General features: G+C 72.9%; 58 protein-coding genes and 3 tRNA genes. 53 read left to right on the forward strand and 8 right to left on the reverse strand.

Annotated elements, in window-relative coordinates:
• Positions 1-42: 42 nt before the first annotated feature.
• The 10 genes from BM385_RS22680 to BM385_RS22725 all read left to right on the forward strand — a co-directional run bounded on the left by BM385_RS22680 (position 43) and on the right by BM385_RS22725 (position 6541).
• Positions 43-636, forward strand: a complete 594-nt coding sequence (locus BM385_RS22680; RefSeq protein ID WP_093844222.1) for a GTP-binding protein — start codon at positions 43-45, stop codon at positions 634-636.
• 119 nt (positions 637-755) lie between these two features.
• Positions 756-1535 carry a fumarylacetoacetate hydrolase family protein gene (locus tag BM385_RS22685; protein ID WP_093844277.1) on the forward strand — a complete coding sequence of 260 codons (780 nt, stop codon included), beginning with the start codon at positions 756-758 and terminating at the stop codon, positions 1533-1535.
• Positions 1532-3016 carry a glutamate--tRNA ligase gene (gltX, locus tag BM385_RS22690; protein ID WP_093844223.1) on the forward strand — a complete coding sequence of 495 codons (1485 nt, stop codon included), beginning with the start codon at positions 1532-1534 and terminating at the stop codon, positions 3014-3016. Before BM385_RS22685 ends, gltX begins: the two co-directional genes overlap by 4 nt.
• 169 nt (positions 3017-3185) lie before the next feature.
• Positions 3186-3371 (forward strand): hypothetical protein, encoded by a 186-nt coding sequence (locus BM385_RS22695; RefSeq protein ID WP_019435474.1) that lies wholly within the window; start codon positions 3186-3188, stop codon positions 3369-3371.
• Between the two features lie 37 nt (positions 3372-3408).
• On the forward strand, positions 3409-4149 hold the full coding sequence (locus tag BM385_RS22700) for a hypothetical protein (protein WP_019435475.1): 741 nt from the start codon (positions 3409-3411) through the stop codon (positions 4147-4149).
• Positions 4146-5051, forward strand: coding sequence for a DUF6895 family protein (locus BM385_RS22705; protein WP_093844224.1), 906 nt, complete (start codon positions 4146-4148; stop codon positions 5049-5051). Before BM385_RS22700 ends, BM385_RS22705 begins: the two co-directional genes overlap by 4 nt.
• 14 nt (positions 5052-5065) lie before the next feature.
• On the forward strand, positions 5066-6208 hold the full coding sequence (locus tag BM385_RS22710; RefSeq protein WP_093844225.1) for a serine hydrolase domain-containing protein: 1143 nt from the start codon (positions 5066-5068) through the stop codon (positions 6206-6208).
• 69 nt (positions 6209-6277) lie between these two features.
• A tRNA-Gln gene (locus BM385_RS22715) sits at positions 6278-6349 on the forward strand.
• A gap of 22 nt (positions 6350-6371) precedes the next feature.
• Positions 6372-6444: transfer RNA gene (locus BM385_RS22720), tRNA-Glu, on the forward strand.
• 24 nt (positions 6445-6468) lie between these two features.
• A tRNA-Glu gene (locus BM385_RS22725) sits at positions 6469-6541 on the forward strand.
• A gap of 52 nt (positions 6542-6593) precedes the next feature.
• On the opposite strand, the gene BM385_RS22730 is transcribed toward BM385_RS22725, so the two are convergent.
• Positions 6594-7229, reverse strand: a complete 636-nt coding sequence (locus BM385_RS22730; protein WP_093844226.1) for a MerR family transcriptional regulator — start codon at positions 7227-7229, stop codon at positions 6594-6596.
• Between the two features lie 144 nt (positions 7230-7373).
• Between BM385_RS22730 and BM385_RS22735 the strand changes: the two genes are divergently transcribed.
• The gene (locus BM385_RS22735) at positions 7374-7856 is read left to right on the forward strand and encodes a DUF4188 domain-containing protein (RefSeq protein ID WP_019435479.1); all 483 of its coding nucleotides are present in this window, start codon (positions 7374-7376) and stop codon (positions 7854-7856) included.
• A gap of 4 nt (positions 7857-7860) precedes the next feature.
• Here BM385_RS22735 and BM385_RS22740 read toward each other — a convergent pair whose 3' ends face one another.
• A complete protein-coding gene (locus tag BM385_RS22740) occupies positions 7861-8595 on the reverse strand; it encodes an IclR family transcriptional regulator (RefSeq protein ID WP_026047726.1) in 735 nt (244 codons plus the stop codon).
• 152 nt (positions 8596-8747) lie between these two features.
• On the opposite strand from BM385_RS22740, the gene leuC reads away from it, so the two are divergent.
• The 5 genes from leuC to BM385_RS22765 all read left to right on the forward strand — a co-directional run bounded on the left by leuC (position 8748) and on the right by BM385_RS22765 (position 12190).
• Positions 8748-10172, forward strand: a complete 1425-nt coding sequence (gene leuC, locus BM385_RS22745; protein ID WP_019435481.1) for a 3-isopropylmalate dehydratase large subunit — start codon at positions 8748-8750, stop codon at positions 10170-10172.
• A 3-nt stretch (positions 10173-10175) separates the two neighbouring features.
• On the forward strand, positions 10176-10769 hold the full coding sequence (gene leuD / locus BM385_RS22750; RefSeq protein ID WP_019435482.1) for a 3-isopropylmalate dehydratase small subunit: 594 nt from the start codon (positions 10176-10178) through the stop codon (positions 10767-10769).
• A 163-nt stretch (positions 10770-10932) separates the two neighbouring features.
• On the forward strand, positions 10933-11187 hold the full coding sequence (locus tag BM385_RS22755; RefSeq protein ID WP_093844227.1) for an SCO5555 family protein: 255 nt from the start codon (positions 10933-10935) through the stop codon (positions 11185-11187).
• Between the two features lie 125 nt (positions 11188-11312).
• Positions 11313-11885 carry an HU family DNA-binding protein gene (locus tag BM385_RS22760; RefSeq protein ID WP_019435484.1) on the forward strand — a complete coding sequence of 191 codons (573 nt, stop codon included), beginning with the start codon at positions 11313-11315 and terminating at the stop codon, positions 11883-11885.
• Positions 11886-11986: 101 nt separating this feature from the next.
• A complete protein-coding gene (locus tag BM385_RS22765) occupies positions 11987-12190 on the forward strand; it encodes a hypothetical protein (RefSeq protein ID WP_093844278.1) in 204 nt (67 codons plus the stop codon).
• On the opposite strand, the gene cofC is transcribed toward BM385_RS22765, so the two are convergent.
• Entirely contained in the window at positions 12162-12824 is a 663-nt protein-coding gene (gene cofC, locus BM385_RS22770; protein ID WP_019435486.1) for a 2-phospho-L-lactate guanylyltransferase, read from the reverse strand. The genes BM385_RS22765 and cofC overlap by 29 nt on opposite strands.
• A 186-nt stretch (positions 12825-13010) precedes the next feature.
• Here cofC and BM385_RS22775 point away from each other — a divergent pair, with 186 nt between their 5' ends.
• From BM385_RS22775 to BM385_RS22785, 3 genes are read left to right on the forward strand one after another with little or no spacing between them, the layout of a single operon-like run.
• Positions 13011-13811, forward strand: a complete 801-nt coding sequence (locus tag BM385_RS22775) for a lysophospholipid acyltransferase family protein (RefSeq protein WP_093844228.1) — start codon at positions 13011-13013, stop codon at positions 13809-13811.
• Positions 13808-14809: an NAD(P)H-dependent glycerol-3-phosphate dehydrogenase gene (locus BM385_RS22780; RefSeq protein ID WP_019435488.1), complete on the forward strand. Its 1002-nt coding sequence runs from the start codon at positions 13808-13810 to the stop codon at positions 14807-14809. The genes BM385_RS22775 and BM385_RS22780 overlap by 4 nt, the downstream gene beginning before the upstream one ends.
• Before the next feature lie 35 nt (positions 14810-14844).
• Positions 14845-15987, forward strand: coding sequence for a D-alanine--D-alanine ligase family protein (locus BM385_RS22785; protein ID WP_093844229.1), 1143 nt, complete (start codon positions 14845-14847; stop codon positions 15985-15987).
• Positions 15988-16053: 66 nt separating this feature from the next.
• On the opposite strand, the gene BM385_RS22790 is transcribed toward BM385_RS22785, so the two are convergent.
• Together BM385_RS22790 and BM385_RS22795 are read right to left on the reverse strand one after the other, a co-directional pair.
• Positions 16054-16602 carry a DUF3515 domain-containing protein gene (locus BM385_RS22790; protein WP_254791710.1) on the reverse strand — a complete coding sequence of 183 codons (549 nt, stop codon included), beginning with the start codon at positions 16600-16602 and terminating at the stop codon, positions 16054-16056.
• A gap of 19 nt (positions 16603-16621) precedes the next feature.
• Positions 16622-16855, reverse strand: a complete 234-nt coding sequence (locus BM385_RS22795; protein ID WP_019435491.1) for an Lrp/AsnC family transcriptional regulator — start codon at positions 16853-16855, stop codon at positions 16622-16624.
• Positions 16856-16987: 132 nt separating this feature from the next.
• On the opposite strand from BM385_RS22795, the gene BM385_RS22800 reads away from it, so the two are divergent.
• Together BM385_RS22800 and thiD are read left to right on the forward strand one after the other, a co-directional pair.
• Positions 16988-17956, forward strand: coding sequence for a thiamine-phosphate kinase (locus BM385_RS22800; RefSeq protein WP_019435492.1), 969 nt, complete (start codon positions 16988-16990; stop codon positions 17954-17956).
• Positions 17957-17970: 14 nt separating this feature from the next.
• Positions 17971-18798: a bifunctional hydroxymethylpyrimidine kinase/phosphomethylpyrimidine kinase gene (thiD, locus tag BM385_RS22805; RefSeq protein ID WP_093844231.1), complete on the forward strand. Its 828-nt coding sequence runs from the start codon at positions 17971-17973 to the stop codon at positions 18796-18798.
• A 149-nt stretch (positions 18799-18947) separates the two neighbouring features.
• Here the strand turns inward: thiD and rpmB are convergent, their stop codons facing one another.
• Entirely contained in the window at positions 18948-19133 is a 186-nt protein-coding gene (gene rpmB, locus BM385_RS22810) for a 50S ribosomal protein L28 (RefSeq protein ID WP_078576355.1), read from the reverse strand.
• 222 nt (positions 19134-19355) lie between these two features.
• Between rpmB and BM385_RS22815 the strand changes: the two genes are divergently transcribed.
• From BM385_RS22815 to mutM, 12 genes are all read left to right on the forward strand, one after another.
• Entirely contained in the window at positions 19356-20996 is a 1641-nt protein-coding gene (locus BM385_RS22815; protein WP_093844232.1) for a DAK2 domain-containing protein, read from the forward strand.
• A gap of 585 nt (positions 20997-21581) precedes the next feature.
• Positions 21582-23858 (forward strand): ATP-dependent DNA helicase RecG, encoded by a 2277-nt coding sequence (gene recG, locus BM385_RS22820; RefSeq protein ID WP_175543086.1) that lies wholly within the window; start codon positions 21582-21584, stop codon positions 23856-23858.
• 120 nt (positions 23859-23978) lie between these two features.
• Positions 23979-24506, forward strand: coding sequence for a wHTH domain-containing protein (locus BM385_RS22825; protein ID WP_093844233.1), 528 nt, complete (start codon positions 23979-23981; stop codon positions 24504-24506).
• A 112-nt stretch (positions 24507-24618) separates the two neighbouring features.
• Positions 24619-25494 (forward strand): phage baseplate protein, encoded by an 876-nt coding sequence (locus tag BM385_RS22830; RefSeq protein WP_093844234.1) that lies wholly within the window; start codon positions 24619-24621, stop codon positions 25492-25494.
• Between the two features lie 109 nt (positions 25495-25603).
• Positions 25604-26029: a DUF6227 family protein gene (locus BM385_RS22835; protein ID WP_093844235.1), complete on the forward strand. Its 426-nt coding sequence runs from the start codon at positions 25604-25606 to the stop codon at positions 26027-26029.
• A gap of 132 nt (positions 26030-26161) precedes the next feature.
• A complete protein-coding gene (gene rsmD / locus BM385_RS22840; protein WP_093844236.1) occupies positions 26162-26776 on the forward strand; it encodes a 16S rRNA (guanine(966)-N(2))-methyltransferase RsmD in 615 nt (204 codons plus the stop codon).
• 35 nt (positions 26777-26811) lie between these two features.
• The gene (gene coaD / locus BM385_RS22845) at positions 26812-27285 is read left to right on the forward strand and encodes a pantetheine-phosphate adenylyltransferase (protein ID WP_019435501.1); all 474 of its coding nucleotides are present in this window, start codon (positions 26812-26814) and stop codon (positions 27283-27285) included.
• A 37-nt stretch (positions 27286-27322) separates the two neighbouring features.
• Positions 27323-28384 carry a F0F1 ATP synthase subunit B gene (locus BM385_RS22850; protein ID WP_093844237.1) on the forward strand — a complete coding sequence of 354 codons (1062 nt, stop codon included), beginning with the start codon at positions 27323-27325 and terminating at the stop codon, positions 28382-28384.
• 168 nt (positions 28385-28552) lie between these two features.
• The gene (locus BM385_RS22855) at positions 28553-29155 is read left to right on the forward strand and encodes a YceD family protein (protein ID WP_019435503.1); all 603 of its coding nucleotides are present in this window, start codon (positions 28553-28555) and stop codon (positions 29153-29155) included.
• Between the two features lie 2 nt (positions 29156-29157).
• Positions 29158-29331, forward strand: coding sequence for a 50S ribosomal protein L32 (gene rpmF, locus BM385_RS22860; RefSeq protein ID WP_026047730.1), 174 nt, complete (start codon positions 29158-29160; stop codon positions 29329-29331).
• A 19-nt stretch (positions 29332-29350) separates the two neighbouring features.
• Entirely contained in the window at positions 29351-30124 is a 774-nt protein-coding gene (rnc, locus tag BM385_RS22865; RefSeq protein WP_037756503.1) for a ribonuclease III, read from the forward strand.
• The gene (gene mutM, locus BM385_RS22870; protein WP_093844238.1) at positions 30117-30977 is read left to right on the forward strand and encodes a bifunctional DNA-formamidopyrimidine glycosylase/DNA-(apurinic or apyrimidinic site) lyase; all 861 of its coding nucleotides are present in this window, start codon (positions 30117-30119) and stop codon (positions 30975-30977) included. The genes rnc and mutM overlap by 8 nt, the downstream gene beginning before the upstream one ends.
• A 28-nt stretch (positions 30978-31005) precedes the next feature.
• Here the strand turns inward: mutM and BM385_RS22875 are convergent, their stop codons facing one another.
• The gene (locus tag BM385_RS22875; RefSeq protein ID WP_093844239.1) at positions 31006-31941 is read right to left on the reverse strand and encodes a CAP domain-containing protein; all 936 of its coding nucleotides are present in this window, start codon (positions 31939-31941) and stop codon (positions 31006-31008) included.
• 134 nt (positions 31942-32075) lie between these two features.
• Between BM385_RS22875 and BM385_RS22880 the strand changes: the two genes are divergently transcribed.
• From BM385_RS22880 to ftsY, 5 genes are all read left to right on the forward strand, one after another.
• Positions 32076-32387: an acylphosphatase gene (locus BM385_RS22880; RefSeq protein ID WP_019435508.1), complete on the forward strand. Its 312-nt coding sequence runs from the start codon at positions 32076-32078 to the stop codon at positions 32385-32387.
• Between the two features lie 336 nt (positions 32388-32723).
• Entirely contained in the window at positions 32724-32930 is a 207-nt protein-coding gene (locus tag BM385_RS22885) for a hypothetical protein (protein WP_019435509.1), read from the forward strand.
• A gap of 218 nt (positions 32931-33148) precedes the next feature.
• Positions 33149-37702 (forward strand): AAA family ATPase, encoded by a 4554-nt coding sequence (locus BM385_RS22890; RefSeq protein WP_139275225.1) that lies wholly within the window; start codon positions 33149-33151, stop codon positions 37700-37702.
• Positions 37703-37825: 123 nt separating this feature from the next.
• Complete coding sequence (locus tag BM385_RS22895; RefSeq protein ID WP_026047733.1) at positions 37826-39250, forward strand: sugar porter family MFS transporter; 1425 nt, start codon at positions 37826-37828, stop codon at positions 39248-39250.
• Positions 39251-39295: 45 nt separating this feature from the next.
• Entirely contained in the window at positions 39296-40534 is a 1239-nt protein-coding gene (ftsY, locus tag BM385_RS22900) for a signal recognition particle-docking protein FtsY (protein ID WP_019435512.1), read from the forward strand.
• Between the two features lie 156 nt (positions 40535-40690).
• On the opposite strand, the gene BM385_RS22905 is transcribed toward ftsY, so the two are convergent.
• Positions 40691-41380: a bifunctional DNA primase/polymerase gene (locus tag BM385_RS22905; protein WP_019435513.1), complete on the reverse strand. Its 690-nt coding sequence runs from the start codon at positions 41378-41380 to the stop codon at positions 40691-40693.
• A 335-nt stretch (positions 41381-41715) separates the two neighbouring features.
• Between BM385_RS22905 and nsdA the strand changes: the two genes are divergently transcribed.
• From nsdA to lepB (BM385_RS22980), 15 genes are all read left to right on the forward strand, one after another.
• Entirely contained in the window at positions 41716-43254 is a 1539-nt protein-coding gene (gene nsdA / locus BM385_RS22910; protein ID WP_093844241.1) for a transcriptional repressor NsdA, read from the forward strand.
• Positions 43255-43577: 323 nt separating this feature from the next.
• Complete coding sequence (locus tag BM385_RS22915) at positions 43578-44867, forward strand: ammonium transporter (protein ID WP_037756506.1); 1290 nt, start codon at positions 43578-43580, stop codon at positions 44865-44867.
• Entirely contained in the window at positions 44864-45202 is a 339-nt protein-coding gene (locus BM385_RS22920; protein ID WP_019435516.1) for a P-II family nitrogen regulator, read from the forward strand. Before BM385_RS22915 ends, BM385_RS22920 begins: the two co-directional genes overlap by 4 nt.
• Before the next feature lie 82 nt (positions 45203-45284).
• The gene (locus tag BM385_RS22925) at positions 45285-47867 is read left to right on the forward strand and encodes a [protein-PII] uridylyltransferase (RefSeq protein ID WP_019435517.1); all 2583 of its coding nucleotides are present in this window, start codon (positions 45285-45287) and stop codon (positions 47865-47867) included.
• Positions 47868-47945: 78 nt separating this feature from the next.
• Positions 47946-49499: a signal recognition particle protein gene (gene ffh, locus BM385_RS22930; RefSeq protein WP_019435518.1), complete on the forward strand. Its 1554-nt coding sequence runs from the start codon at positions 47946-47948 to the stop codon at positions 49497-49499.
• A 64-nt stretch (positions 49500-49563) separates the two neighbouring features.
• Complete coding sequence (gene proS, locus BM385_RS22935) at positions 49564-50979, forward strand: proline--tRNA ligase (RefSeq protein ID WP_026047735.1); 1416 nt, start codon at positions 49564-49566, stop codon at positions 50977-50979.
• 110 nt (positions 50980-51089) lie between these two features.
• Positions 51090-51707, forward strand: a complete 618-nt coding sequence (locus BM385_RS22940) for a hypothetical protein (RefSeq protein WP_026047736.1) — start codon at positions 51090-51092, stop codon at positions 51705-51707.
• A gap of 238 nt (positions 51708-51945) precedes the next feature.
• On the forward strand, positions 51946-52395 hold the full coding sequence (gene rpsP, locus BM385_RS22945) for a 30S ribosomal protein S16 (RefSeq protein WP_019435521.1): 450 nt from the start codon (positions 51946-51948) through the stop codon (positions 52393-52395).
• 1 nt (position 52396) lies between these two features.
• Complete coding sequence (locus tag BM385_RS22950; RefSeq protein ID WP_019435522.1) at positions 52397-52636, forward strand: RNA-binding protein; 240 nt, start codon at positions 52397-52399, stop codon at positions 52634-52636.
• Positions 52637-52739: 103 nt separating this feature from the next.
• A complete protein-coding gene (rimM, locus tag BM385_RS22955) occupies positions 52740-53303 on the forward strand; it encodes a ribosome maturation factor RimM (RefSeq protein WP_019435523.1) in 564 nt (187 codons plus the stop codon).
• Complete coding sequence (trmD, locus tag BM385_RS22960) at positions 53300-54109, forward strand: tRNA (guanosine(37)-N1)-methyltransferase TrmD (protein WP_019435524.1); 810 nt, start codon at positions 53300-53302, stop codon at positions 54107-54109. Before rimM ends, trmD begins: the two co-directional genes overlap by 4 nt.
• Positions 54110-54247: 138 nt before the next feature.
• On the forward strand, positions 54248-54598 hold the full coding sequence (gene rplS / locus BM385_RS22965) for a 50S ribosomal protein L19 (protein WP_019435525.1): 351 nt from the start codon (positions 54248-54250) through the stop codon (positions 54596-54598).
• A gap of 144 nt (positions 54599-54742) precedes the next feature.
• Positions 54743-55333, forward strand: coding sequence for a signal peptidase I (gene lepB / locus BM385_RS22970; protein WP_019435526.1), 591 nt, complete (start codon positions 54743-54745; stop codon positions 55331-55333).
• 73 nt (positions 55334-55406) lie between these two features.
• Positions 55407-56525 (forward strand): signal peptidase I, encoded by a 1119-nt coding sequence (gene lepB / locus BM385_RS22975; RefSeq protein WP_019435527.1) that lies wholly within the window; start codon positions 55407-55409, stop codon positions 56523-56525.
• On the forward strand, positions 56434-57339 hold the full coding sequence (lepB, locus tag BM385_RS22980; RefSeq protein WP_019435528.1) for a signal peptidase I: 906 nt from the start codon (positions 56434-56436) through the stop codon (positions 57337-57339). The genes lepB (BM385_RS22975) and lepB (BM385_RS22980) overlap by 92 nt, the downstream gene beginning before the upstream one ends.
• Positions 57340-57357 lie beyond the last annotated feature (18 nt).

Raw genomic sequence — 57357 nt, forward strand, 5'->3', positions numbered from 1 at the left:
CCGGTGGTCAGCCTGATGTGACACTGCTCGAAAGGGTGCTCAGTGGACTTCGCAAGCTCTAGCGGTGCGGGCCGTTCGGCTCCTTCCCGTTCCACTACTTCTGCGAAGATTGTGGTCGCGGGTGGTTTTGGTGTGGGGAAGACCACGTTTGTCGGTGCGGTGTCGGAGATCAATCCGCTGCGTACCGAGGCGGTGATGACGTCTGCGTCGGCGGGGATCGATGATCTGACGCATACCGGTGGTAAGACGACCACGACGGTGGCGATGGACTTCGGTCGTATCACGCTGGATCAGGATTTGATTCTGTATCTGTTCGGTACGCCGGGGCAGGATCGTTTCTGGTTCATGTGGGACGATTTGGTGCGTGGTGCCATTGGTGCGGTGGTGCTGGTGGATACGCGGCGTCTTGCGGATTGTTTTCCGGCGGTGGATTACTTCGAGAACAGTGGTCTGCCGTTCGTGATCGCGTTGAATGGTTTTGACGGGCATCAGCCGTATTCTCCGGAGGAGGTGCGGGAGGCGTTGCAGATCGGTCCTGACGCGCCGATCATCACGACGGATGCGCGGCATCGTGCGGAGGCGAAGGCGGCGCTGATCACTCTCGTCGAGCACGCCCTCATGGCCCGCCTGCGGTAATTCCGAGCGTCCCCCGCTGCCACGCCGGTAGTCTCCCCGTGCTGGGGAGACACCGCCGCGTGGCGGTTGGCTAGGCTGAGGACAGAGATCCCAGCAAGCCAGTGAAGGGCAACGCAGCCGTGCGCATCGCCAGATTCTCCATCGACGGCACCGTCGGTTTCGGTGTGGTGGAGGGGGGGCCCACCGACGAGGACGGGCTCGTCCTCGACATCATCAAGGGCCATCCCTTCGCCGAGTTCGAGCGCTCGGGCCACCGGGTCCCGCTCAAGGCGGTCCGGCTGCTGCCCCCCGTCCTCCCCAGCAAGGTCGTCGCGATCGGCCGGAACTACGCCGCGCACGCGCGCGAGCTGGGCAACGAGGTCCCCGACACCCCCGTCACCTTCTTCAAGCCCTCCACCTCGGTGATCGGCGACGGTGACGCCATCCGGTATCCCTCGATCTCCCGCGAGGTCCACCACGAGGCGGAGCTGGCCGTGGTCATCGGCCGGATGTGCCGGGACGTGCCGCGCGAACGCGCCAGGGACGTCATCCTCGGCTACACCTGCGCCAACGACATCACCGCGCGCGACGTCCAGGAGCGCGAGAAGCAGTGGGCGCGTGCCAAGGGCTTCGACACCTCCTGCCCGCTCGGCCCGTGGATCGAGACCGACGCCGACCCGGCCGACCTCGCCATCATGTGCACGGTGAACGGCGAACAGCGGCAGCTGGGCCGCACCAGCGAGATGGTCCGTACGGTGGAGGACCTGATCGTGCACATCACCGAGTCGATGACGCTGCTCCCGCAGGACGTCATCCTCACCGGCACCCCGGCCGGCGTCGGCCCGCTGCACGCCGGCGACGAGGTCGCCGTCTCCATCGAAGGCATCGGCACTCTCACCAACAAGGTCGTCAAGGCGTGACTTCTCCCTCCCCCTCCGTACGTGTGCGCTTCTGCCCGTCCCCGACGGGCAACCCCCATGTGGGGCTGGTGCGCACCGCCCTGTTCAACTGGGCCTTCGCCCGCCACCACGGCGGCACCATGGTCTTCCGCATCGAGGACACCGACGCCGCCCGCGACTCCGAGGAGTCGTACACCGCGCTGCTCGACTCGATGCGCTGGCTCGGCCTCGACTGGGACGAGGGCCCCGAGACCGGCGGCCCGCACGCCCCGTACCGGCAGTCGCAGCGGATGGACATCTACGCCGACGTGGCGCGCCGGCTGCGCGAGGCGGGCCGCGCGTACCCCTGCTACTGCACCACCGCGGAGCTGGAGGAGCGCCGGGAGGCGGCGCGGGCGGCCGGCCGGCACTCCGGGTACGACGGGCACTGCCGGGAGCTGACGGCGGAGCAGATCGCGGCGTACGAGGCCGAGGGGCGCGCGCCGATCATCCGGTTCCGGATGCCGGACGAGCAGATCACCTTCACCGACCTGGTGCGCGGCACGCTCACCTTCGCGCCGGAGCACGTCTCGGACTACGGGATCGTGCGCGCCAACGGCGCGCCGCTGTACACCCTGGTCAACCCGGTGGACGACGCGCTGATGGAGATCACCCACGTGCTGCGCGGCGAGGACCTGCTGTCCTCCACGCCGCGGCAGATCGCGCTGTACGGTGCGCTGGCGGAGATCGGCGTCGGGACGGGGCGCGTCCCGGAGTTCGGGCATCTGCCGTATGTGATGGGGGAGGGCAACAAGAAGCTCTCCAAGCGTGACCCGGAGTCCTCGCTCAATCTGTACCGCGAGCGCGGCTTCCTGCCGTCCGGGCTGCTCAACTACCTGTCGCTGCTGGGCTGGTCGATCGCCGAGGACCGGGACATCTTCACGGTCGAGGAGATGGTGGCGGCCTTCGAGATCGGCGACGTCAACGCCAACCCGGCGCGCTTCGACCTGAAGAAGGCCGAGGCGATCAACGCGGTGCACGTACGGGAGTTGCCGCTGGACGCGTTCGTGGCGGCGTGCGAGCCGTGGCTGGCCGCGCCGTACGCGCCGTGGAAGCCGGAGGCGTTCGACCGGGCGGCCTTCGAGGAGCTGGCGCCGCTGGCGCAGACCCGGCTGACGGTGCTCTCCGACATCACGGCCAATGTCGACTTCCTGTTCCTGGACGCCCCGGTGGAGGACGAGAAGTCCTGGGCCAAGGCGATGAAGCCGGGCGCCGAGCAGGTGCTGGCGGCGGCCCGGGAGCGGCTGGCGGCGGCCGACTGGAGCTCCGCCGAGTCGCTCAAGGAGGCCGTGCAGGCGGCCGGTGAGGCGCACGGGCTGAAGCTGGGCAAGGCGCAGGCGCCGGTGCGGGTGGCGGTCACCGGGCGCACGGTCGGGCTGCCGCTGTTCGAGTCGCTGGTGGTGCTGGGCCGGGAGCGGACCCTGGCCCGGATCGAGGCGGCGCTGGCGCGGCTCGCGGGCTGAGCGGCACGCGTACCGGAGGGGGCCCCGCCGCGGCGGGGCCCCCTCCGTGTGCCGGGAGCGGCGTCGGAGGTGTCCCGTTCTCAAAATGCGACATATCGGGTGATGGCGTAGCGTTTTGCCTCGTCAGTATCGCTGACATGGCAAAGCACCCGATATGAGGAGGCAATGCATGCTCGCGCAGAAGACACTCCCGCTCGTCGCCGACCCCGCCGAGGCAGCCGCCGCCCAGGCCCTGATGACCGAACCGGAAGCGCCGCTGAGCGACGCCCCGCTCTACTCACCCGAAGCGGCCGGATTCCTCCTGCTGCTCCTGCTGCTCTCGCCGAAGGCCCCCGCGGAGCCGGGCGACCAGTGAGCCGCAGGCCGGCTCCCGGCGGACGGAGGGAGCACCCGTGACGACGGGATCCGCCGAACGCGCCGCCCGTGCCGTGTACACGGAAGCAACCGCCGAGCTGGCCCGCTGTGTCCTCGACGCCCTCCGGGGCGCCGGGGACACAGCCCCGCTCGCCCGGTTCACCGAAGCGGCCACCGACCCGAAAGCCGCCCTCGCCGCGGTACGGGTGCTGGGCGCCGACGTCCTCGCCCCCTACGCCCTCACCGGCGGCACCCCGCACCCGCGCGACCTCACCGTCATCGCCCAGGCCACCGCGGTCTTCCCGGCCCCGGTCCTCACCGCGCCGCCCCCCGAAGGCCCGCTGGAGAACTGGGCCATCGCCTGGCGCGACTGGGCCACCGGCCGGCTCATCGCCGGCCTCGGCGACGGCGCCGCCGACGACACCCCGCAGCCGCCCGCCGCCCCCGTCCTCACCGACACCGCCGACTGGCCCCGCTGGTCGGCCGTCTGCGCCCGGCTGGCCACCCTCGCCCTCCCCGGCGTCACCGGCCCGGTACCGGCCGTCGTCCGCCGCCACCCCGTCCCCCTGGCCCGCGGCACCACCCGCGCCCTGCTGCGCCGGGACTACCCCACCGCGGCCCGGCTGGCCCGCTGGCTGGCCGCCGCCCACCGGGACGGCGTACCACTGCCCCTGGACCCCGCCGCGCTCACCGAGCACATCGCCCTGCACGCCGCCGGCGAGCCCCGGCTCGCCCTCGATCTGGCGGTGGCCCGGCTGCTGCTGGGGAGGACCGCATGACCACCGCCGTCACCCCGATCGCCCACCAGGTGGCCACCCGCGCCTTCGGCTGGCTGCTCGCCCACCGCGACCACGGCGCGCTACCCGAGGGGACCACCGCCGACCTCGGCGACCCCAACAGCGTCTACAAGCCGCTGGGCGAGGCCGCCCTGGCCGGCTCCCTGGTGCTGCGCGAATCCGCGGCCGGCAGCGAGAGCATGCGCGCCGCCCGCGAACTGCTCGACTTCGGCTGGCGGCAACTGCGCGAGGGCGACCTGCTCTACGAACGCCAGCTGCGGCACTCGCTGCTCACCGACCCGCTGGAGATGTACGCCCACTTCGTCCGGGCCGGCTACCGCCACCCGGGCATGGACGCCCTGCTGCGGCACAACGCGGCGCTGCGCTCGGTGCGCGCCGCCGAAGTGGTGCCCAACCGGCGGCTGGCCATCGCCAACGCCGCCCGGCTGGCCGGGCTCGACTACGGCTTCGACTGGGCCGCGCTCACCCGCGCCACCTGGCTGGGCGCCACCCCCGAGCCGTGGGCGATCGACTGGATGACCGCCTACTCCATGACCCACACGGTCTTCCATCTCACCGACTGGGGCGCCCGCCCCGAAGGACTGCCGGCGGAGATCGCGAGCTACCTCACCACCTGGCTGCCGGTGTGGACGGACATCTGGCGCGAGGTCGCCCAGTGGGACCTGGTCGCCGAGCTGATGATCGTCGGCTCCTGCCTGCCCGACCCGGTGTGCGACCCGGCCGACTGGGCGGCGCTCGCGGCCGTCCAGCACCCGGACGGGCTGATGCCGCGCGACGGCGAACCGGTGAGCGAGGACCCGGCGCGGCGGTTCGCCGACCACCAGCACACCGCCGTGGTCGCCGCCGTCGCCGGGAGCATCGCGGTCTCCCGCACGCTCACGTGAGGGCGGCGGACGCGATGAGCCCGGACGCGACGGACGCGGCGGCCACCACGGTCAGGACCCTGCACCCGGGTGCGGCGGACCCGGTGGCCACCGGGCTGCTGGCCTCGCTCGCCGCCGCCGCACCGGGCGCCAGCACGGTGGCGGTGGCGGTGCACCGCGCGGGGGAGCGCCTGGTGGCGGTGGGCGGACGCACCGCGCACGACGCCACCGGCCGGCCGGCCGAGCCGGGCACCCGCTTCGCCCTCGGCTCGGTCACCAAGACCTACACCGCCCTGCTGCTGGCCGAACTCGCGGCCCGGGGCGAGGTCGGCTACGACGACCCGATCGACCGCTTCCTGCCGCCCGGCGCCGCCCCGTACCGGCGCGTCGGCGGCGCGCCGATCACCCTGCTGCACCTGGCGACGCACACCTCGGGACTGCCGCGGCTGCCGCCGGGGCTGCTGCGCAGCGCCGTGCCGCGCTGGTTCTCCAATCCGTACGCGGCGTACGGCCCCGGCGAGCTGCTGGCCGCCCTGGCCCGCACCAGGCCGTCGGCCGCCCCCGGTACCCGGGTGCGGTACTCCAACTTCGGGGTCGGACTGCTCGGCATGCTGCTGGCCCGCGCGGCGGGCGAGCCGTACGGCGGGTACGAACGGGCGCTGGCGGCCCGGGTGCTCACCCCGCTGGGGCTGCGGAGCACCGGCGCGCAGGCCGGGGCGGCCGGGGACGCCACCGGCTACTGGCACGGCCGGGCCCGGCCGCCCTGGCGGATCCCGGGGCTGGCCGGGGCCGGCGCGCTGCACGCCGGGCCGGAGGAGTTGCTGCGGTACCTGGAGGCGCTGCTCGACCCGGTGCGGGCGGCCGGGGGCGACGGTCCGCTGGCCACGGCGCTGACCGAGGTGGCCAGGCCGCGGCTGGTGGTGCGCCCGGGCGAGGACCGGATCGCCCTGGTGTGGAACGCGCGGCGGCGGCCCGGTCATCTGCTGCTCTTCCACTCCGGGGGGACCCGGGGGTGCACCGCGTTCGTGGGGTTCAGCCCCGAGCGGGGGGTGGCGCTGGCCGCGGTGGCCAACCGCGCGCCCGCGCTGGACGGGGCCTTCATCCAGCGGGCGTATCTGCTGCTGAGAGAACTGGCGGGCGGGACAACTCGTTTTGGAGCACCGTCGCCCATCGGGTAATGTTCTTCCTGTCGCCGGGACAGCCCGGCGGACACCAAGCAAAACTCCCCACAAGGAGTTGCGATTTGGTGGGCTATGGTGTAATTGGCAGCACGACTGATTCTGGTTCAGTTAGTCTAGGTTCGAGTCCTGGTAGCCCAGCGCGATCTGCTCGCAGATCACCGCCCCCGTTGTGTAGCGGCCTAGCACGCTGCCCTCTCACGGCAGTAGCGCCGGTTCGAATCCGGTCGGGGGTACGGATCCTTCGGGATCTTGTGTGGGCCCCCGTTGTGTAGCGGCCTAGCACGCCGCCCTCTCAAGGCGGTAGCGCCGGTTCGAATCCGGTCGGGGGTACGCAGGATAAGCCCTCCTTCTCGCCTCGGTGAGGAGGAGGGCTTTTCGCCGTTCAGGAGGGGCCGCGCAGCTGCCGGGTGGCGGCTTCGGCCTGGGCGAGGCGGCGCAGGCTCAGCAGGACGGGCTCGTAGAGCACGGTGAGGGCCACCGCGGCCTCCAGCTGGGTGGTCGGCGAGGCGAACTCCCCGATCAGCGCGATCTCGTGCGCGGCCAGCCCGTCGGCCGCCGCGCCGTACGGCAGCAGTTGCTCGACGGTGCACGGGTAGCCGAGCCGCAGCAGCGCGGCGAGCGCGGTGACCAGCGCCTGGTGGGCGGGGTTGTCCACCACGATCCGCCAGCCGAGCCGCCGCTGGAGTTCCCCGGCAAGGGCTTCTGCGGTGACGACCGTCTCATCGCGCCGGCGCGGTGGCGCGGGCTGGGGGAGGGCCGCGACGGCGGTGCCGATCCGGGTGAGCTGGTCGGTCCGGTCGTCGTCGATGGCGGTGAGCACCTCCCGCGCGGTGGCCACCGGGATCCGGCCCACCTGCACCAGCGCCCGGACCAGCCGCAGCCGGCGCAGGTGTTCCTCGCCGTACTCGGCCTGGGTCGCCGAGATCCGCTCGCCGGGGGGCAGCAGCCCCTCCCGCAGGTAGTACTTGATCGTCGCGGTGGTCACCCCGCTGCGTTCGCTCAGTTCTGCCAGCCGCATACGGCCCTCAGCCCACTTTCTCCACGGATTCTCGGATGCCCCTTGCGCGGATGCATTGGGGAGTGGCACTATCCAATCATGGATAGCGCAACTATCCAAGGTGCGGTCGGTTGTGCGAACGGAAGCGGAAGAGCGGGGTGCGGCATGAGCCGGAAGATCGTCGAGGGCCGGATGACGGCGGCGGCCACGGGGGAGATCACGCTGTTTCTCATCGGGATGCGGATCAACAGCTTCTGGCGGGTGCGCCACTGGTGGCCGGTGCTGATGGCCATGCCCAGGATGCTCAGGGAGCTGTCGGCCGACCCGGACAGCGGGATGCTGGGGTACCGGCTGCTGCTGGGCGGGCCGCGGTTCGTCCAGGTCGTGCAGTACTGGTCGTCCCACGAGCGGCTGCTGGCCTACGCCTCGGCGCCGGAGGGGGAGCACCGCCCGGCCTGGGCGGCGTTCAACCGGCGGATACGGCAGGGCCGGGGCCGGGTGGGCTTCTGGCACGAGACCTATGTGGTGCCGGCCGGCGCCCACGAGTCCATCTACCTGAACATGCCGGTGGGCGGCCTCGGCGCGGTCGGCGGGGTGGAGCCGGTGGCGCGGCGCGGTGAGCGGGCGGCGCAGCGGCTGGAGGTGTGAGCGGTCAGTGACCGCCGCCGCGCCGCAGCGCCTCGGTGAGCCGGCCGGCGGCGTCGATCAGGGCCTGGGCGTGCATCCGGCCCGGGTGCCGGGTCAGCCGCTCGATCGGCCCGGAGACGGACACGGCCGCCACCACGCGGTTGGAGGGGCCGCGTACCGGGGCGGACACCGAGGCCACCCCCGGCTCCCGTTCGCCGATCGACTGGGCCCAGCCCCGGCGGCGTACCCCGGAGAGCGCGGTCGCGGTGAACCGGGCGCCCTGCAAGCCGTGGTGGAGCCGCTCCGGCTCCTCCCAGGCGAGCAGGATCTGGGCGGCCGAGCCGGCCTTCATCGGCAGGGTGGAGCCGACCGGCACGGTGTCCCGCAGGCCGGACAGCCGCTCGGCGGCGGCCACGCAGATGCGCATGTCGCCCTGGCGCCGGTAGAGCTGGGCGCTCTCCCCGGTCAGATCGCGCAGATGGGTCAGCACCGGCCCGGCCGCCGCCAGCAGCCGGTCCTCGCCGGCCGCCGCCGCCAGCTCCGCCAGCCGCGGACCCAGCACGAAGCGGCCCTGCATGTCCCGGGCCAGCAGCCGGTGGTGCTCCAGGGCCACCGCCATGCGGTGCGCGGTGGGCCTGGCCAGTCCCGTGGCCGACACCAGTCCGGCCAGCGTGGCGGGGCCGGACTCCAGCGCACCCAGTACCAGGGCCGCCTTGTCCAGTACGCCCACTCCGCTGGAGTCGCCACGTGAATTGTCCATGCAACGATACTCGCGTCTCACACTGTGAAACGCAAGTTCCTTTTTCCGGGGAAGACGCCACTCTGGACTGCCGGGGTCCGCAATGAGGTGGGCCCGGCCACCGTCCGGTACGCGGGGAGCGGACGGCGGCCACATGGAGCGGAGGGAATGCGATGGGACGGACACTGGCGGAGAAAGTCTGGGACGACCATGTCGTCCGGCGTGCGGAGGGAGAGCCCGATCTGCTGTTCATCGATCTCCACCTCCTGCACGAGGTGACCAGTCCGCAGGCGTTCGACGGACTGCGCAAGAGCGGCCGGGCGGTGCGCCGCACCGACCTCACCATCGCCACCGAGGACCACAACACCCCCACCCTGGACATCGACAAGCCGATCGCCGACCCGGTCTCGCGCACCCAGCTGGAGACCCTGCGCAAGAACTGCGCCGACTTCGGTGTCCGGCTGCACTCCCTGGGCGACGACGAGCAGGGCGTGGTGCACGTGGTCGGCCCGCAGCTGGGGCTCACCCAGCCGGGCACCACGGTGGTCTGCGGCGACAGCCACACCTCCACCCACGGTGCCTTCGGCGCGCTGGCGTTCGGCATCGGCACCAGCCAGGTCGAGCATGTGCTGGCCACCCAGACGCTGCCGATGGCGCCGTTCAAAACCATGGCGATCACCGTCGAGGGCGAGCTGCCCGACGGCGTCACCGCCAAGGACCTGATCCTGGCGATCATCGCCAGGATCGGCACCGGCGGCGGCCAGGGCTACGTCATCGAATACCGCGGCGAGGCCATCGAGAAGCTCTCGATGGAGGCCCGCATGACCATCTGCAACATGTCGATCGAGGCCGGCGCCCGGGCCGGCATGATCGCCCCGGACGAGACCACGTTCGCCTATCTGCGCGGGCGCGACCACGCCCCGAGCGGCGCCGAGTGGGACGAGGCCGTCGCCTACTGGAAGACGCTGCGCACCGACGAGGACGCCGTCTTCGACCACGAGGTCGTCATCGACGCCGCCGCGCTGGCGCCGTTCGTCACCTGGGGCACCAACCCCGGGCAGGGCGCCCCGCTGTCGGCCGCCGTGCCCGACCCCGGGCAGTACACCGACCCCAGCGAGCGCCTCGCCGCCGAGAAGGCGCTGGAGTACATGGGCCTGACCGCCGGGACCCCGCTGCGCGACATCTCCGTGGACACCGTCTTCGTCGGCTCCTGCACCAACGGCCGCATCGAGGATCTGCGCTCCGCCGCCGCCGTGCTCCAGGGGCGCAAGGTCGCCGACGGGGTGCGGATGCTGGTGGTGCCCGGCTCGGTCCGGGTGGCGCTGCAGGCCGTGCAGGAGGGCCTGGACAAGGTGTTCACCGAGGCGGGCGCCGAGTGGCGGCACGCCGGCTGTTCCATGTGTCTGGGCATGAACCCCGACCAGCTGGCCCCCGGTGAGCGCTCCGCCTCCACCTCCAACCGCAACTTCGAGGGCCGGCAGGGCAAGGGCGGCCGTACCCACCTGGTCTCCCCGCAGGTGGCCGCCGCCACCGCGGTCACCGGCACCCTCGCGTCCCCGGCCGATCTGGCCGGCGTTCCCGTCCCCGTGGAGGTCTGAGCCATGGAAGCATTCACCACCCACACCGGGCGGGCCGTGCCGCTGCGCCGCTCCAATGTCGACACCGACCAGATCATCCCGGCCCACTGGCTGAAGAAGGTCACCCGGGACGGCTTCGAGGACGGTCTGTTCGAGGCCTGGCGCAAGGACCCGGAGTTCGTCCTCAACCGGCCGGAACACTCCGGCGCCACCGTGCTGGTGGCGGGCCCGGACTTCGGCACCGGCTCCTCCCGCGAGCACGCCGTGTGGGCCCTGCAGAACTACGGCTTCAAGACGGTGATCTCCTCCCGCTTCGCCGACATCTTCCGGGGCAACTCGCTCAAGAACGGCCTGCTGACGGTCGTGCTCCCGCAGGAGACCGTCGAGGCGCTGTGGCAGCTCACCGAGTCCGACCCGGCCGCCGCCGTCACCGTCGACCTCGTCACCCGCACCGTGACGGCCGAGGGGGTCGAGGCCGCGTTCGAGCTGGACGAGAACGCCCGCTGGCGGCTGCTCGAAGGTCTCGACGACATCAGCATCACGCTGCAGAACGAGGACGCCATCGCCGCCTTCGAAGCGCGCCGTCCCGCCCACAAGCCGCGCACGCTGACGCACTGAACCGCCCTCCCCTCGGGCGCCGTTGACCAGCGCCCGTACCCGCCCGCCCCCGACCGGCCCTCCGGACGGGGGCGGTGGCGTGTGACGGCCCGAACGACCCCGCAGGACACGGCTATTGGGACCTTACCGGGCGAGAGCGGATGCAAGGTGGCACAATCGGCGTATGGAACGCGACGGTCAACCTGAGCTGTACGACCTCGTCGCCGCTCGGCTGAAAGAGGCGCACCGTGCGGTGCGTACCGCACAAGTGCCCGAGCCCGTACGGCAGGCCCTCACCCGGAAGCTGCTGGTGATCACGGCGGCGGCCAAGCAGGACCTGCCCGCCGCCGCCCGCCGCCTGGAGCGGCTGATCGTGGACGTCGACGCCGGGCGCGTCCCGCCCGATCCACCGGCCCCGCGCCGCGATGGAACCGCGTGATGGTCGAGTTCGTTGCGACACAAGGGTGATTCGCCCGTTTCACGTTTGATTTGCGGAATATATCTGCCTAACGTGCGAAAAAGCTTGAACACATTCGTTCCAGCCATGCCTGCGAAGGGGAAGACGTGAACAAGGCGCAGCTCGTAGAAGCGATTGCAGACAAGCTCGGCGGCCGCCAGCAGGCCGCGGACGCGGTGGACATCGTTCTCGATGCCATCATCCGGGCTGTGGTGGCCGGGGAGCGGGTCTCGGTGACCGGTTTCGGGTCGTTCGAGAAGGTCAACCGCCCCGCCCGCTACGCGCGCAATCCGCAGACGGGCGAGCGGGTCCGGGTCAAGAAGACCTCCGTCCCCCGGTTCCGGGCGGGCCAGGGTTTCAAGGACCTGGTGGCCGGTACCAAGAAGCTCCCGAAGAACGACGTCGCCGTGAAGAAGGCCCCCAAGGGCAGCCTCTCCGGTGGCACCACCACCAAGAAGGCCGCCGCGAAGAAGGCCACCGCCAAGAAGACCACCGCGAAGAAGGCGACCACCGCCAAGAAGACCACCGCGAGGAAGGCCACCACCAAGAAGGCCGCCACCGCCAAGAAGGCCACGGCGAAGAAGGCCCCGGCCAAGAAGACCACCGCCAAGAAGGCTCCGGCCAAGCGGGCCTCGGCCCGCAAGACCACCGCCAAGAAGGCCACCGCGCGCCGCGGGTGAACTGCGGCAGCGAAGCCACCGTCCCGCGGGCCGGACTCCCCACACCGGGGAGCCCGGCCCGCGCGCGTGTGCCCGCCCCGGCGCCGCACTACGATGCCCGCATGCAGGCCACCGCGTACACCTTCGACGCCGACACCCGCAGCGGCAGCGTGCTGCTGGACGACGGCACCCCTGTCGACTTCGGCCCCGACGCCTTCGCCGCCGGCGGACTGCTGCTGCTCCGGCCCGGTCAGCGGGTCCGCATCGAGACCGCCAACGGCACCCCGGCCGGCCCTATCACCCTGGTGACACTCCAGACACTGTGACCCGGCGGACCACGGACGCCGTACGCGGGCCCACCCCCAGCGCCAGCGCCCGCCGCAGATCCGCCCCGGTGTCCACGTCCTGCCGCACGCTCTCCACCCCGGGCAGCGCCAGCTCCACCGCCCCCGAGTCCCGGTGCCGCGCACGCGACGCCCCCTCGAACGCCGGGGCCAGCGCCGCCTCCTCCCGCGCCGTCAGCACCGTGGTGCCCACCCCCGCCGCGTCCGCCACGAACGCCCGCGGATGCGCCGCCGCCGCCGCGAGCACCCGCGCCAGCTCCGCCGGCCGCAGCGCGGGCAGATCGGCGCCCAGCGCCGCCACCGCCGCCGGACCCCACCGCCGTCGCCGCACCACCTCCGCACCGTGCGCCAGCGCCGCGTTCAGCCCGCCGCGCGCCACATCCGGCACCACCTGCGCCCCCAGCCGCGCCAGCCGCCGCCCGGCCACCGGATCATCCGTGACAACCGCCACATCCCGTACCGCGGGGCACGCCAGCGCCGCCGCCACGGTGTCCTCGGCGAACGCCAGCACCAGCCCCGCCCGGCCCTCCCCGGCGGCCACCGCCACCAGCCGGCTCTTCGCCCGCGCCAGCGGCTTCAGCGGCACGATCAGCGACCATCCGGCCTGCTGCGGCATCACGTTCCCCTCCCGGTTGAGGATGTCCGCCCAGTCTGCCTCCCCGCGCCGGGCCCCGGGACGTAAGGTCACAGGATGCCCACGGGGCCGCGAGGCCCCGCTGGACAGCCAAACCGCCTGGAGCGACACTTGTCCGGCGCTCCCGCAAGGCCGTGCCGGAGCAGTGCAAGAGGAGATGGTGTCCGAGTGTCCCGCCGCAGAATCGGCCTCTATTACCGATGCGCCGCGTTTCTGGTAAAACCCCCGATGCTGATCCTGTTCAAGCGGGACTGGCGGGGCCAGGAAAACATTCCGGACCACGGCGGATTCATCACCGCCGTGAATCACAACTCCTACCTCGACCCGCTCTCCTACGCCCACTTCCAGTACAACACCGGACGCGTTCCGCGCTTCCTCGCCAAGGTCGGCCTCTTCAAGAGCGGCTTCGTCGGATTCATGATGCGCGGCACCGGCCAGATCCCCGTCTACCGGGAGACCTCCGACGCCGCCGGCGCCTTCCGCGCCGCGGTCGAGGCCGTCAACAAGGGCGAGTGCGTCGCCTTCTACCCCGAGGGCACCCTCACCCGCGACCCGGACCTGTGGCCCATGAGCGGCAAGACCGGCGCCGCCCGGGTGGCCCTGCTCACCCGCGCCCCGGTGATCCCGGTGGCCCAGTGGGGCGCCCACGAGGCGGTGCCGCCCTACGCGAAGGAACACAAGTTCCGGCTCTTCCCGCGCAAGACCCTCACCGTGGTGGCCGGCCCCCCGGTCGACCTGAGCGACCTGTACGAGAGCGAACCCTCCGCCGAGGTGCTGCGCGTCGCCACCGAGCGCATCATGGACGCCGTCACCGCACAGCTCGCCGACATCCGCCACGAGCAGCCGCCGGCCCAGCGCTACGTACTCGAACGGGAGCGTACGGCGCGCCCCGCCGCCCGGCCGGACGCCGCCGACCGGACCCCCGCCCCGCTCCCGCAGAGCCAGGACGTCAAGGAGATCAGCGAGTGACGCGCGTCGCCGTGTTCGGCAACGGTTCCTGGGGGACCGCCTTCGCCATGGTGCTGGCCGACGCCGGGGCACAGGTCTCGCTGTGGGGCCGCCGCGCCGCCCTCGCCGAGACCATCAACAGCACCCGCGTCAACCCCGACTACCTGCCCGGCATCCGGCTGCCGGACGGCGTGCACGCCACCGCCGACCCGGCGCGGGCCGCCGAGGGCGCCGAGTTCGCGGTGCTCGCCGTCCCCTCGCAGACGCTGCGCGAGAACCTCGCCGCCTGGACCCCGCTGCTGCCCGCCGACACCGTACTGGTCTCCCTGATGAAGGGTGTGGAACTGGGCACCAGCAAGCGGATGAGCGAGGTCATCGCCGAGGTGACCGGCGCGGGTCCCGAACGGATCGCCGTGCTGTCCGGCCCCAACCTCGCCCGCGAGATCGCCGAACGCCAGCCGGCCGCCTCCGTCGTCGCCTGCCGCGACGAGGCCGTCGCCCGCCGCCTCCAGGCCGCCTGCCACACCGGGTACTTCCGCCCGTACACCAACACCGACGTGGTCGGCTGCGAACTCGGCGGCGCGGTCAAGAACGTCATCGCGCTCGCCGTGGGCATCGCCGGCGGCATGGGCCTGGGCGACAACGCCAAGGGCTCCCTCATCACCCGCGGCCTGGCCGAGACCACCCGGCTGGGCCTGGCGATGGGCGCCGACGCGCACACCTTCGCCGGACTCGCCGGCATGGGCGACCTGGTGGCCACCTGCTCCTCGCCGCTGTCCCGCAACAACACCTTCGGGACCAACCTCGGCCGCGGCATGACCCTGGAGGAGACCATCGCCGTCACCAAACAGACCGCCGAGGGCGTGAAATCGTGCCGCTCGGTACGGGATCTGGCGCGCCGCTACGATGTCGACATGCCGCTCACCGAAACCGTGGTCGGCATCGTCCACGAGGGCGTCCAGCCGGCCGCCGCGCTGAAAGAGCTGATGGCACGCAGCGCCAAGGCCGAGCTTCGCTGACTCCCGGGCAGGTGTGCGAGTAGCCTCAAGGGGTTATGAGCAGCGACTCCACTCACCAGAGCCCCAAGCCCCGCGTCGCCGTCGTCTTCGGCGGACGCAGCTCCGAGCACACCATCTCGGTTCTCACCGCGGGCGCCGTGCTCCGCGCGATCGACCGGGAGCGGTACGACGTGCTGCCCATCGGCATCACCACCGACGGCCGCTGGGCGCTGACCGCCGACGATCCCGAGCGGATGGCCATCACCGGCCGCGAACTCCCGACCGTGGCCGGGATCGCCGAACCCGGCGGCGGCTCGGTGCTGCTGCCGGTGGACCCGGCCGCGCGCGAGGTCGTTCTCGCGGAGCCCGGCTCCGTGCCCAAGGACCTCGGCGACGTCGACGTCGTCTTCCCCGTACTGCACGGCCCCTACGGGGAGGACGGCACGCTCCAGGGCATGCTGGAGCTGTCCGGCGTGCCGTACGTCGGGGCCGGGGTGCTGGCCTCCGCCGTCGGCATGGACAAGGAGTACATGAAGCGGATCTTCCACTCCTTCGGCCTGCCCGTCGGCCCCTACACCGTCATCCGCCCGCGCGAATGGGACACCGACCCGGCCGCCGCCCGGAAGAAGATCGTGGACTTCGCCGGCGACCACGGCTGGCCCGTCTTCGTCAAGCCCGCCCGCGCCGGCTCCTCCATGGGCATCACCAAGGTCGACGACCTGGCGGGCCTGGACGACGCCATCGCCGAGGCCCGCGCGCACGACCCCAAGATCATCGTCGAGTCGCTGCTGCGCGGCCGGGAGATCGAGTGCGGCGTCCTGGAGTTCGAGGACGGGCCGCGCGCCTCCGTCCCCGCCGAGATCCCGCCCGTCTCCGACCACGACTTCTACGACTTCGAGGCCAAGTACCTCGACTCGGCCGAAGGCATCGTCCCCGCGCCGCTGACCCCCGAGCAGACCGACCGGGTGCGGGAACTGGCCGTGCTCGCCTACGAGGCCGTCTCCTGCGAGGGCCTGGTGCGGGCGGACTTCTTCCTCACCGAGGACGGCGAGTTCGTCATCAACGAGATCAACACCCTGCCCGGGTTCACACCCATCTCGATGTACCCGCGGATGTGGCAGGCCAGCGGCGTGGACTACCCGGAGCTGATCGACCGGCTCATCCAGGCCGCGCTGCGCCGCTCGACGGGGCTGCGCTAGGGCGGCGGGACGCACGGGCCGTACGGGGCGGCGCCGGTGCGGCGGTCCGCCCCGTACCGGCGTCGCTCACGAACCGGCGGGCGGCGCGCCGTACAGCTCCTCCTGGGCGTACAGCTCGTCCAGCGGCACCTGGCCGGCGATCGCTTCGGCGAGATCCACCAGCGGGTTCACCTCGGGCGCGTAGTCCGCCGGCACGGACACCTCCACGTGCACCGTGCGGTGCGTGGTGGTGAACAGCTTCCCGCCGCCGGGGGCGTCCTCCAGCAGCCAGGAGACGCCGTTGACGTCCACCGCGTCCGCGAGCGGGTCGTACCCCTCCTCGCCCGGCGTCAGGACCAGCGGCAGCGGGACCCCGCAGCGCAGCACGATGGCCGGGTCCCCCCACACCGCGACGTACGCGGGGAGGTCCGCGCCGTCCACCCGTTCCTGGCCCTCCACCCGCTCCGGCAGGGCGGCGTCCACCGCGTCGCACACCTCGGCCGCCGCGGCGGCCGGAGCCGGCGCCACCACCGCGGCGGCGCCGTCCGTGCCGTCCGCCGCCGCGCACCCCACGAGCGCCAACAGGACCGCCGAAGCGGCGAGGACGGTGCCGGAAAAGCGAACGGTGCGACTCACGCCGTCAGCATAAAACGCCCTACAGATTGACCACCGGGCAGGTCAAGGTGCGGGTGATCCCCGGCACCCGCTGCACCTGCGCCACCACCAGCCGGCCCAGAGCGTCGACCGAGGCGGCCTCCGCGCGGACGATGACGTCGTACGGGCCCGTCACATCCTCGGCCTTGATCACCCCCGGGACCTCGGAGATGACCTCGGCCACGGCGTGCGCCTTGCCCACCTCGGTCTGGATCAGGATGTACGCCTGTACCACAGGTCCTCCACAGCGGCTACGAGGAGCGGGGGCGCTACCGTAGCGCGTCATGACCTGTACCGGGAGACGTCGTCCGGTGCGGATCGCCGCGGAGCGTCCGCGGCGGCACCGAAGCGAGCTGAGGAGAGCCGAGTGAAGGGCAGTGTGGGGGAGCTGGGGGAGTTCGGGCTGATCCGGGAGCTGACCTCCCGGATCGGCGACACTCCGGCCGTACGTCTCGGCCCCGGCGACGACGCCGCGGTGATCGCCGCCCCGGACCGCCGGGTGGTCGCCAGCACCGACATCCTGCTGGAGGGACGGCACTTCCGTCGCGACTGGTCCACGGCCTACGACGTCGGCCGCAAGGCCGCCGCCCAGAACCTCGCCGACATCGCCGCGATGGGCGCCGTACCCACCGCCATCCTGCTCGGCCTCGTGGTCCCCGCCGAACTGCCCGTCACCTGGCCCACCGAACTGATGGACGGAATCCGCGACGAATGCCAGGTCGCCGGCGCCGGCGTGGCGGGCGGCGACGTGGTGCGCGGTGACACCATCACCGTCTCCATCACCGCCCTCGGCGACCTGCGCGACCGCGAGGCCGTCACCCGCGCCGGCGCCCGCCCCGGCGACCTGCTGGCCGTCACCGGCTGGCTCGGCTGGTCCGCCGCCGGATTCACCGTGCTCTCCCGGGGCTTCCGCTCCCCGCGCGCGTTCGTCGAGGCGCACCGCCGCCCCGAACCCCCGTACCACGCGGGCCCCGCCGCCGCCGCGCTCGGCGCCACCGCCATGACGGACGTCAGCGACGGACTCATCGCCGACCTCGGCCACATCGCCCACAGCAGCGGCGTACGGATCGACATCCGCTCCGCCACCCTCGACGTCCCCGCCCAGATGTCCGACATCGGGCACGCGGTGGGCGTCGACCCGCTGCACTGGGTGCTCACCGGCGGCGAGGACCACGCGATCGTGGCGACCTTCCCGGCCGACACCAAACTCCCCGCCCGCTGGCGGGTGATCGGCCAGGTGCTGCCGGCCCGGGGCAGCGTACGGCCCCAGGTGACCGTGGACGGCGCCCCGTGGGAGCGGGACGGGGGCTGGGACCACTTCGGTTCGGACGGCTGACTAGGGTCGGGGCCATGACCTCCGCCGCCGGCCCCGCCGCACCCCGTCCCGACTCCGCCGCACCGCCCCGGGTGCTGACCGTCGCCGGCTCCGACTCGGGCGGCGGCGCGGGCATCCAGGCCGACCTGAAGACCATGCTGGCGCTGGGCACCCACGGCATGAGCGTGCTCACGGCCGTCACCGCGCAGAACTCCCTGGGCGTCCAGGGCGCCTGGCCGCTGCCCGGCGAGGCGATACGCGCCCAGTTCCGCTCGGTCGTCGACGACATCGGCGTACAGGCGGTGAAAACCGGCATGCTCGGCACCGCCGCCACCGTGGAGACCGTCGCCGAACTGCTCGCGGGCGTCGCCGCCCCCGTGGTGGTGGACCCGGTCGGCGTCTCCAAGCACGGCGACCGGCTGCTGGCCGCCGACGCCGTGCACGCCGTGCGCAGCGTGCTGCTGCCCGCCGCGACCGTCGTCACGCCCAACCTGGACGAGGTCGCCCAGCTCACCGGGGTCCGGGTCACCGCCGAATCCGACCTGCGGGCCGCGGCGGAGGCGGTGCTCGCCTACGGGCCGCGCTGGGCGCTGATCAAGGGCGGCCACCTGCCCGGCGGCGACGCCGTCGATCTGCTCACCGACGGCAGCACCGAGCACTGGCTGCGCGCCCCCCGCAACCCCAACCGGCACACCCACGGCACCGGCTGCACCCTGGCCAGCGCCCTCGCCTGCGGACTCGCCCGGGGCGCGGAACTGCCCGCCGCCGCCCGCGCCGCCAAGGAGTACGTCACCGGCGCCCTGGCCGCCGGATTCCCGCTGGGCGCCGGGATCGGGCCGGTGCACCACGGATACCGCATCTGACCGCTGCTGCCTGCGCCTGCGCCGCGGGCCGGCGCGTACCGGATGCGCGCGCCACCGGCCCCGCTTCCGCGCGCGGGAACGCCAAAAAGCCGGCCCACCACGGAGGTGGACCGGCTCAGCGGCTTACGAGCGGACCGCGGCCGAATGCGTCAGCGCGCGACCTTGCCCGCCTTGATGCACGAGGTGCAGGCGTTCAGGCGCTTCGGCGTCCCATTGATCACGGCACGCACCCGCTGGATGTTGGGGTTCCAACGGCGGGGGGTGCGGCGGTGCGAGTGGGAGATGCTGTTACCGAAGCCCGGCCCCTTGCCGCAGACGTCGCAGTTGGCAGCCACGGGTCACTCCAAAGACGGGTCAGCCCCGCGTACGCGGGGTGACAGAAACTAACGTGGGATCCCGGGGCCAGGACCCTCGGGGATGTGCCCGATGAGCGGGAGAACACCCGTACCGAGCAACCGCAGCAGCATAACCCGCGGCTTCCCGAACGGAGAAATCCGCCCCGGTCCGCATAAGCTGCACCCCGCCGCCCGCCCCAGGAGAGAGCCGAGGTCACCACCGTGCCGCAACCGCTGGACGCCGCCGCGGTACGGCGCTGGTGCCGGATAGCACTGGACACCCTGGGCCGCGACCGCGCGGAGATCGACGCCATCAACGTCTTCCCCGTCCCGGACGCCGACACCGGCACCAACCTCTACCTCACCATGGAGTCCGCCGACCGCGCCCTGACCGCCGCCGCGCAGGAACCCGGCACCGGTACCCCGGGGCCCGGCGATGCCGCCCGCACCATGGCGCACGGCGCGCTGATCGGCGCCCGCGGCAACTCCGGAACCATCCTCGCCCAGCTGCTGCGCGGCATGGCCCAGGAACTGGCCGCCGCACCCGCCGACGACACCGGCCCCGAGCCGTTGCGCCGCGCGCTGCGCCGCGCCGCCACCTCCGCCTACGAGGCCGTCAGCCACCCCGTCGAGGGCACCATGCTCACCGTCGCCGCCGCCGCGGCCGACGCCGCCGACCGCGCCCCCGCGCGCCACCCCGCCGACATCGCCGCCGCCGCCTGCGCCGGGGCCCGCACCGCCCTGGCCGCCACCCCCGGACAACTGGACGCCCTGGCCCGCGCCCAGGTGGTCGACGCCGGGGGATCCGGCCTGGTCACCGTGTTGGACGCACTCGACGCCGCGCTCTCCGGCCGCGCCCCGGACACCCTGCCGCACCACGGCCTGGGCCGGCCCGCCGGCCACCGGCACGGCACGCCGGGCGATCCGGCCGCCGGCCACCCCGGGCACGAGGGCTGCGCCGGCGGCGGCTACGAGGTGATCTACCTCCTGGACGCCCGGGACGACGCCGTACCCGCCCTGCGCCGCACCCTGGACGCCCTCGGCGACTCCCTGGTGATCGTCGGCGGCGACGGCCTGTGGAACGTCCACGTCCACACCTCCCGGCCGGGCCCCGCCGTCGAGGCGGGCATCGAGGCCGGCCGCCCGCACCGGATCAGCATCACCCAGCTCACCGCCGCCGCCCCCGGCACCGCGGCACCCGCCGCCGACCGCGCCGTCGTCTGCGTGATGCCCGGCGACGGCCTGGCCGCCCTGTGCACCGAGGCCGGCGCCACCGCCCTCACGGCGGACCCCGCCCGCCCCCCGGCCACCGACGACCTCGCGGCGGCCATCGACCGCGCCGGGTCCCGGGAGATCGTGCTGCTGCCGAACGACGGCGCCCTGTGGCACGCCTCGGCCGCCGCCGCAGAACAGGCCCGCCAGCGCGGCGTCCGGGTCGCCGTCATCCCCACCCGCTCCCCGGTCCAGGGCCTGGCGGCGCTCGCCGTCCACGCCGCGGAACGCCGCTTCGACGAGGACGTCGTCGCCATGACCTCCGCCGCCGGGGCCACCCGGTTCGGCGAGGTCACCGTCGCCGAACGCGAGTCCTGGACGACCGTGGGCATCTGCCAGGCCGGCGACGTCCTCGGCCTGATCGACGGCGACGTCGCCGTGATCGGCTCCGCGACGGAGGACGTCGCCGCCGACCTCCTCACCCGGATGCTGTCGGCCGGCGGCGAACTGGTCACCCTCGTCCTCGGCGACGACACCCCCGCCGCACTCGCCGACCGGCTGGAACGCCAGGTACGCCGCGGCCACCTCGGCGTGGACACCGTCGTCTACCGGGGACGCCAGGCAGCCCCGCTGCTGATCGGCGTCGAATAGCGACCAGCGACGCAGGTGGGCCTGCTCCGCTGAGCAGGCCCACCACCGCGCTGCCCCGTCGCCCGCTGGCTGCCAAGGCCCCCGTTGTGACCCGAGACCCCCGCGCCCCGTCACCGGCCCCGGCGTCCCACCCCCACCTTCCGGCGCCGCCGAGCCCGCACCGGACCGCACCACGCCGCGCCGCTGCGCCGCCGCCCGGGCCCCTCCGCGCCGCACCGGATCCGCGCCGCCGCCCGGGCCCCTCCGCGCCGCCTTGCCCCGGGCCGCGCCGCTGCGCCGCGCCGTGCCGCTGCCCCGCGCCGTGACGTCCCTGTGCCTCGGGCCCCGCCGCACCGCCACGTTGTCGCCCCGCCCCGCGCCCGTGGCGTCCCTGCGCCGCCGCCCGCCGCTCGCCGCCCCACCCCCGGGCCTCTCCGCGTCGCGGCGGGCCGTACCGCCCCGTGCCGCACTGCTGCGCTGCCGAGCCCCGGGCCCGCCGCGCCCCACGCCGCGCCGCCACGCCCTGCGCCCGTGGCGTCCCCGCGCCGCCGGCCCCGCCGCCCCGCCGCGCGGCCACTCGCCGCGATGTCGGTGGCATGGTGTGCAATGGGCACCGTGACCGCGCTGTCTGAACCCCTCGCCAAGGTCGTCGGCGGCACCACCGCCAAGGTGATGGCCGACCACCTCGACCTGCGGACGGTCGGCGACCTGCTGCACCACTACCCGCGCCGCTACGCCGAGCGCGGCGAGCTGACCCGGCTCGCCGAACTGCCGCTGGACGAGCACGTGACCGTCGTCGCCGAGGTCGCCGACGCCCGCACCCACACGTTCAACCGCGGCAAGGGCCAGCGCCTGGAGGTCACCCTCACCGACGGCAGCGGACGGCTCCAGCTGGTCTTCTTCGGCCGCGGCGTCCACCACCACAAGCGTGAACTGGTGCCGGGCCGCCGCGGCATGTTCGCCGGCAAGGTCTCCGTCTTCAACCGCAAGCTCCAGCTGGCCCACCCCGCCTACGAACTGCTCGGCGCCGACACCGGTGACGCCCCCGGCGACGGCGCCGCCGCGGCGCGCGAGTTCGCCGGGCGGCTGCTGCCGCTCTACCCCGCCTGCAAACAGCTGGAGTCCTGGAAACTGGCCAAGGCCGTCGCCCTCGTCCTGGACTCGCTCGCCGCCTCCGGCTGGTCCGGGCTGATCGACCCGCTGCCGGACGAGCTGCGCCGCGAGCGCGGCCTCATCCCCCTGCCCGAGGCGTTCGAGAAGGTGCACCGCCCCCGCACCAAGGCCGACATCGCCGCCGCCGGCGACCGCCTGAAGTGGGACGAGGCGTTCGTCCTCCAGGTGGCGCTCGCCCGCCGCCGGCACACCGACCGCCAGCTGTCCGCCACCCCGCGCCGCCCCGCCGCCGACGGGCTGCTGACCACCTTCGACAGCCGGCTGCCGTTCACCCTCACCGAGGGCCAGCGCACCGTCAGCGAGGAGATCTTCGCCGACCTGGCGACCGAACACCCCATGCACCGGCTGCTCCAGGGCGAGGTCGGCAGCGGCAAGACCCTGGTGGCCCTGCGCGCCATGCTGGCCGTCGCCGACAGCGGCGGCCAGTCCGCGCTGCTGGCGCCCACCGAGGTGCTCGCCCAGCAGCACCACCGTTCCATCACCGAGATGATGGGCGACCTCGCCGAGGGCGGCCTGATCGGCGGCGCCGAGCACGGCACCCGCGTCACGCTGCTCACCGGCTCCATGGGCGCCGCCGCCCGGCGCCGCGCCCTGCTGGAGGCGGCCACCGGCGAGGCCGGCATCGTGATCGGCACCCACGCGCTCATCGAGGACGTCGTGCAGTTCCACGATCTGGGCCTGGTGGTCGTCGACGAACAGCACCGGTTCGGCGTGGAGCAGCGCGACGCGCTGCGCGGCAAGGGGAAGCGTCCGCCGCATCTGCTGGTGATGACCGCGACCCCGATCCCGCGCACCGTCGCCATGACCGTCTTCGGTGATCTGGAGACCTCGGTCCTCGACCAGCTGCCGGCCGGCCGCGCCCCCATCGTCAGCCATGTGGTGCCCGCCCGGGACAAGCCCCACTTCCTCGCCCGCGCCTGGGAGCGGGTACGGGAGGAGGTGGCCGCCGGCCATCAGGTGTACGTGGTGTGTCCGCGCATCGGCGACGAGGACACGAAGGAGCCGGTGAAGAAGCCGGGCCGCCGGGCCGGTGGCGACGACGCCGGGGAGGGCGCGGACGGCGGTAAGGACGGCTCGGGCACGGACGCGGACCGGCGTCCGCCGCTCGCGGTGCTGGAGGTCGCCGACCAGTTGCGGGCCGGGCCGCTGGCGGGGCTGAACGTGGCGGCCCTGCACGGCCGGATGGCCCCGGACGCCAAGGACGAGGTGATGCGGGGCTTCTCCGCCGGTGAGGTCCAGGTGCTGGTGGCCACCACCGTCATCGAGGTGGGCGTCAACGTGCCCAACGCCACCGTGATGGTGATCATGGACGCCGACCGGTTCGGCGTCTCCCAGCTGCACCAGCTGCGCGGCCGGGTCGGGCGCGGCAGCGCCGGCGGGCTCTGCCTGCTGGTCAGCGAGGCGCCCGAGGGCAGCCCGGCCCGCTCCCGGCTGGACGCCGTGGCCGGTACGCAGGACGGGTTCGAGCTGTCCCGCATCGATCTGGAACAGCGCCGGGAGGGCGACGTGCTGGGTCAGGCCCAGTCCGGCGGCCGGTCCAGCCTGCGGATGCTGGCGGTCATCGAGGACGAGGAGATCATCGCCGCCGCCCGCGCCGAGGCCACCGCGCTGGTCGCCGCCGATCCCACGCTGGAGGACGCGCCCGCCCTGCGCACCGCCCTCGACGCGCTGCTGGACGCCGACCGCGAGGAGTACCTCGACAAGGGTTGAACCCCGGGCGCCGGGCGCCCCCGCGCGCCCGGGAATTGTCAGTGGTGGCTGGGAGAATTGGACCCAGTCCGCGGCAATCCATCCGGGATTGCGGGCGGTCGGACCACTGGGGGTTGTCCGATGGCATTCCGCCACATCAACGAACTGCCGCTCGGCGACAAGATCTTCCGTGTCGAGCTGGCCAGCGACGACGACATCACCGTGACCCTGACCCTGACCGGCTGGCGCGAGACGGCACCCCGGGTGCCGCTCGCCACCGGTTCCCTGACCATGCCGCTCGCCGATGTGCCCACGCTGCGCATCGCCCTCAACCGCGGACTGCGCGCCCTGGCGCTGGCCGCCGACGTGGCCGAGCCGATCCCCGACCGGGACATTCTGCGGGAGCTGTTCCCCGGCCACGGCGCGCCCTGGATACCCCAGCACGAGGAGGACCTGACCCAGCGTTTCCACGCCGGTGAGACCATCGCCCGGATCGCCGCGCGCTTCGGCCGCACCCCCGACTCCGTACGCACCAAGCTGCGCGAGCTGGGGCACGACCCGCGCCGTCCCGGGCACTGCCCGCCCGACGGCTGTCTGTCCTGGTCCCGGTACGCCTCGCCGTCCCTCGTCGGCGCCACGCCGCAGCCGGCGACGGGAGGCGATGCGTAGCCGCACCTGATCCGGCCGGCTCCACGACGGTTGCCCGCACCGCCACCGCGTATACGGTGGCGGTGTCAGGTTCAAGCCAACACGGCTTTTCCTCCGAGGAGTTGGTCCCTTCATGGCACCAAGCGAACACGGCACGACACAGCTGAACCGGCGCGGTTTCGTCCTCGGCGCGGGGGCCGCGGCCGTCACCGGCGTCGCGGGCCTCGCCCTCACCCGCCCCGCCTTCGCCGCCGGCGAGGGCCCCTCCGCCGCCGTCTCCGGCGCCGACCGCGCCGCCCGCGGCGACATGTGCATCACCAAGCTGACCATGAGCGGCACCCGGCTCGGCCACATGTACGTGCGCGGCTTCGGGCACGGCGTGGCCATCGGCGTCGAGCACGCCGGCGCCACCCCCTGGCTGTGGACCGAGTCCGACGCGAACCCGTCCTCCGGATACGGCCGGGCCCTCAGCCGCTACCGGTTCACCAATGGCGCCGTGCTCGACAGCGGCTCCTCCTCGCTCGCCAAGATCTGCCCGGTCCCCGGTTCCACCAGCAACCAGGTGTCCATCGACAACCTCAACCAACTGCTGCTCCTGCGCTACCGGCTCAGCGGCGTCGCCCGCTACCGGCTGATGCACCTCGGCGACGTCAAGGCCGGCCGGTTCACCGCCCTGTACGACGTGCCGCAGGCCGGTGTCTCCGCCTCCGAGGTCTTCCAGGGCTTCGCCGTGCTCGGCGACCACGCCTGCCAGATGACCGGCACCGCCTATACCTCCGAGAGCGGCAGCAACCCGCCCTCCGGCCGGGGCAACACCTACCTCACCCGGCTCGACCTGCGCACCGGTACCGTCACCCAGCGCTCGCGCACCGAGGCCGCGTACTCGCTCGGCTTCCGCGAACCCGAGGGGGTCGCCGTCCGGCTGACCAGCCCCCGGCAGCTGTGCATGGGCTTCGCCTCCGGCAGCTCCGGCGCCCGGAAGTTCAGCATCTACTACAAGCCGCAGTAACGCGGGCGGCCGATCGGGTTTCCGCAAAACCCTCCCCGTCGCGCAGTCATGGCATTACCGTGTGTGCGCGCGGGACAGAAACCAGCCGTCGTACCAGGAGGATTCCGCCATGACCGACCAGCCCGAAGCCGGCGCCGCCGCCAGGGCGAGCAACCCCTTCGGGGTGCTGGACGTCCGGGTGCCTGCCCCGCGCGGCTACCCGGGCCAGGACTCCTCCCGGCACGCGCGCAGGCTGCTGGGGCGCGCGGAGAACCCCGACCGGCCCGGCGAGGACATCCTGCGCCTGCTGCTCGGCGCGCGGGGCTACGGCATCGAACGGCTGCCGGAGCCCCGCGCCGCCGCGGCGGGCGGCCGGCGCCGCTGGTGCTCCGTGTACGAGCACGCCTTCCTCCTCGCCGACGACAGCGAACTGTGCCTCTACGAACTGGAGCACGACCTCACCCCGGACCGCCGGCTGGTCTGCGAGGTCTACCGAGACGAGGTCGCCGCCGCGCGCGCCGCCCGCCGGCACGCCCGCGCCGTCGCGGCCGGCTGACCCGGCCACCGCCGCCACGCCCCCGGCCCGCCCCCGTCCGCCTCTCCACGCCCCACCTCGGCGCACGACCGCCGCACCGCCACGTATAGCGTGGTGGGCGACAGCAGATACCGAGCGCCGCGAAGGACCGTGATGACCCGCGTGATCGCCGGGAGCGCCGGCGGGCGGCGGCTGGCCGTGCCGCCCGGAGGCGGCACCCGGCCCACCTCCGACCGGGCCCGGGAAGGGCTGTTCTCCACGTGGACGGCCCTGTGGGGCCCGCTGGACGGCAGCCGGGTGCTCGATCTGTACGCCGGCTCCGGCGCCGTCGGCCTGGAGGCCCTGTCCCGGGGTGCCGCCCACGCGCTGCTCACCGAGGCCGACGCCCGCGCCGCCCGCACCGTCCGCGCCAACATCCGCGACCTGGCCCTGCCCGGCGCGGAACTGCGCACCGCACGGGCCGAGGCCGTCGTCCGGGAACCCGCCCCGGAGACCCCCTACGATCTCGTCTTCCTCGACCCGCCCTACGCGGTGACCGACGCCGAACTGCACGAGATCCTGCTCACACTCCGCGCAGGAGGCTGGCTCGCCGACGACGCGCTGGTCACCGTGGAGCGCGGCACCCGGGGAGGTCCCTTCCCCTGGCCCGCCGGCTTCACCGCCCTGCGCTCCCGCCGTTACGGCGAGGGCACCCTGTGGCACGGCCGCGTCACCGCCGGGGCACCCGGGCCCCTCTCCGGACCCGCCGCCGGCAGCGACCGGCCATGACCGTCACCCCATCACCGCCAGCCGAGGAGTCACCGTTGCGCCGCGCCGTCTGTCCGGGGTCCTTCGACCCCATCACCCACGGACACATCGACATCATCGGCCGCGCGTCGAAGCTGTACGACGTGGTCCATGTCGCCGTCATGATCAACAAGTCCAAGAAGGGCATGTTCACCATCGACGAGCGGCTGGAGCTGATCCGCGCGTGCACCGAGGAGTTCGGCAACGTCCGCATCGACGCCCACCACGGCCTGCTGGTCGACTACTGCAAGCAGCACGACATCCCGGCCATCGTCAAGGGTCTGCGCGCCGTCAGCGACTTCGACTACGAACTCCAGATGGCCCAGATGAACAACGGCCTCACCGGCGTGGAAACCCTCTTCATCCCCACCAACCCCGTGCACAGCTTCCTCTCCTCCAGCCTGGTCAAGGAGGTCGCCACCTGGGGCGGCGACGTCTCCCACCTCGTCCCGGACCCGGTGATGCGCGCGCTGGAGCGCAAACTGGCCTGAGCCCCACGCCGCGCTCCGTTGGCCGTACAGTCAACCCGTGGACGTTACGCAGAAACTGGATGAGATCGTCGACACGGTGCGCAGCGCCAAGAGCATGCCCATGTCGGCGTCCTGTGTGATCCATCGCGCCGACCTGCTGGCCCGGCTGGACGAGGTGCGCGAGGCCCTGCCCGGCTCCCTCGCCCAGGCGCAGGAGGTGCTGGGCGACCGGGAGGCCGTCGTCGCCGACGCCCAGCAGGAGGCGCAGCGCATCCTGCAGGCCGCGCACGCCGAGCGCGGCTCCCTCGTCGATAGCACCGAGATCGTCCAGCGTGCCCAGGCGGAGGCCGCCCAGTTGCTGGAGAGGGCCCGCCAGGAGGCCGACGCGATCAAGGCCGAGGCCGACGACTACGTGGACAGCAAGCTCGCCAACTTCGAGGTCGTCCTCGGCAAGACCATCGGCTCGGTGGAGCGCGGACGCGACAAGCTGCTCGGCCCCGACCGCGACCCGGGCGGCGATCTGCCGCAGCAGGCCGACGCCTACGTGGAGGCCCAGTTCGCCGCCATCGAGGCGGTGCTGCGCAAGACGCTGGCGGCGGTCGGCCGCGGGCGGCAGAAGCTCACCGGGCACCGTCCCATCGACGAACTGGCCGAGCACGTCGCCCAGCAGGACAACGCCGGGACGGTGCCGACGGCCGGCGCGTACTACAGCGCGGACGCCGACCAGGACACCTACGGCTATCTGGGCATGACCGGGCCGGGCGGCGACGCGGCGCCGGGAGCCGGCGCGGCCGACGCCGGGGCCCCCGGCGGCTACCCGGCGCAGCCCGACGGCCCGGCCCCGTACGCCGGCCAGGACACCGCCGCCTACGCGCAGGACGGCGGCTACGCGGCGGCGCAGGGCGGCGGCTACGGCCAGGACCCGTACGGCCCGGGCGGCGGCTATCCGCAGGACGGCGGGTACGGGGGCGGCGGCGGGGCCCAGGCGCCCGGGTACGGCGGCTACCCGCAGCCCGCCGCCGGCTACCAGGGGTCGGGCACGCTGGAGGAGACCAGCCTCTTCGACACCGGCATGATCGACCCCGAGCAGCTGCGCCGGTACGAGCAGGGCCGCTCTTGAGGGGCGGCCCCGGCGGCCGATTGGGAGGGGAGGCGGCTGTGACGTATGCTGTCTCTTCGGTCGTGCCGCATCAGTGATCACGGCTGCCCGCCGGCTTCCCGCATCGGGCCGCGCGCCTCATCCGTCCTTGTTCTGCCCCGTAGAAAGCGAAGAGCCCTGAACGCCCCCTTGGACCACCGTGCCCCGCTGGTGTTCGACACCCGCGAGCTGGGGCGGCGTCCTGGTGCGCTCAAGCGGATCACCCGCAGTGTCGCGGCCCCAGAGGGTCTCGGCATCGAGGTGATCGGCGTGCCCCAGGGCGCTCCGCTGGAGCTGGATCTGCGGCTGGAATCGGTGATGGAGGGCGTGCTGGTGACCGGTACCGCCCGCGCACCGCTGGCGGGGGAGTGCGTAAGGTGTCTGGAGCCGCTGGCCCAGGAGGCCGAGGCGGAGTTCCAGGAGTTGTTCTCCTACCCCGACGCCGGTGACTGGACCCGCACCGCGGAGCCGGGCGACGACGCCGAGGACGAGGAGCGGCTCTTCCTCGAGGACGACCTGTTCGACCTCGAACCCGTGCTGCGGGACGCGGTGGTGCTTTCACTGCCCCTGCAGCCGGTGTGCCGGGAGGACTGCCCCGGACTGTGCCCCGAGTGCGGGGTGCGGCTCGCGGACGACCCGGAGCACCATCACGACACCGCCGTCGACATCCGTTGGGCGGCACTGCGGGATTTCGATCCCGCGGACCACAAGAAGACACCCCGCACCCGCGGGGACGATCCACAGGAGAAGTAGCCGTGGCTGTTCCGAAGCGGAAGATGTCGCGCAGCAACACGCGCCACCGCCGGTCGCAGTGGAAGGCCGCTGCCCCGAACCTGGTGAGCTGCGAGCGCTGCCAGGAGCCGAGGTTGCAGCACATCGCGTGCCCCAACTGCGGCACGTACAACCGCCGTCAGGTCATCGACGTCTGATCGGCGGGTGACAGGCTCCATGTCTCACGCCCATCGGTCAAAGACCCAGGCGTCGGCGGAGGTGGCCTCGTCCCACGCGGTTCTGGAAGGGCGGCTCGGCTATCAGCTGGAGTCCGCCCTTCTGGTGCGTGCGCTGACCCATCGTTCGTACGCGTACGAGAACGGCGGTCTGCCCACCAACGAGCGGCTGGAGTTCCTCGGGGACTCGGTGCTCGGGCTGATCGTCACGGACACGCTCTACCGCACCTACCCGGAGCTGGCCGAGGGGCAGCTGGCCAAGCTGCGCGCCGCCGTCGTCAACGCCCGGGCGCTCGCCGATGTGGCGCGCGGCCTGGACCTGGGGGCGTTCGTCCGGCTGGGCCGGGGCGAGGAGGGGACCGGTGGCCGCAACAAGGCGTCGATCCTCGCCGACACCCTGGAGGCGGTCATCGGCGCGGTCTATCTCGACCGTGGCCTGGAGGCCGCCGACGAGATGGTGCACCGGCTGTTCGATCCGGTGATCGAGCGTTCGGCGAAGCTGGGCGCCGGCCTGGACTGGAAGACCAGCCTGCAGGAGCTGAGCGCCGCCCAGGGCCTCGGGGTTCCCGAGTACGTGATCAACGAGGCCGGACCCGATCACGAGAAGACCTTCACCGCTGCGGCCCGCGTGGGTGGCGAGACCTACGGCACCGGCACCGGCCGCAGCAAGAAGGAAGCCGAGCAGCAGGCGGCGGAGACGGCCTGGCGGGCCATCCACGCGGCGGCGGAGCGCCGCGGCGGGGACGGCTCGGCGCAGGGGCGGTCCGTTGCCTGAGCTGCCCGAGGTCGAGGTGGTCCGGCGCGGTCTCGACCGCTGGGTGAGTGGCCGGGTGATCGCGTCGGTGAGCACGCTGCACCCGCGGGCGATCCGCCGCCACGCGGCGGGCGCCGACGACTTCGCCGCCCGGCTCACCGGCGCCGAGATCGCCGCGGCACGGCGGCGCGGCAAGTATCTGTGGCTGCCGCTGGCGGACGGCGAGCTGGCCGTGCTGGCCCATCTGGGCATGAGCGGTCAGTTGCTGATCCAGCCGGCGGCGGCGCCGGACGAGCGGCATCTGCGGATCCGGATCACCTTCACCGATCCGGCGGAGGGCGAGCTGCGCTTCGTCGACCAGCGCACGTTCGGCGGCCTGTCGCTGCACCCGCTCACGGACGGTGGGCTGCCCGAGGTGATCGCGCACATCGCGCGGGACCCGATGGACGCGGAGTTCGACGAGGACGCCTTCCACGCGGCGCTGCGCCGGCGGCGTACCACCGTGAAGCGGGCGCTGCTGGACCAGTCGCTGATCAGCGGCGTCGGCAACATCTACGCGGACGAGGCGCTGTGGCGGACCCGGCTGCACTACGAACGGCCCACCGCGTCGCTCACCCGGCCGCGGACGGCGGAGCTGGTCACCCACATCCGTGAGGTGATGAACGAGGCGCTCGCCCAGGGCGGCACCAGTTTCGACAGTCTGTATGTGAATGTGAACGGCGAGTCGGGGTACTTCGACCGCTCGCTGGACGCGTACGGGCGCGAGGACGAGCCGTGCCGCCGCTGCGGTACGCCGATCCGCCGCCGTCCCTGGATGAACCGCTCCAGCTACTACTGCCCGCGCTGCCAGCGCCCGCCCGCGGCGGGGAGCTGAGCCGGGGCCGGCCCGGTGACGGGCCGGGTCAGTAGCCGAAGGCCTGGGTCCACCAGGGGCCGCCGTCGCCCAGGTGCACGCCGACGCCGAGCGTGGTGAAGTCGCAGTTGAGGATGTTGGCGCGGTGTCCCTCGCTGTTCATCCAGGCGTCCATGACGGCCTGGGCATCCTGCTGACCGCGGGCTATGTTCTCGCCGCCCATGTTCGTTATGCCGGCCGCCTGGGCGCGGTCCCAGGGGGAACGGCCGTCGGGGTCGGTGTGCGAGAAGAAGCCGCGCTGGGCCATGTCCCGGCTGAAGTCGGTGGCGAGGCCCGCGAGGGCGGCGTCGCGGACCAGGGGACGGCAGCCGGCCTGGGCGCGTTCCTGGTTCACCAGCCGCAGCACGGCGTCGGCCGCGGCGTCGGCGGCGTCCTGGCTGGGGGAGGGTTCGGGTTCGGGCGCCGGGGTGCTCGGGGCGGGCTTGGGTGCCTCGGCGGACGGTTCCGGTGCCGAGGGCTCGGCGGACGCCGAGGGGCTGGGCTCTTCGGCGGGTGCCTCGGCGGAGGGCTCCTCGGACGGCTCGGGGTCGGCCTCCGGTTCGCTCTCGGTGGCCTCGGGCGAGGGTGAGGGCTCGGGGCTGGCGGTGCGGTCCTGGCCGCGGCTGGCGGCTTCCTCGCGGTCCTCGGCGGCGGCGCCGCCGCGCTCCAGGGACGGGGAGGCGGAGGGGGAACCGACGACGAGCCGGTCCTCGCTCGGCCCGGGACGGGCCTGGAGGTCGTCGGTGTCGGTCAGGGTGAAGCGGTCCGCCATCCCCGGCATCAGGCCGGATCCCACGGCGATGGCGCCCACGGTGAGCGCGGCGGAGACGCCCAGCAGTCCGGCGCGGGCGGGGCTCTTTCTTCGGTGTGCGCCCCGGTGGCCGTCCCCGTCGCGCGGGGCGGGAAGAGGCGCCGGGGTGTGCATGGAGCGGCGATGGCGACCCATCGGTGGCACCGTCCTCGTCAACTCGACAACTTAAAGATCACTCGAATGAGTGGTCGTTACTGCCGCGTGACTTTACGGCATCGTGAGCGCGGCGTGGCTGCGCCGTGTGCGGATGGCCGGATAGCGTGCGTCACATGAAGGAACCCACGCCCCACGAAACCGACCCGTCCCAGCCGGTCCGGATGACGGCCTGGGTACGCGGCCACGTGCAGGGCGTGGGTTTTCGCTGGTACACCCGGGCGCAGGCCCTCGCCATCGGTGAGCTGCGCGGATTCGCCTCCAACCTCGCGGACGGCCGGGTGCAGATCGTCGCCGAGGGCCCCCGGGAGCGCTGCGAACGGCTGCTGGAGTGGACCAGGACCGGCGACACGCCCGGGCGGGTGGACGGCGTCACCGAGATTTGGGACACACCCCGGGACACCTACCCGGACTTCGCCATCCGCTGATCGGGTGATCGACACGTGGCGGGTTCGGAACCGGAAAGTGGTTGCCAACCCCGCTCCCACGTGCAAGGCTGCCAACCGATCACTGCCCGAAGCCGCCGCCCGCGCCCCCCACGGCGCCCCGGCCTCCCGGCGGTGTCCGGTCTTCGCGGGCCCGGCACCCCCGGCGATACGCGGTGTGATCGTGTTGACCGTCCCACTTTTTGGTGAGACTCTGAAATCCCCGCGCATCTCAGCTATGTGGCCTTGAGAAGAGGGTGCCGAGCACCCACCGCGGGCGTTATCCCTCACGACCTACCACGGCTTCGGTCGGTCACTCAGTGTGGAGGACCATCCATCATGGCAAAGGCGCTTCTCGGTCACATCGGCGGCTCCGACCCCCGAGTCCTTGCCGAGATGCGACGGCTTCAGCAGCGCGTACAGGACCTGGAGACGCAGCTTCTGCGCGTCCAGGCGGAAAACGACGCGCTGGCCGCCGCCACTCGGCACAGCGACCCGGTGCTCGACGGCATCGATGTGCACAAGGCGGAGCCCGCTCTGACCTGACCTCAAGGACGAGGACAGGACGGCACGGCACACACGCACCGCCTGCGGATCATGCGAGGGACGCTTCGGCGTCCCTTCGTCATGTCCGGGTCATCACCACCGTTCTGCTCGGGGCGCCTCCCGGTCTACGGACCGCGTTGGCTCAACTACTGATGTGCCCCCCATCCCCCGCGTCGAAACGGCCGATCCGGGACGGCCGGGGAGTAAAGTCCGACGGCGTGCACCTCAAGAGCCTGACCCTGCGCGGCTTCAAGTCCTTCGCCTCGGCCACCACGCTGCGCTTCGAACCCGGGATCACCTGCGTGGTGGGCCCCAACGGGTCGGGCAAGTCCAACGTGGTCGACGCGCTGACCTGGGTCATGGGCGAACAGGGCGCCAAATCCCTGCGCGGCGGCAAGATGGAGGACGTCATCTTCGCCGGGACCACCGGCCGTCCGCCGCTCGGCCGCGCCGAGGTCTCCCTCACGATCGACAACGCCGACGGCGCGCTGCCCATCGACTACGCCGAAGTCACCATCACCCGGATCATGTTCCGCAACGGCGGCAGCGAGTACCAGATCAACGGCGACACCTGCCGGCTGCTGGACGTCCAGGACCTGCTCTCCGACTCCGGCATCGGCCGGGAGATGCACGTCATCGTCGGCCAGGGCCAGCTCGACTCCGTCCTGCACGCCGACCCCGCCGGCCGCCGCGCCTTCATCGAAGAGGCCGCCGGCGTACTCAAGCACCGCAAGCGCAAGGAGAAGGCGCTGCGCAAGCTGGACGCCATGCGGGCCAACTTCGCCCGGGTCCAGGACCTCACCGACGAACTGCGCCGCCAGCTGAAGCCGCTGGGCCGGCAGGCCGCCGTCGCCCGCCGCGCCGCCGTCATCCAGGCCGACCTGCGCGACGCGCGGCTGCGGCTCCTCGCCGACGAGCTGACCGGCCAGCGCCGCGCCCTCGCCGCCGAGATCGCCGACGAGACGGCGCTCAGGGAACGCAGGGAAGCGGCGGAGCAGCGGCTGCGCGAGGCGGCGCGCACGGAGGCCGCACTGGAGGAGGAGGTACGGGCCCTGGCCCCCCGGCTCCAGGGGGCCCAGCAGACCTGGTACGAACTCTCCCAGCTGGCCGAACGCGTGCGCGGTACGCGTTCCCTGGCCGAGGCCCGTATCGCCAGCGCCGGCAGCGGCGCCCCCGAGGAACGCCGCGGCCGGGACCCGGAGGACATGGCCCGCGAGGCCGCGCGCATCAGGGAGCAGGAAGCCGAACTCGAAGCCGCCCTGGAGGCCGCCGGGCGCGCTCTGGAGGACACCGTCGAACACCGCGCGGCGCTGGAACGGGATCTGGCGGCGGAGGAGCGCCGGCTGCGGGACGCCGCCCGCGCGGTCGCCGACCGCCGCGAAGGGCTGGCCCGGCTGCACGGCCAGGCCGCCGCCGCCCGCAGCCGCGCCGCCGCGGCCCAGGCGGAGATCGACCGGCTCACAGAGGCCCACGAGGAAGCGGTGCGCCGCGCGGAGAGCGCCGGGGAAGAACACCGGACGCTGAGCGCCGAGGTGGCGGGCCTGGAGGCCGGCGACAGCGAACTGGCCGCCGAGCACGAAGAGGCGGTGGAACGTCTGGCGGCGGCCGAGGCCGCCCTCGCCGCCGCCCGCGACGCGCTGACCGCCGCCGAACGCGAACGGGCCGCGCTCGGCGCCCGCCACGAGGCCCTGGCGCTCGGGCTGCGACGCAAGGACGGCAGCGGCGCCGTGCTGGCGGCGGCCGACGCGCTCGGCGGCGTCCTGGGCCCCGCCGCCGAACTGATCACCGTCAGCCCCGGCTTCGAGGTCCCCGTCGCCGCCGCGCTCGGCGCCGCCGCCGACGCCGTCGCGGTGGACGGCCCCGCCACCGCCGCCGCGGCCCTGCGCCACCTCCGCAGCACCGACGCCGGCCGGGCCACTCTCCTGCTCGCCCCCACCGGGCCGTCCAGCGCATGCCCCGGCCGGACGGTGCCGGGAGCGGCTGCCACCACCTCCGCCGCGGACACCCGCGTCCCCCGCCCGGCACCGGCAGCCACCCAGGACGCCCCGTCCTCGCCGACCACGAGCCCCGTCGCCGGCTCCGCGAAGCAGCAAGCCGTGGACTCCGACCCAGCGGCGGCCGACGAAAGCCCCACACCCACACCCACCCCGTCCGGCTCCGCCGCCGATACAGGCACCAGCCACGCCGCCGCCCGGCGCACCCCGGGCCCGTCGGCATCAGCCGGAGCCGCCGCCGACGCCACGGAAGGCGGCCTCCTCGCCTCCTCCTCAACCCCCGGCCACGACACCACCGAAGGGCCGAGGGAGCAGAGCACGACAGCGGCCCAGCCCGCCGTCCCGCAGACGGCGGCGGGGGAGGAGAACTCTGCCGCCCCGGATTCCCCCGACCACGCCGCCGGCAGGGCGGCAGAGACGGACGCACCCGCGGCCGGGACACCGGCCCCCTCCGACGATCAGCCCGGAATGCGGGAGACGGACGCCCGTGACCCGATGAGCGCACGGCGGGAAGAAGATGCCACGTCCGCCGTAGCCGGTCACACCGCCGGAGAAGCGGCGGCGCGGCGGGCCCCGGCCCCGGGCGAGCCGACACGAGGCGAGGTCTCCGACTCCTTGGTATCCGGCCCCCGCGCCGCCGACACGGCGGCGTCGGGTGCGCCCGAGGCCCCCGCCGCTGTCCCGGCGGGGGAGGGGCCGGAGCGAGAAGCCGATCCGGGGTGCGCGCCCCCGGAGTTCGACCACGGCCCCGCCGCTCCTGCGGACGGCGCTTCCGCGCGGCGGACCGCAGTACCGGGACCGGCGCGAGCCGGGGCACGTGTCGACGCCGCGGCGGCCCGGCCCTCCAGGGCGGGGGCGACGGTTCCGAGCACCGCGCCTGCGCCGCCCGCCGCGGGGCTCGGCGGGGGGCAGCCGCGGGCAGGTTCCCTGCCCGCCGCGCGCTCGGGGGACGGCGCTCCGTCCGGCGGAACGGGCCGCGTGTTCGCCGCCGAGCTCGTCGACGGTCCGCCCCACGTGCTGGAGACGGTCCGGTGGTTCCTGCGCGACACCGTGGTGGTCCCCGGTCTCGACGATGCCGCGGCGGTACTCGCTGCGGACGGTGGCCTCACCGCCGTCACCGCCGAGGGCGATGTCCTCGGCCGGCGCCTGGCGCAGGGCGGCTCGGCCGGTGCGCCCAGCCTGCTCGAGGTCCAGGCGTCCGTCGACGAGGCCGCTGCCCGGCTGAGCGAGCTGGAGAAGCGGTGCGAGGAACTGTCCGGCGCCCGCGAGGCCGCCGAGGCCGATCGCCGCGACCGCGCCGCCGCGGCGGAGGATCTGGCGCGGCGGCTGTCCGCCGCCGGGCGCGAGCGGTCCCGGATCGGCCAGGACCTCGGCCGGCTGGCCGGTGCAGCCCGCGCCGCCGCCGGCGAGGCGGAGCGCTCCGCCGCCGCCGTGCAGCGGGCCAGGGAGGCGCTGCGGACGGCCACCACCCAGGCCGAGGAACTGGCCGAACGGCTGGCCGTCGCCGAGGACGCCGCCGGCGAGGACGAGGACCCCGACACCACCGCACGGGACCGGCTCGCCGCCGACGGGGCCAACGCGCGGCAGACGGAGATGGAGGCGCGGCTCCAGGTCCGTACCCACGAGGAGCGCGTCAGAGCCCTGGCCGGCCGCGCGGACGCCCTGGACCGCGCCGCCCGCGCCGAGCGCGAGGCGCGCGCCCGCGCCGAACAGCGGCGCGCCCGGCTCCGTCACGAAGCGGCCGTCGCCACCGCCGTGGCCGACGGCGCCGCCCAGCTGCTCGCCCACATCGAGGTGTCGCTCACCCGCGCCGAACAGGAACGCGCCGCTGCGGAGAGCGCTCGCGCCGCCAAGGAGAGCGCTCTGTCGACGGCGCGCGCCGCCGGCCGCGAGCTGAAGGCGGAGCTCGACAAGCTCACCGACTCCGTACACCGGGGCGAGGTGCTCGGCGCCGAGAAGCGGCTGCGGATCCGGCAGCTGGAGGAACGCGCCCTGGAGGAGCTGGGCGTGGAACCCGAGGCGTTGCTGGCGGAGTACGGCCCCGACCAGCCCGTACCGCCCTCCCCGCCCGCCGAGGGAGAGACCCTGCCCGATGACCCCGCCCACCCCCGCAATCAGCCACGGCCGTTCCGCCGCGCCGAACAGGAGAAGCGGCTGAAGGCGGCCGAGCGGGCCTACAAGCAACTGGGCAAGGTCAACCCACTGGCGCTGGAGGAGTTCGCGGCGCTGGAGGAGCGCCACCAGTTCCTGAGCGAACAGCTGGAGGATCTGAAGAAGACCAGGGCCGAACTGCTGGGGCTGATCAAGGAAGTCGACGAACGCGTCGAGCAGGTGTTCACGGAGGCGTTCCACGACACCGCGCGCGAGTTCGGGGGCGTGTTCTCGCGGCTGTTCCCCGGCGGTGACGGGCGGCTCGTCCTCACCGATCCCTCCGACATGCTGACCACCGGCGTCGAGGTGGAGGCCCGCCCGCCCGGGAAGAAGGTCAAGCGGCTCTCCCTCCTCTCCGGCGGCGAGCGCTCGCTGACAGCCGTGGCGCTGCTGGTGTCCATCTTCAAGGCACGCCCCAGCCCCTTCTACGTGATGGACGAGGTGGAGGCGGCGCTGGACGACACCAATCTCCAGCGGCTGATCCGCATCATGCGGGAGTTGCGGGACAGCTCGCAGCTGATCGTGATCACCCACCAGAAGCGCACGATGGAGGTCGCCGACGCGCTGTACGGCGTGTCGATGCAGGGCGACGGCGTCTCCAAGGTCATCAGCCAGCGGCTCGCCTGACCTCGCACCATCGCCTGTCGTGTGGTGCGCAGGCGCCGGGTATGCGGCACTGGAGGAGAACAGTGTCGTTCGTGGCCGGTGGTGCGCGACCGCCTCGCCGGCCGGTTCCAGGGAAGTGACGCCGTGACCAGTACCACCAGCGCCGACAACCGGACACCGGAGGGCCGCCCCCCGCATCTCACCTTCGTGGTGTTCATCGCCGCCACCGCCGCGATGGGCGGCTTTCTCTTCGGCTACGACTCCGCCGTCATCAACGGCGCGGTCGAAGGCATCAGGGGAAGGTTCGACGTCGCCTCCGGGACACTCGGCACGGTCGTGGCCATCGCCCTGCTGGGCGCGGCGCTCGGCGCGATGGTCGCGGGACGGCTGGCGGACCGGATCGGCCGGATCAGGGTCATGCAGCTGGCGGCGGCGCTGTTCTTCGTCAGCGGCCTGGGCTCGATGCTGCCGTTCGCTGTGTGGGACCTGGCGTTCTGGCGCGTGGTGGGCGGGGTCGCGATCGGGATGGCGTCGGTGATCGCCCCCGCGTACATCGCGGAGGTGTCCCCGGCGGAGTACCGCGGGCGGCTGGCCTCGTTCCAGCAGGCCGCGATCGTGCTGGGTATCGCGGTCTCCCAGCTGGTGAACTGGGCCGTGGTCAACCTCGCAGACGGAGACCAGCGCGGCCAGCTGCTCGGCCTGGAGGCGTGGCAGATCATGCTGGGGATCGAGATGGTCCCGGCGGTGCTGTACGGGCTGCTGTCGCTGCGCATCCCGGAGTCGCCGCGCTATCTGCTGCTGCGGGGGCGCACCGAGGCGGCCAAGCGGGTCCTGGCCGATGTGGAGGCACGGGGCACGGACCTGGACGCCCGGGCGGCGGAGATCACCGCCGCGATCCACGGCGAGCACCGTTCGCGCTGGCGGGACCTGCTGGGCGGGCGGTACGGACTGCTGCCGATCGTATGGATCGGCATCGGCCTGTCCGTTTTCCAGCAGCTCGTCGGCATCAACGTGATTTTCTACTATTCGAACTCGCTCTGGCAGTCCGTCGGGGTCAACCCCGAGACCTCGTTCTTCTACTCGTTCACCACCTCCATCATCAACATCGTCGGCACCGTCGTCGCGATGCTGTTCGTGGACCGGATCGGCCGCAAGCCGCTCGCCCTGATCGGCTCGGCGGGCATGGCGGTGTCGCTGGGTGTGGCGGCGTGGGCCTTCTCCTTCCGCGCCGGTGCCGGGGACGACATCTCCATGCCGCAGGCGCAGGCCACGGCGGCGCTGATCGCGGCGCACGGCTTTGTGCTGTTCTTCGCCCTGTCGTGGGGTGTGGTGGTGTGGGTGCTGCTGGGGGAGATGTTCCCCGGCCGGCTGCGGGCCGCCGCGCTCGGGGTGGCGGCGTCCGCGCAGTGGGTGGCGAACTTCGCCGTGAGCCAGAGCTTCCCGACCCTGTCGGACTGGAACCTGTCCGGCGCGTACGTCATGTACACGATCTTCGCCGTGCTGTCGATCCCGTTCGTCTGGGCCCTGGTGCCGGAGACCAAGGGGAAGACGCTGGAGGAGATGGGCTGAGTCCCGCGCCGCCGGCGGGGGCTGTCGGCGATACTGAGTCGCGTTATGGAAACCGTGATTCTCGCCGTAGTCATCGCTCTGGTCGCCATCGCCGCGATCTCGGGGCTGGTCGTCGGCAGCCGCCGCAGGAAGGCGCTGCCCCGAAAGAAGGAGGAGGGCAACGGCGGAGCCACCGGCACGGGCACCGCGAGCGGCGCCGGAACCGGAACGCAGGAGGCGCCGCCCGCCGAGCCCCGGCTGGGGGACGAGGCGTCCCCGCCGGCGACGGAGGAGGAGCGGCGCACGGTCGAGGACGTGACCCTGCCGCCCGTCGCCCCGCCGCCGCCCGCCCCCGCGCTGGAGACCCCCGAGCCCACCGCCGGGCGACTGGTCCGGCTGCGCGCCCGGCTCTCCCGTTCCCAGTCGGCCTTCGGCCAGGGGCTGCTGAGCCTGCTCTCCCGCGAGCGCCTCGACGAGGACACCTGGGAGGAGATCGAGGACATCCTGCTGACGGCGGACGTCGGTGTCGGACCCACCCAGGAACTGGTCGAGCGGCTGCGCGAACGCGTCCGCGTACTGGGCACCCGCAGCCCCGAGGAACTGCGCGCCCTGCTGCGCGAGGAACTGCTCGCCGTGGTCGGCCCCGACCTGGATCGCGCGGTCCACACCGAGGGCGGCGTCTCGGTGGAGGGCGAGGAGCGGCCGGCCGTCGTGCTGGTCGTCGGTGTCAACGGCACCGGAAAGACCACCACGACCGGCAAGCTCGCCCGGGTGCTGGTCGCGGACGGCAAGTCGGTGGTACTCGGTGCCGCGGACACCTTCCGCGCCGCCGCCGCGGAGCAGCTCAGCACCTGGGGCGAGCGGGTGGGCGCCCGCACGGTGCGGGGCCCGGAGGGCGGCGACCCCGCCTCGGTGGCCTTCGACGCGGTCCGTGAGGGCATCGCGGAGGGCGCCGATGTGGTGCTGGTGGACACCGCCGGCCGGCTGCACACCAAGACCGGCCTGATGGACGAGCTGGGCAAGGTCAAGCGGGTGGTGGAGAAGCAGGGCCCGGTCAACGAGGTGCTGCTCGTCCTGGACGCCACCACCGGTCAGAACGGTCTCGTCCAGGCGCGGGTCTTCGCCGAGGTCGTCAACATCACCGGGATCGCTCTGACCAAGCTGGACGGCACCGCCAAGGGCGGCATCGTGATCGCCGTGCAGCGGGAGCTGGGGGTGCCGGTGAAGCTGGTCGGTCTGGGCGAGGGCGCGGACGACCTGGCGCCGTTCGAGCCCGAGGCGTTCGTGGACGCGCTCATCGGCTGACGGCCGCGGACGGCGGGGTACGACGGCGGGCCTGCGCACGTACGACCCGGCCGGTTCGTCCGGCCGGGCCCGCGCCCGCCCCGGAAGGCGTGCCGTACGGCCCGGCGCGGCGGCCCGTACGGCGGGACGACGCGCGGCCGGGCGCCGTCGGCCCGGTCAGCCGGCGGCGCGGTGGCACACGTACGCCAGCGCCCCGACCAGCAGCCGGGCCGGCGGCGGCTCGGCGCACTCCAGATCCGGCGCGCGCAGCCAGCGCACCGGGCCGTAACCCCCGTACTCGCACGGTGGTGCGGTGATGTGGCCCCCCGGCCCGAGGCAGCGCAGCTGCGGCAGCGCGTCGTCCCAGCCCATCCGGTACAGCAGCTGGGGGAGCTGGGCCGCGGCGCCCGGTGCGACGAAGAACCAGACGCGGCCGTGCGGGGCCTCGGCGACCGGCCCCAGCGGCAGCCCGATGCGCTCCAGGCGCAGCAGCGCGCGGCGGCCGGGGGCGCACGGCACCTCGATCACGTCGAAGCCGCGCCCGGTGGGCAGCAGGACGGAGGCGCCGGGGGCCCGGTCCCAGTCGGCCAGCGCCTGCCGCAGCGGGGTGCCGGCGGTGATGGTGAGCGCGGGGTCGAGCGGATGGGCGCCCGGGGAGGCGCACTCGGCGCGCCCGCAGGAGCACTCGGGGCGCCCGGGTCCCGGCCCGCGCCGCAGGGCTCGCGCACCGGGGGTGACGTCCCAGCCCCACAGGCCGGTGTACTCGGCGACCGCCATCCGGACCGAGTTGCGGATCAGCCGCCGCGGCAACCTGCCCGGAAGCCGCAGCTCCCGGATCTCCCGCAGTCCGTCGATCGTGAAGCCCATGCACTCTCCAACGGTCCGGTATACCGATAGTTACGATCGTCGGGCAGTAACCGGGGGGAGCACGTTCGCCGCAGTGCGCCCCAGTTGTGCTTCCTTCCGCCCGAGGCCGAACATCCCCCGTACCAGTGAAGCGCGCACGCTGGGCAATAGGTTCAATCGGAGGGGTGGCGAATGGTGGCGATTGGCCATCGCTCCTCCAGCGCGTCGGTGATCATAGGATTACTTTCGGTAGATTCATAGACGGGATGTCAGCAGACGGCGCGTCAGTTCGTGAGGTACGACGAGGCGACGGCCATCGGCCCGCGCGGGATGCGGGCCGGGATGGGGGCGTAACTGTGGGCACTGACGGCGGCACCTCCGAGAAGGTCCCCAACGAGCGGCTCACTTCCTGGTTCCAGCGCAGCGGATGGTCCAAGGGCGAACTCGCCCGCCAGGTCAACCGACGGGCCAGGGAACTGGGGGCGCACCACATCAGCACCGACACCTCACGGGTACGCCGCTGGCTCGACGGCGAACAGCCGCGCGAGCCCATACCCCGCATCCTGTCCGAGCTGTTCTCCGAGCGGTTCGGCTGCGTCGTCGGCATCGAGGACCTCGGACTGCGCTCCGCGCGCCAGTCCGCCGCCGTCTCCGGCATCGACCTGCCCTGGGCGGGCCGGCAGACCGTGGCGCTGATCAACGAATTCTCCCGCAGCGACTTAATGCTGGGCCGGCGCGGGTTCCTGGGGACCTCGCTGTCCGTCTCGGCGGGCCCCGCGCTGATCGAGCCCATGCAGCGCTGGCTGGTCCCCACCTCCGCCGACGGCCCCGCCCCCGCTCCCCAGGAAACGGCGGGCGGCGCCCGGATCATCGCGCTGCCCACCGCGCAAGGACCCGGCGGCGGAGGCCAGCGCAGAAACGGTCTGTCAGTGCCCGAGCTGGAGCTCCTGGAGCACACCACCGCCGAGTTCCGCGCCTGGGACGCCCAGTGCGGCGGCGGCCTGCGCCGCAAGGCGGTCGTCGGCCAGCTGCACGAGGTCACCGACCTGCTCCAGGAGAACCACCCCGAGCCGGTGCGCCGGCGGCTGTTCCGGATCACCGCCGAACTGTCGGAACTGGCCGGCTGGATGAGCTACGACATCGGACTCCAGCCGACCGCGCAGAAGTACTTCGTCCTCGCCCTGCACGCCGCCAAGGAGTCCGGCGACCGGCCGCTGGGCGCGTTCATCCTGTCCCAGATGAGCCGGCAGATGATCCATCTGGGCCGCGCCGAGGACGCCCTGGAGCTGATCCACCTCGCGCAGTACGGCAGCCGGGAGGGTGCCACCGCCCGTACCCAGGCCATGCTCCACGCGATCGAGGCGCGCGCCTACGCCACCATGGGAGCCTCGCCCAAGTGCGTGCGCGCGGCGCGCGCCGCCGAGGAGACCTTCTCCGACGCCGGTCCCGCCGATCGCGACCCGCCCTGGATCCGCTTCTTCACCGAGGCCGAGCTGAGGTCGGAGAACGCCCACTCCTACCGGGATCTCGCCTACATCGCCGGCCGCAGCCCCGCGTACATCTCGCTCGCCCGCCCGGAGATGGAACGGGCCGTACAGCTCTTCGCGCAGGAATGCGAGAGCCAGGGCAACGGTGGGTACCAGCGGTCGTATGCACTCAACCTGATCGGCATGGCCTCCGTGCACCTGCTGGACCGCGATCCCGAGGCCGCCGTCGGCCGGGCCGGCCAGGCCATCGCGCTGGCGCGGCGGCTGCGCTCGGAGCGGGTCAACACCCGGCTGCGCAAGACCTCCGCCAACGCGCTGCGGGACTTCGGCGAGCTGTCCGCCGTCCGCGGTCTGAGCGAGCGGCTGACCGCGGAACTGCCGGAAAGCGAGGCGGTCCGGGCCTGCTGAGCCCGCCCTCCCCGGCTGCCCCGTCCCCGGCCGCGGTGGCCGCCAGCGGCGGCTCGGTCCGGCTCCTCCCCGCCGGGTCGGCCCGGGTGGCCCACGGCGGGCGGTCCGCTGTCCGCACTCCGGGAGGACAGTGCCGCACACCGTAGTACGGGCGTGGTGCGGGGCCTGCCCATTTCATCTCTGCTTAACATGCCGCTACTCATCGTCACCCCTGCGAAACATGGGCGGCCATCACCGGAAACGGCCCTCCGGGAGCCTGTGGCGCATCCTGACCCGCCCAAGATCCTGCCCGCACGGGTCGTCATTCTGAGGAGACGTTCACGTTGGAAGCAGCAGATATCGCTTTTGTGGTGATCTGTGCCGCCATGGTCATGTTGATGACCCCCGGCCTCGCCTTCTTCTACGGGGGCATGATCCGCGTCAAGAGCGCACTGAACATGCTCATGATGTGCTTCATCGCCACCGGCATCTCCAGCGTGCTGTGGGTGCTCTACGGCTTCTCCCTCGCCTTCGGTGACAGCGTCAACGGCGAGGGCGGCGGCATCATCGGCAACCTGGACTTCATCGGCTTCAAGGGCATGCTCGGCGTCGAGGGCTCCGAGACCCTGCTCACCTTCGCCGTGTTCCAGCTGATGTTCGCGGTGCTCACCCCCGCCCTGATCAGCGGCGCCCTGGCCGACCGCGTCAAGTTCAGCGCCTGGGCCGTCTTCATCGCGGTGTGGGTCTCCATCGTCTACTTCCCGGTCGCGCACTGGGTCTGGGGCGACAACGGCTGGATCGGCGGACTGGAGATCGACGGCCACGAGGTCATCGACTTCGCCGGCGGCACCGCCGTCCACATCAACGCCGGAGTCGCGGCCCTCGCCGCCGTCCTGGTGATCGGCAAGCGCATCGGCTTCAAGAAGGACCCGATGCGCCCGCACAACCTGCCCATGGTGCTGCTCGGCGCCGCCCTGCTGTGGTTCGGCTGGTTCGGCTTCAACGCCGGCTCGGAGCTCGCCGCCAACGGCACCGCCGCCCTGATGGCCCTCAACACCATGGTCGCCACCGGCACCGCCGTCCTCGGCTGGCTCGCCTACGAGCGCATCCGGCACGGTGCCTACACCACCCTCGGCGCCGCCTCCGGCGCGATCGCCGGCCTGGTCGCCATCACCCCGTCCGGCGCCAACGTCAACCCCATGGGCGCCCTGCTCATCGGCCTCGTCGCCGGCGCGGTCTGCGCCTGGGCCGTCAGCCTCAAGTACAAGCTGGGCTTCGACGACTCCCTCGACGTCGTCGGCGTCCACCTCGTCGGCGGCATCATCGGCACCCTGCTCGTCGGCTTCCTCGCCATCGACGGCGCCGGCGGCTTCGCCCAGTTCACCCTCCAGGCCGCCGCGGCTGCCGCCGTCATGGCGTACTCCTTCGTCGTCACCTGGATCATCGCCAAGATCATCGACGTCACCATCGGCTTCCGTTCCTCCGAGGAGGAGGAGACCGCCGGGCTCGACCAGGCCTACCACGCGGAGACCGGGTACGACTTCAGCCAGACCGGCACCGGCTCGGTGACCGTGGCCAGCAGCGTTCCGGCGACCACCCAGACGGCCGCCGGCGACAAGAAGGTGGACGCATGAAGCTCATCACCGCGGTGATCAAGCCGCACCGTCTCGACGAGGTCAAGTCGGCCCTCCAGGCCTTCGGCGTGCACGGGATGACCGTCACCGAGGCCAGCGGCTACGGCCGCCAGCGCGGACACACCGAGGTCTACCGCGGCGCCGAGTACACCGTCGACCTCGTCCCCAAGATCCGCCTGGAGATCCTCGTCGAGGACGACGACGCCGAGCAGCTCATCGACGTCGTGGTCAAGGCGGCACGCACCGGGAAGATCGGCGACGGGAAGGTCTGGAGCGTTCCCGTGGAGGAAGCCGTACGGGTCCGCACCGGGGACCGCGGCCCCGACGCCCTGTGACCCCGGGGCCCCACCGGGCGCCCGGACGCACCGGGCGCGGCACACGCACCACCTGACCACCTGAACAGGAGCTGGGGACCGCATGACGGCGGAGTCGACATCCACCACCGGCACGGACACGGGCCCCAGCGGCGGGTACGCGGCGGCCAGGCTGCGTCTGCTCGGCGAACCACTCGCCGACCACCAGACGCGGCCCGGGCCGCCGCGCCGCGCCCAGCTCGCCCAGCTCACCGACACCTGGCTCACCGGCCTCCTCGGCCACCGGCCGCACACCCCCCGCGTCGCGCTGGTCGCCGTCGGCGGCTACGGGCGCGGCGAACTGTCACCACGCAGCGACCTCGACCTGCTGCTCCTGCACGACGGCACCGGCACCGCCGCGGAGATCGCCGCCCTCGCCGACCGGGTCTGGTACCCGGTGTGGGACCTCGGCATCTCCCTCGATCACTCGGTCCGCACCCTCGCCGAGGCCCACGAGACCGCCGCCGACGACCTCAAGGTTCACCTCGGTCTCCTGGACGCCCGCCACATCGCCGGCGACGCCGCCCTCACCACCGAACTGCGCACCGCGCTCCTCGCCCAGTGGCGCGCCCAGGCGCCCGCCCGTCTCCCGGCCCTGCACGAACTCGGCCGCGAGCGCGCCCGGCGCCACGGCGAACTGCCCTTCCTCCTCGAACCCGACCTCAAGGAAGCCCGCGGCGGCCTCCGCGACGCCACCGCACTGCGCGCCGTCGCCGCCTCCTGGATCGCCGACGCACCCCGGGCCGGCCTCGAAGCCGCCCGCGCCACCCTGCTCGACATCCGCGACGCCCTCCACCTGACCACCGGCCGCGCCACCGACCGGCTCGCCCTGGAGGACCAGGACCAGGTCGCCAAGGCCCTCGGACTGCTCGACGCCGACGCCCTGCTGCGCCGCGTGTACGAGGCGGCGCGCACCATCTCCTACGCCTCGGACGTCACCTGGCGCGAGGTCGGCCGGGTGCTGCGCTCCCGCGCCGCCCGGCCCCGGCTGCGGCAACTGCTCGGTGGCCGCGGCGCCCGCCGCGTCCACCCCGCCGAGACCCGCACGCCGCTCGCCGAAGGCGTCGTCGAAGCGGACGGCGAAGTCGTGCTCGCCCGCTCGGCCCGCCCCGACCGCGACCCGGTGCTGCCGCTGCGCGCCGCCGCCGCTGCCGCCCAGGCCGGACTGCCGCTGGCGATGCCCGCCGTCCACGCACTCGCCGCCGCTGCCGCGCCGCTCCCCGTTCCCTGGCCGGCGGAGGCCCGCGAGGAGTTCATCACCCTGCTCGGCGCCGGCCCCGACACCGTTCCCGTGTGGGAGGCGCTGGAAGCGGGCGGCGTCATCGACACCCTGCTGCCCGACTGGGAACGCGTCCGCTGCCGCCCCCAGCGCAACCCCGTGCACCGCTGGACCGTCGACCGGCACCTGGTGGAGACCGCCGTCCGCGCCTCCGCCCTCACCCGCCGCGTGCAGCGCCCCGACCTGCTGCTGATCGCCGCCCTGCTGCACGACATCGGCAAGGGCTGGCCCGGCGACCACAGCGTGGCAGGCGAGACCATCGCCCGCGACATGGCCGCCCGCATCGGCTTCGGTCCCGCCGATGCCGAGGTGCTGGGCACCGTGGTACGCCACCACCTGCTGCTCGTGGAGACCGCGACCCGTCGTGACCTGGACGACCCGGCCACGATCGCTCACGTCGCCGGCCTCGTCGGTTCCACCGGCACGCTGGAACTCCTCCAGGCCCTCACCGAGGCCGACGCACTGGCCACCGGCCCCGCCGCCTGGTCCACCTGGCGCGCCTCGCTCGTCGACGACCTCGCCGCGCGCGTCGCCGCCGCACTAGGCGCCGACGCCGCCGGCGACAGCGACGGCGACGCACCGGCCCGGTCCGTACCGCACCGGGCCACCGTCGCCGCCGAGCGGCTGGCCGTCGAGGCCTTCCGCACCCAGGCTCCCGTCCTCGCCCTGCACGCGGCCCGGCCGGAGCCCGCCGCGCCGCCGCCCGGGGACCGGAAGCGCACCCGCTCCGACGCCGCGGGCGACGACGCCGCGGCGGCACCCGAACCGGTCGGCGTGGAACTCGTCATCGCCCTCCCCGACCAGCCCGGCGTGCTGCCCGCCGTCTCCGGCGTCCTCGCGCTGCACCGGCTCACCGTGCGCTCCGCCGAACTGAGCACCGTCGACCCGGCCGGCCAGGGCGAGGTACTGCTGCTCCAGTGGCGGGTAGCCGCCGCCTACGGCTCCCTGCCGCAAGCAGAACGACTCCGCGCCGACCTCGTCCGGGTCCTGGACGGCTCCCTCGACATCAGCCGCCGGCTCGCCGAACGCGAAGCCGCCTACCGACGGCCACGCCGCCGCCTGCCGCAGGCCCCGCCGCCGCGGGTGACCGTCGCCCCGCTCGGCTCCGCGCTGGCCACCGTCATCGAGGTGCGCGCCCAGGACGCCCCCGGGCTGCTGCACCGCATCGGCCGCGCCCTGGAAGGCGCCGGGGTGCGGGTGCGCAGCGCCCACGTCAGCACACTCGGCGCCAATGCCGTGGACGCCTTCTACGTCACCGGTCCGCAGGGCGGCCCGCTGCCCGCCGAGCGGGCCGCCGCGCTCGCCCGCGACCTCGAACAGGCCCTGGCCCCCACCCCCGACCCGGACCCGGCGGAACCCGCGGGCTGACCGTACCCGCGCCATGCGGATACGCTGGAGGGCACCGATCATCCGAGACCGCCGAGCCACAAGGGATCCGCCAGCGCCGTGTTCGACACACTCTCCGACCGCCTAGCGGCGACGTTCAAGAACCTCAGGGGCAAGGGCCGCCTCAGCGAGGCGGACATCGACGCCACGGCGCGCGAGATCCGTATCGCCCTGCTGGAGGCGGATGTCGCCCTGCCCGTGGTGCGTGCCTTCATCGGGCAGATCAAGGAACGGGCCAGGGGCGCCGAGGTCTCCAAGGCGCTCAACCCCGCCCAGCAGGTCATCAAGATCGTCAACGAGGAACTGATCCGCATCCTCGGCGGCGAGACCCGGCGGCTGCGGTTCGCCAAAAATCCGCCCACCGTGATCATGCTGGCCGGCCTCCAGGGTGCCGGTAAGACCACCCTGGCCGGCAAGCTCGGCCGCTGGCTGAAGGACCAGGGCCACACGCCGCTGCTGGTCGCCGCGGACCTCCAGCGTCCCAACGCCGTCAACCAGCTGTCCGTCGTGGCCGAGCGGGCCGGCGTCGGCATCTACGCCCCCGAGCCGGGCAACGGCGTCGGCGACCCGGTCAAGGTCGCCGAGGACTCCCTCGTCCACGCCCGCGACAAGCAGTTCGACGTGGTCGTCGTCGACACCGCCGGCCGGCTGGGCATCGACCAGGAGATGATGGCCCAGGCCGCCGACATCCGGGACGCGGTGCGTCCGGACGAGGTGCTGTTCGTCGTCGACGCGATGATCGGTCAGGACGCGGTCACCACCGCCGAGGCATTCCGCGACGGCGTCGGCTTCGATGGCGTCGTGCTGTCCAAGCTGGACGGCGACGCGCGCGGTGGTGCGGCGCTGTCCATCGCGCAGGTCACCGGCCGGCAGATCATGTTCGCCTCCAACGGCGAGAAGCTGGACGACTTCGACGCCTTCCACCCGGACCGGATGGCCTCCCGGATCCTGGGCATGGGCGATGTGCTCAGCCTCATCGAGAAGGCCGAACGCACCTTCAGCCAGCAAGAGGCCGAGGCGATGGCCTCCAAGCTGGCGAAGGGTCCCAAGGAGTTCACGCTCGACGACTTCCTGGCCCAGATGGAGCAGGTCCGCAAGATGGGCTCCATCTCCAAGCTGCTCGGCATGATGCCCGGCATGGGCCAGATGAAGGAGCAGATCAACAACCTGGACGAGCGCGAGGTGGACCGCACCGCCGCGATCATCAAGTCCATGACGCCGGCGGAGCGCGCCGACCCCAAGATCATCAACGGCTCGCGGCGGGCCCGTATCGCGCGGGGTTCCGGCGTGGACGTGTCCACCGTCAAGGGACTGGTGGAGCGGTTCTTCGAGGCCCGCAAGATGATGTCGCGGATGGCCCAGGGCGGCGGTATGCCCGGCATGCCGGGGATGCCCGGCATGGGCGGCGGCGCCAAGCGCAAGGGCAAGCAGCAGAAGAAGGCCAAGGGCAAGCGCCAGTCGGGCAACCCGATGAAGCGGCGGCAGCAGGAGGCCGCCGACGCGCAGCGCAAGGCGGAGGGCGGCGGCGCGGCGTTCGGCATCCCCGGCGCCGGTCAGGACGCCGGTGACTTCGAGCTGCCCAAGGAGTTCCGGGACATCCTGCCCCCCAAGTGACCGAAGCGGTGCCCACGGCGCCCGGACGCGTACCGTACGCTCCGGGCGCCGTACCATGTCCGCCATGGCCAAGGCTCCCGTACTCACCCCGCAGCACGCGGACTTCCCCCGCTGGTACCAGGACCTGATCGGCAAGGCCGAGCTGGCGGACAACGGGCCGGTGCGCGGCACCATGGTGATGCGACCGTACGGCTACGCGCTGTGGGAGCGGATGCAGCAGGAGCTGGATGCCCGGATCAAGGCGGCGGGTGCCCGCAACGCCTACTTCCCGCTGTTCATCCCGGAGTCCTATCTCAGCCGCGAGGCCGAGCACGTGGAGGGCTTCGCGCCCGAGCTCGCGGTGGTCACCCACGGCGGCGGCAAACGGCTGGAAGAGCCGGTGGTCGTCCGGCCCACCTCCGAGACGATCGTCAACGAGTACTTCGCCAAGTGGATCAACAGCTACCGTGACCTGCCGCTGCTGATCAACCAGTGGGCGAACGTGGTGCGCTGGGAGATGCGGCCCCGGGTCTTCCTGCGCACGACCGAATTCCTGTGGCAGGAAGGGCACACGGCGCACGCCAGTTACGAAGAGGCGCGCGACTACGCCGCCCGCATCCACCGCGAGGTCTACGCCGACCTGCTGCGCAATGTGCTGGCCATCGATGTCGTCCTGGGCCGCAAGTCCCCCGCCGAACGGTTCGCCGGCGCCATCAACACCCTCACCCTGGAGGGCATGATGCGCGACGGAAAGGCCCTGCAACTGGGCACCAGTCATGAGCTGGGCCAGAACTTCGCCAAGGCCTTCGACACCCGCTACCTGGGCGCGGACGGCACGCGGCAACTGGTGTGGCAGACCTCCTGGGGCGCCTCCACCCGCATGGTCGGCGGCCTGATCATGTCGCACGGCGACGATCACGGCCTGCGGGTACCGCCGCGGCTGGCCCCGGTGCAGGCCGTGGTGCTCGCCGTGAAGAGCGACGACGCGGTGTCGGCGGCGGTGCGCGAGAGCGCGGCGCGGCTGCGCGGGGCCGGCGTCCGGGTGGAGACGGACGAGCGCACGGACGTCCCGTTCGGCCGGCGTGCGGTGGACTGGGAGCTGAAGGGCGTCCCTGTCCGGGTCGAGATCGGTCCGCGCGACCTGGCGGACGGCACCGCCACGCTGGTGCGCCGCATCCCCGGCGGAAAGCAGCCGGTCGCGCTCGCCGCGCTCCCGGAACTGCTGCCGGCCCTGCTGGAGGAGGACCAGGCGCACCTGCTGCGCGAGTCCCGCGAACGGCGCGAGGCCCGTACCACCGAGGTGGCCACCGTGGAGGAGGCGGCGGAGGCCGCGGCGGCGGGCGGCTGGGCCCGGATCCCGTGGGCTCGGCTCGGCCCGGAGGGAGAGGCGCGGCTGGCGCGGGACGCCGTGTCGGTCCGCGTCCTGGTCGCGGCGGACGGGTCGGTGCCGGAGTCGGACGACGCACCGGGTACGGTCGCTGTGGTGGGCCGCGCCTACTGACCGAGATCTCCGGTGATTTCGGCGTCGCCATGAACTGACGGGTAAGTGCAAATTCGCGGACTTGGCACCGTAATCGGAACACCGGATGGGCCTTGCTCGTTACACACGACGTGAGCACGACACCACCAGTTCTCGCCGCCGAGCTGGCACACGCGTGGGCCGATATTCAACGGCACCACCCGGAGCTGCCGGATCTGGCCGCCCCCGAATCCCTGATCGGGGAGTCGTCGTCCGCCTGCGGGCACGAACTCTCCTTCGAACGACTGTTGCACGAGGCTGTGCACGGCATCGCCGCCGCCCGTGGAGTGCGGGACACCTCCCGGGCGGGGCGGTATCACAACCGCCGCTTCCTGGCGATCGCCGAAGAGCTCGGTCTCGACCATGCCGAGGATCCGCATCCCAGCAGCGGATTCTCCCTGGTGACCATGAACGCCGAGGCCCGCAGGCGTTACCGACCCACGGCCGAGCGCCTCCAGCGAGCCCTCAAGGCTCATCTGGCGGCGACCGCCACCGATACCAAGCGCAGTTTCCGAGGGCCCGCCGCCCGGCACGGTTCGTCCGGCGGTGGCGTCCGGGTCAAGGCCGTCTGCGAATGCGGGCGCAATGTGCGGGTCGTCCCCTCCGTCCTCGCACAGGCCCCCATCATGTGCGGTGCCTGCAAGAAGCCCTTCCAGATCGCCGAGACGGCAGTCTCCGGAAAGACGATGGCTGTCGCCGCGTCCGTGTGACGCGAGCGGATCCGTCCCCTGACGCCTCCGGGGCGGCGCCGAGCGCCGGTCCCCCCACCTTTTCCCGGGCGTGCTCCGGGCCCCCGCGCCCGTGTGGCAGAATGAAACGCTGAACTCGGCAGTCGTACAGGACCCCTCTCGCCTTCGGCTGGCGCGTCCATCGGGCCCTCCTGAGCCGCAACCCCACGTGGCAGAACGCTGTGGCCCATCACGTCAAGACTCAGGAGACACCACAGCAGTGGCAGTCAAGATCAAGCTGAAGCGACTGGGCAAGATCCGTTCGCCGCACTACCGCATCGTCGTCGCCGACTCCCGCACCCGCCGTGACGGCCGGGCCATCGAGGAGATCGGCCTGTACCACCCGGTGCAGAACCCCTCGCGCATCGAGGTCGACTCCGAGCGCGCCCAGTACTGGCTGGGTGTCGGCGCGCAGCCGACCGAGCCCGTGCTGGCCATCCTCAAGGTCACCGGCGACTGGCAGAAGTTCAAGGGCCTGCCCGCCCCGCCGCCGATCAAGGTCGCCGAGCCCAAGCCGGACAAGCGCGCCCTGTTCGAGGCCGCGTCCAAGGAGTCGGGTGGCGAGCCCAAGGGCGAGGCCATCACCCCGAAGGCCAAGAAGAGCGACAAGGCCGAGAAGAAGGCCGACGCCGAGGGCACCGACGCTCCGGCCGAGTCGACCGAGGGCTGAGATGCTGGAAGAGGCCCTGGAGCACCTGGTGAAGGGCATCGTCGACAATCCCGACGAGGTTCAGGTCGCCTCGCGCACTCTGCGCCGCGGGCGCGTGCTGGAGGTCCGGGTGCACCCCGACGACCTCGGCAAGGTGATCGGCCGCAACGGCCGGACCGCCCGATCGCTGCGTACGGTCGTGGGCGCGCTCGGTGGCCGGGGCATCCGGGTCGATCTGGTCGACGTGGACGAGGTCCGCTGAGGGCCCGTCGCGATGGCATCACACCGAAGGCCGGGGGCCGAGCACCACGCCCCCGGCCTTCGGCTGTCCGTGCAGCACTGAGGGAAGAGACGGAACAGTCACCGTGGAGCTGGTTGTAGCCCGCATCGGGCGTGCCCATGGCATCAAGGGCGAGGTCACCGTCGAGGTGCGCACCGACGAGCCCGAGGTACGGCTCGCACCCGGCGCCGTACTCGCCACCGACCCGCCCGGCACCGGCCCGCTGACGATCGAGACGGGGCGGGTGCACAGCGGACGGCTGCTCCTGCGGTTCTCCGGCGTCGCCGACCGCAGCGCGGCGGAGGCACTGCGCAACACCCTGCTGATCGCCGAGGTGGATCCGCAGGAGACGCCCGAGGACCCGGAGGAGTACTACGACCACCAGCTGATCGACCTCGACGTCGTCACGCGGGACGGCACGGAGGTCGGCCGGATCACCGAGATCTCCCACCTGCCGTACCAGGACCTGCTGGTGGTGGCCCGGCCCGGCGGCGGAGAGGTGCTGATCCCCTTCGTGCACGAGATCGTGCCCGAGATCGACCTGGCCGAGCAGCGCGCGGTGATCGACCCGCCGCCCGGGCTGCTGGAAGAGCCGCCCGGCGTGGACGGCGCGGACGGCGCCGACGGTGCGGAGGACGGCCGGCGGTGAGGATCGACATCGTCAGCATCTTCCCGGAGTACCTGGAGCCGCTGAACGTCTCCCTCGTCGGCAAGGCACGCGCCCGCGGCCTGCTGGACGTCCGGGTGCACGACCTGCGCGCGTGGACGCACGACCGGCACCACACCGTGGACGACACCCCCTACGGCGGCGGCCCCGGCATGGTGATGAAGCCGGAACCATGGGGAGAGGCGCTGGACGCGGTCCTGGCGGACGGCGAGGGCATCCCCGAGCTGATCGTCCCCACACCCAGCGGAGTGCCGTTCACGCAGCGGCTCGCCGTGGAACTGTCCGCCGCGCCCTGGCTGGTCTTCACCCCTGCCCGCTACGAAGGCATCGACCGCCGCGTGATCGAGGAGTACGGCGCCCGGCTGCGGGTGCGCGAGGTCTCCATCGGCGACTACGTCCTGGCCGGCGGCGAGGCCCCGGTACTGGTGATGACCGAGGCGATCGCCCGGCTCCTCCCCGGGGTGCTCGGCAACGCGGCCTCCCATCAGGACGACTCCTTCGCGCCGGGCCCGATGGCGGCCCTGCTGGAGGGCCCGGTCTACACCAAGCCGCCCAGCTGGCGCGGGCACGAGGTGCCGGAGGTACTGGTCAGCGGCCATCACGGCAAGATCGCGCGGTGGCGCCGGGACGAGGCGCTGCGCCGGACGATCGCCCACCGCCCCGAGCTGATCGCCGGAGCCGACCCCGCGGCGTTCGACAAGCGGGACCGGGCGACCCTGGCGGACGAGGGCTGGTGGCCCGGGCCGGACGGCCGATTTGGGCCCGGGTCATCCGGCGTGGAAGAATAGCCCGGCTCACCCGCCCCGGCGCGCGACCCTGCCACAGGGGGATCGACGCCCGCCGGAGGGGAGCACACGTACGTGACCCCACCATCATCACGATGACCGCTGGATGGCCTGTGGCATCCGCGAAGAGAGCAGCCAGACATGACCCACCTTCTCGACACCGTCGACTCCGCGTCGCTGCGCGACGACGTCCCGGCCTTCCGGCCCGGTGACACCATCAACGTCCACGTGCGCGTCATCGAGGGCAACCGCTCCCGTGTGCAGCAGTTCAAGGGCGTCGTCATCCGCCGCCAGGGCTCCGGTGTGCGCGAGACCTTCACCGTCCGCAAGGTCAGCTTCGGTGTGGGCGTGGAGCGTACCTTCCCGGTGCACACCCCGGTCGTGGAGAAGATCGAGGTCGTGACCCGCGGTGCCGTCCGCCGCGCCAAGCTGTACTACCTGCGCGAGCTGCGCGGCAAGGCTGCCAAGATCAAGGAGAAGCGCGAGCGCTGACGGGCGCTGCCCGGTGGCCGGTTACCATCAGGCGTGACCGATTCCGACGCACAACTTCCGGAGCGCGACCGCTCCGCCGGCTCCGAGCGGGGCAGGTGGTGGCGGTCGCGCTCTGTGCGTGTATGGGCCGTCTCACTCCTGGGCATGGTCCTGCTTCTCGGGACGACCAGCGCGTACGTCGTGCAGCCGTTCGTCATCCCCAGCGGTTCCATGGAGGGCACGCTCCAGGTCGGTGACCGGGTGCTGGTCAACAAACTCGCCTACCGCTTCGGCGGTGAGATCCAGCGCGGCGACGTGATCGTCTTCGACGGCGCCGGCACCTTCGCCGCCGAGCCGGAGGACCCCGGACTGCTCGGCGGTCTGCTGCGCACGGCCGGCGCCGCGGTCGGGCTCGGTCCCGCGTCGGGCACCGACTACGTGAAGCGGGTGATCGGCGTCGGCGGCGACCGGGTGGTCTGCTGCGACACCCAGGGCCGGATCGAGGTCAACGGTGAACCCCTGGATGAGCCCTACCTGTATCCGGGGGACGAGCCATCGACGGTCAGGTTTGACATCGAGGTGCCGGAGGGACGGTTGTGGGTAATGGGTGACCACCGTTCCGATTCGGCGGACTCCCGGGAGTATCTGGGAGCGCCGGGGGGTGGCACGATTTCCGAGGACAAGGTGATCGGCCGGGCGGACTGGATCGGCTGGCCGCCCAGCCGAATGCACTCCCTGCGGTCGGCCGATGGGTGAGCGGGGGAAGCCCCGGAGCGGGCGAGGACGGCTGGGCCGGGGAAAGCAGGAGCCGCCGGAGGAGTCTTCCGCCGTGCGGGACGCCGCGGCGCAAGCCGCGCGGGAGCAGCCGGAGGGCGAGGCCGCGGAGCGGCCCACGCTGCGGGGTCCGGGGGAGGGCCGCGCGGACCGCCGCCGGGCGGCGAAGCGGATCAAACGCCGCAGACGGCTGCGGGCGACCCGTGAGATACCGATCCTCATCGGTGTCGCGCTGTTGATCGCGCTGGTTCTCAAAACCTTTCTCGTGCAGGCCTTCGTCATCCCTTCGGGGTCGATGGAACAGACGATCAAGATCGACGACCGGGTGCTGGTGGACAAGCTCACCCCCTGGTTCGGCTGGGAGCCCCAGCGCGGCGAGGTGGTCGTCTTCCGGGACCCGGGCGGCTGGCTGGAGCAGGACGCCCAGGTCACGGCCGGGGATCCGCCGGCCGGCATCAAGCAACTGCGGGACGCCCTCACCTGGATCGGGCTGCTGCCCTCCGCCGAGGACCAGGATCTGATCAAGCGCGTGATCGGGGTCGGCGGCGACACCGTCGTCTGCTGCGAGGAGGCCGGCCGGATCACGGTGAACGGCGTCGCGGTGGACGAGCCGTATCTCTACCCCGGAAATCCGCCCTCCCGCATCGAGTTCGAGGTGACGGTGCCGGAGGGGCACATCTTTGTGATGGGTGACCACCGGTCGAACTCGGCCGACTCCCGGTACCACCTGGAAGGCCCGGATCAGGGTACGGTTCCCATCGACCTGGTCGTGGGCCGTGCGGTGGTCATCGCCTGGCCGTTCGCGCACTGGCAGCGGCTGGACGGCAGCGACGCCTTCGCGGCGGTGCCGGACCCGGACGGGGCCGGCGACGGCGCACCGGCGCGGGCCGGTCCGCCGCAGCGGGCCACGATTGGGGACAATGTTTTGGCGCCACTCCCGATCCCTGCGGAACTCCCGCTCGTTATGGGAGTAGTGGGCCTGTGGCGTTCAGCGCACGGGCGGAAACGCAGCGTGAGGAGTGGATGTGGGGGATGTGGCGGTCGGTGCACGGTCCGGTGCGGACGAACCGGAGGAACCTCCGGTGAGTCCCCGAGACGGAGCATCTGGCGAGGAGCCCCCAGGCGGCGGCAACGGCCCCGACGGCCCGGACGAGGGCGGCTATCAGCCCGATGACGGGCGGAGCACGCCGCCTCCGGGCAAGAAGCAGCGCTCCTTCTGGAAGGAACTGCCGATCCTCATCGGCATCGCCATCGTGCTGGCGCTGCTGATCAAGACCTTCCTCGTGCAGGCCTTCTCGATCCCCTCCAACTCGATGCAGAACACCCTCCAGCGCGGCGACCGCGTCCTGGTGGACAAGCTCACCCCCTGGTTCGGCTCCACACCCGAACGCGGCGAGGTGGTCGTGTTCAACGACCCGGGCGGCTGGCTCGGCGAGACCCCCGAGCAGAGCGGGTTCGGCGCCGCTGTGCAGCAGGGACTGAGCTGGATCGGTCTGATGCCGTCCGCGGAGGACCAGGACCTGATCAAGCGCGTCATCGCGGTCGGCGGCGACACCGTCTCCTGCCGCAAGGGCGGGCCGGTGATCCTCAACGGTGAGGAACTGGACGAGAGCGCGTACCTCTTCCCCGGCAACACTCCCTGCGACGACCAGGAGTTCGGGCCCATCACGATCCCGGACGGCGAGCTGTGGGTGATGGGCGACCACCGGCAGGACTCGCTCGACTCCCGCTACCACCAGAACCTCCCCGGCGGCGGCACCGTGCCGGAGAGCAAGGTGGTCGGCCGCGCCATCGTGATCGCCTGGCCGGTGAACCGCTGGTCCACACTGCCGGTGCCCTCCAGCTACAGCGACGTCCCGAGCGCGGCGGCGGCCACGGCTGTCGCGGCGGCGGCGAGCCCGGCCGGACTGGGGCTGACCCTGGCCGTACCGCTGGTGCTGTGGCGCCGCCGTGCGCTGCTCCGTAGGGAGGAGTCGGCCGCACGCTGATCGTGCGGCACCCGGCGC

It is taken from the genome of Streptomyces harbinensis (assembly GCF_900116145.1).
Taxonomy (GTDB): Bacteria; Actinomycetota; Actinomycetes; order Streptomycetales; family Streptomycetaceae; genus Streptomyces; species Streptomyces carpaticus.

Bases quoted from the DNA above. Each gene is read 5' to 3' on its own strand.
- proS (WP_026047735.1), top strand. From the start codon at position 49,564: ATGGCCAAGGCTCCCGTACTCACCCCGCAGCACGCGGACTTCCCCCGC.
- BM385_RS22920 (WP_019435516.1), top strand. From the start codon at position 44,864: ATGAAGCTCATCACCGCGGTGATCAAGCCGCACCGTCTCGACGAGGTC.
- BM385_RS22835 (WP_093844235.1), top strand. From the start codon at position 25,604: ATGACCGACCAGCCCGAAGCCGGCGCCGCCGCCAGGGCGAGCAACCCC.
- BM385_RS22755 (WP_093844227.1), top strand. From the start codon at position 10,933: ATGGAACGCGACGGTCAACCTGAGCTGTACGACCTCGTCGCCGCTCGG.
- thiD (WP_093844231.1), top strand. From the start codon at position 17,971: ATGACCTCCGCCGCCGGCCCCGCCGCACCCCGTCCCGACTCCGCCGCA.
- BM385_RS22765 (WP_093844278.1), top strand. From the start codon at position 11,987: ATGCAGGCCACCGCGTACACCTTCGACGCCGACACCCGCAGCGGCAGC.
- cofC (WP_019435486.1), bottom strand. From the start codon at position 12,824: ATGCCGCAGCAGGCCGGATGGTCGCTGATCGTGCCGCTGAAGCCGCTG.
- BM385_RS22705 (WP_093844224.1), top strand. From the start codon at position 4,146: ATGACCACCGCCGTCACCCCGATCGCCCACCAGGTGGCCACCCGCGCC.
- BM385_RS22830 (WP_093844234.1), top strand. From the start codon at position 24,619: ATGGCACCAAGCGAACACGGCACGACACAGCTGAACCGGCGCGGTTTC.
- BM385_RS22740 (WP_026047726.1), bottom strand. From the start codon at position 8,595: ATGGACAATTCACGTGGCGACTCCAGCGGAGTGGGCGTACTGGACAAG.
- BM385_RS22875 (WP_093844239.1), bottom strand. From the start codon at position 31,941: ATGGGTCGCCATCGCCGCTCCATGCACACCCCGGCGCCTCTTCCCGCC.
- rsmD (WP_093844236.1), top strand. From the start codon at position 26,162: ATGACCCGCGTGATCGCCGGGAGCGCCGGCGGGCGGCGGCTGGCCGTG.
- BM385_RS22880 (WP_019435508.1), top strand. From the start codon at position 32,076: ATGAAGGAACCCACGCCCCACGAAACCGACCCGTCCCAGCCGGTCCGG.
- BM385_RS22785 (WP_093844229.1), top strand. From the start codon at position 14,845: ATGAGCAGCGACTCCACTCACCAGAGCCCCAAGCCCCGCGTCGCCGTC.
- leuD (WP_019435482.1), top strand. From the start codon at position 10,176: ATGGAAGCATTCACCACCCACACCGGGCGGGCCGTGCCGCTGCGCCGC.
- BM385_RS22950 (WP_019435522.1), top strand. From the start codon at position 52,397: ATGCTGGAAGAGGCCCTGGAGCACCTGGTGAAGGGCATCGTCGACAAT.
- lepB (WP_019435526.1), top strand. From the start codon at position 54,743: ATGGTCCTGCTTCTCGGGACGACCAGCGCGTACGTCGTGCAGCCGTTC.
- BM385_RS22710 (WP_093844225.1), top strand. From the start codon at position 5,066: ATGAGCCCGGACGCGACGGACGCGGCGGCCACCACGGTCAGGACCCTG.
- rplS (WP_019435525.1), top strand. From the start codon at position 54,248: ATGACCCACCTTCTCGACACCGTCGACTCCGCGTCGCTGCGCGACGAC.
- BM385_RS22885 (WP_019435509.1), top strand. From the start codon at position 32,724: ATGGCAAAGGCGCTTCTCGGTCACATCGGCGGCTCCGACCCCCGAGTC.
- BM385_RS22735 (WP_019435479.1), top strand. From the start codon at position 7,374: ATGAGCCGGAAGATCGTCGAGGGCCGGATGACGGCGGCGGCCACGGGG.
- BM385_RS22695 (WP_019435474.1), top strand. From the start codon at position 3,186: ATGCTCGCGCAGAAGACACTCCCGCTCGTCGCCGACCCCGCCGAGGCA.
- BM385_RS22925 (WP_019435517.1), top strand. From the start codon at position 45,285: ATGACGGCGGAGTCGACATCCACCACCGGCACGGACACGGGCCCCAGC.
- BM385_RS22730 (WP_093844226.1), bottom strand. From the start codon at position 7,229: ATGCGGCTGGCAGAACTGAGCGAACGCAGCGGGGTGACCACCGCGACG.
- BM385_RS22825 (WP_093844233.1), top strand. From the start codon at position 23,979: ATGGCATTCCGCCACATCAACGAACTGCCGCTCGGCGACAAGATCTTC.
- recG (WP_175543086.1), top strand. From the start codon at position 21,582: ATGGGCACCGTGACCGCGCTGTCTGAACCCCTCGCCAAGGTCGTCGGC.
- leuC (WP_019435481.1), top strand. From the start codon at position 8,748: ATGGGACGGACACTGGCGGAGAAAGTCTGGGACGACCATGTCGTCCGG.
- rnc (WP_037756503.1), top strand. From the start codon at position 29,351: ATGTCTCACGCCCATCGGTCAAAGACCCAGGCGTCGGCGGAGGTGGCC.
- BM385_RS22905 (WP_019435513.1), bottom strand. From the start codon at position 41,380: ATGGGCTTCACGATCGACGGACTGCGGGAGATCCGGGAGCTGCGGCTT.
- ftsY (WP_019435512.1), top strand. From the start codon at position 39,296: ATGGAAACCGTGATTCTCGCCGTAGTCATCGCTCTGGTCGCCATCGCC.